Origin of the sequence: Pseudomonas sp. GM41(2012) (assembly GCF_000282315.2) — a bacterium.
Classification (GTDB): Bacteria; Pseudomonadota; Gammaproteobacteria; order Pseudomonadales; family Pseudomonadaceae; genus Aquipseudomonas.
Genome location: NZ_AKJN02000005.1, coordinates 228,322 through 273,310, shown reverse-complemented (window position 1 = coordinate 273,310; position 44,989 = coordinate 228,322). Strand labels below are relative to the sequence as shown.

Here is a 44,989-nt window from a genome sequence, read left to right as displayed (position 1 = left end):
CCGCCAATCCCTTGTAGGAGCCGAGCTGGCTCCGGGCGGCGATCCGACGATAGCGTATTGTCAGTCACTTTGATTTTGAATGTACCGCCGCCATCGTCGGATCGCCGCCCGGAGCCAGCTCGGCTCCTACAGGGATTGGCGTGCCTGATAGATCCGACACCGGCCAACAGTCAAAGGTCGATCAAAGATTCTCGTACCGGTTCATGTCCAGCACGCCCTCTTCCGCCGGATCGGTCTCGTGGACGTACCGGCTCAGGTCATGGAAGTAGAACCAGAACTGCGGATGGCTGCGGCGAATCCCCCAGCGCTCGACGATTTTTTCGAATCGATTGGCGTCCATGGCGTTTTCCATCTCGCCCACGAATTCAGGCACTTGCTCGGCCGGAATGTTAAACATGAAGTTCGGATAGCTGCTGAGCACGCCCGGATAAATAGTCACAGTGTCGAGCCCTGGCTGATACCGCAGGGATTCACCGAGCAGAAACGCAACATTACTGTGCGCCCGGTTGCGCAGCAGGCTGTAGACCTCGCGTTTGCCGCTCGCGGTTTCGATGCGCAGCAGGGTCGCTTCCGGCAACTGATCGATAACCTTCAGCCCGGCCGCCGGACGCGAAGTCAGGCGACTCAACGCCTGTTCGGCGTTCTGCAAGGCCAGGTCGATGTTCGGCCGCGAGCAATAGGCGCCGTCACAACGGTTGATCGGATCCGGCTTGGCGTTGAGGTCGCCGTAACGGGCCAGCAACTGCAGGGCGAAATCGCGTTTCGGGTCCTTTTCGTCCAGTACTAGCGCCGTCTCTTTGTCGTTATCGATGGCCTCGTAGTCCAGCCACATCTTGAATTTGCCACCGTTCTGGTACCAGTCGTCGAGGTAGCCGTCGCGCGAATCGGCCGGCATCAGGCGCAAGAAGTTCTGCTCGGCGCCATTGCGGATCAGGTCGAAGTACAGCCGGGTTTGCGCCTGATGGGAGACGTTGCCGAACACATCGAAGTTGACTGCCAACTGATAATACGTGCGCTCCAGCAGCGGGAAGTCGAACAGCCACATCGTTTGCGGCACGTCACCGATCAGGCCTTTGTTCACCGAGGCACTGTCGAAATGCCGAAAGATCGTCAGCAAGGCGTTATCGTTGCCAGCCCATAAGGTCGACCAGCTCGGCGCCGGCGCATCGGCGTAACTGTCACGACGCAGAGCCTCGTACTCGTTACGCTTGTCGCGGTAGTCATGCCACAGGCTCAAGACGCTGCCGACATCGTCGTTCTGCCCCGGCATCGCCAGCAACGGCGTAGCCTGGCCGCGATACTTCGGATCGATGATGTAAAGGTCGTGCTCAGGCGCCTGGAACATTGCCCAAAAGTTATCGCGGATCACGTCGGTGGCGATCTGGCCGCGGCACACCGGGCCGCGAATAAACGTACGGACGAAGTATTCGGCGTTATCGAGCATGAATTGATAACGCGCCTGGGCCGGGATCGCCTCGAACGTGGTGAACGGATTGGCCCGACGCTCCGGCCCGTAGCCCGGCAAGGCGTCGACCTGCCATTTGCCGTTATAGAAGAGGCTTTTGATCCGTGCCATCTTCGCCGCGCTCAGCGGGTAGGTGATGTGGGTCTTCTGCACAATCACGCCTTGCACCGGCCACAAGCGGTAATACACCTGAGTGCCCGGATCGTCATTCGGGCGGCGTGTGTTGATCAGATCGATCGGCTGGCCGGTCGGCGTGCGCGAACGTACCCACTGAAAGAAATGCCCCGGCTCACCGTCCTTGAAATAAAGGTGAGCGAGAAACCAATGCTCGAACAACCAGCGCCCCACCAGGCTTTGCCGTGCGCCCGGTGCGTTGAGCAGGTTTTCCCACTGCACCACCTGCAACGCTTCTTTGGCGCTCGGTACAAGGCCTTGCTCGTCAATCGGCGCACCGGATGCCAGCCAGCGCTGCAGCGTCTGGTACTGCTGATCGGTCAGGCCGGTAACCGCCAGCGGCATGCCCTCTTGGGGATGTGATTTGGCGTAGCCGTCGAACTCGGCCGGCAGGGCGCACATGTTTTCCCGGTTCAGGCCAAGGACGATGTCCTCCGGCAACCTGGCGTTGGGTTGCAAGGGGGTTTTGTGGCCCAACTCAAGCATCCGCGCCATCAACGCGGCCTGACTGCCTTGAGCGTCGAGCACCGAATAGAAGTCCTTTTGCTGCCAGGCGCGTTTACCGAAGGCGTCATAAAACAGCCGGGTCGGCGCGGCAGCCTGGCGGCGTTCGCCGTCGTAGACCGGGATCCTGGTCGCGCCACGGGCAGCCCCTTCGCCACTGCCCAGGTTGAGCTGACAGGCGGCGTCATAGCAGGCATGGCAGGCCACACACTTTTCGGTGAAGATCGGTTGTATGTCGCGACTGTAGGAAATGCCAGGGGAAATGGCCGGATCCTGCGCGGCGGCGCCCCAGCTTAAAAACAGCAAAACAATGCTGATGACGCGATAAGACATATCCCTGGTCCCGATCATGAAAAAACGCCGCGATTCTACCGGTCTGCACCCTACTCCAACATGAGCGATATTCATGCAAAACCGGGACATGCTCTAAAACCGCACAGGTTTGCTATTATCCCGCCCCTTCGTCATGGTCTTTCCGAGTAGTCCAAATGTCCGATCGCAGTGTTCGCCTTCAAGCTCTCAAGCACGCCCTCAAAGAGCGCATCCTGATTCTCGATGGCGGCATGGGCACGATGATCCAGAGCTACAAACTCGAAGAGCAGGATTACCGCGGCAAACGCTTCGCCGACTGGCCAAGTGACGTCAAGGGCAACAACGATCTGTTGATCCTGACGCGCCCGGACGTGATTGGCGCCATCGAGAAAGCCTACCTGGATGCCGGCGCCGACATTCTGGAAACCAACACCTTCAACGCCACCCAGGTGTCCCAGGCCGATTACGGCATGCAGGGCCTAGCGTACGAGCTAAACGTAGAAGGCGCACGTCTGGCGCGCAAGGTGGCAGACGCCAAGACTCTGGAAACCCCGGACAAGCCGCGCTTCGTCGCTGGCGTGCTCGGCCCTACAAGTCGCACCTGCTCGCTGTCACCTGACGTGAACAACCCCGGCTACCGCAACGTAACCTTCGATGAACTGGTGGAAAACTACACCGAGGCCACCAAAGGCCTGATCGAAGGCGGCGCCGACCTGATCCTGATCGAAACCATTTTCGACACCCTGAACGCCAAAGCGGCGATCTTCGCGGTGCAAGGTGTGTACGAAGAACTCGGCGTCGAGTTGCCGATCATGATCTCCGGCACCATCACCGATGCCTCCGGCCGTACGCTCTCCGGCCAGACCACCGAAGCGTTCTGGAACTCCGTGGCCCACGCCAAGCCGATCTCGGTCGGCCTGAACTGCGCCCTCGGCGCCAGCGAATTGCGCCCGTACCTGGAAGAGCTGTCGAACAAGGCCAGCACCCACGTTTCCGCGCACCCGAACGCCGGCCTGCCAAATGAATTCGGCGAGTACGACGAACTGCCGGCGGAAACCGCAAAAGTCATCGAAGAATTCGCCCAAAGCGGCTTCCTCAACATCGTCGGCGGTTGCTGCGGCACCACGCCGGGCCACATCGAAGCCATCGCCAAGGCCGTGGCCGGTTATGCGCCGCGTGAAATTCCAGACATTCCAAAGGCCTGCCGCCTGTCGGGCCTGGAACCGTTCACCATCGATCGCAACTCGTTGTTCATCAACGTCGGCGAGCGGACCAACATCACCGGTTCCGCCAAGTTCGCCCGCCTGATCCGCGAAGATAACTACACCGAAGCCCTGGAAGTCGCCCTCCAACAGGTCGAAGCCGGCGCCCAGGTGATCGACATCAACATGGACGAAGGGATGCTCGATTCGAAGAAGGCCATGGTGACCTTCCTCAACCTGATTGCCGGTGAACCGGACATCTCCCGCGTACCGATCATGATCGACTCCTCCAAGTGGGAAGTGATCGAAGCCGGCCTCAAGTGCATCCAGGGCAAGGGCATCGTCAACTCCATCAGCATGAAGGAAGGCGTCGAGCAGTTCATTCATCACGCCAAACTGTGCAAACGCTACGGTGCCGCAGTCGTCGTGATGGCCTTCGACGAAGCCGGCCAGGCCGACACCGAAGCGCGCAAGAAAGAAATCTGCAAACGCTCCTACGACATTCTGGTCAACGAAGTCGGCTTCCCGCCGGAAGACATCATCTTCGACCCGAACATCTTCGCCATCGCCACCGGCATCGAAGAACACAACAACTACGCTGTGGACTTCATCAACGCCTGTGCCTACATCCGTGACGAACTGCCGTACGCGCTGACCTCCGGTGGTGTGTCCAACGTGTCGTTCTCGTTCCGGGGCAACAACCCGGTGCGCGAGGCGATTCACTCGGTGTTCCTGCTGTATGCGATCCGCAACGGCCTGACCATGGGTATCGTCAACGCCGGCCAGCTGGAGATCTACGACCAGATCCCGGCCGAACTGCGTGACGCCGTTGAAGACGTAGTGCTCAACCGCACCCCGGAAGGCACTGACGCCCTCCTCGCCATTGCCGACAAGTACAAGGGCGACGGCAGCGTCAAGGAAGCCGAGACCGAAGAATGGCGCGGCTGGGACGTCAACAAGCGTCTGGAGCATGCGCTGGTCAAGGGCATCACCACGCACATTGTTGAAGACACTGAAGAATCCCGTCAGTCGTTCGCCCGCCCGATTGAAGTGATCGAAGGCCCGCTGATGTCCGGCATGAACATCGTCGGCGACCTGTTCGGCGCCGGCAAAATGTTCCTGCCGCAGGTGGTGAAATCCGCCCGCGTGATGAAGCAGGCCGTGGCCCACTTGATCCCGTTCATCGAACTGGAAAAAGGCGACAAACCGGAAGCCAAGGGCAAAATCCTGATGGCCACGGTAAAAGGCGACGTGCACGACATCGGCAAGAACATCGTTGGCGTGGTGCTGGGCTGTAACGGCTACGACATCGTCGACCTCGGCGTGATGGTGCCGGCGGAGAAAATCCTGCAAGTGGCCAAGGAGCAGAAGTGCGACATCATCGGCCTGTCCGGCTTGATCACCCCTTCGCTGGATGAAATGGTCCACGTGGCCCGCGAGATGCAGCGCCAGGACTTCCATCTGCCGCTGATGATCGGTGGCGCGACCACCTCGAAAGCGCACACGGCGGTGAAGATCGAGCCGAAATACAGCAACGACGCAGTGATCTACGTCACCGACGCTTCCCGCGCCGTGGGCGTGGCGACGCAGTTGCTGTCCAAGGAATTGAAGCCGGCGTTCATCGAGAAGACTCGCCTGGAATACATCGAAGTCCGCGAGCGCACCGCCAATCGCAGCGCCCGCACCGAGCGCCTGAGCTACCCGGCGGCCATCGCCAAGAAGCCGCAGTTCGACTGGAGCACTTACGAGCCGGTCAAACCGACGTTTACCGGTGCCAAGGTGCTGGACAACATCGACCTGAAAGTCCTGGCCGAATACATCGACTGGACGCCGTTCTTTATCTCCTGGGACCTGGCCGGCAAATTCCCGCGCATCCTCACGGATGAAGTGGTCGGTGAAGCTGCCACGGCGTTGTACGCCGACGCCCGGGAAATGCTCGCCAAGCTAATCGACGAGAAACTCATCAGCGCCCGCGCGGTGTTCGGCTTCTGGCCGGCCAACCAGGTGCGTGAGGATGACATTGAAGTCTACGGCGATGACGGCAAGCCGATTGCCAAGCTGCATCACCTGCGTCAGCAGACCATCAAGACCGATGGCAAACCGAACTTCTCCCTGGCTGACTTCGTTGCACCGAAGGACAGCGAGGTAACCGACTACGTGGGTGGTTTCATCACCACCGCCGGGATCGGTGCAGAAGAAGTGGCCAAGGCCTATCAAGATGCCGGCGACGACTACAACTCGATCATGGTCAAGGCACTGGCTGACCGCCTGGCCGAGGCGTGCGCCGAGTGGCTACACCAGCAAGTCCGTAAAGACTACTGGGGTTACGCCAAGGACGAGACACTCGACAACGAGGCGCTGATCAAAGAGCAATACACCGGCATCCGCCCTGCCCCGGGCTACCCGGCCTGCCCGGATCACACCGAGAAATCCACGCTGTTCAAGTTGCTGGACCCTGAGGCCTCGGAAATGAAAGCCGGCCGCAGCGGCGTGTTCCTTACCGAGAGCTACGCGATGTTCCCGGCGGCAGCGGTCAGCGGTTGGTACTTCGCTCACCCGCAGGCGCAGTATTTCGCCGTGGGCAAGATCGACAAGGATCAGGTGCAGAGCTACACCTCGCGCAAGGGTCAGGAACTGAGCGTGACCGAGCGCTGGCTGGCGCCGAACCTGGGTTACGACAACTAACCCCCCCACTGTGGGAGCGTGGCTTGCCCGCGATGAACGATGACGCGGTTTCCCTGTGAGACCGCGGCGCTTCCATCGCGGGCAAGCCACGCTCCCACAGGTTTTTGGGGATTGTCTATGCTTAGCTCTCACACATTGGTGACGAGGGGTTTATGGACGATCCAGCCGACAACAAGCCGCCCACTTTCTGGCAGATGCTGCACAGCGTCATGGCGGCGGCGTTCGGGGTGCAGAGCGGGAAGAACCGGGCGCGGGATTTCACTCACGGCAAGCCCAGTCATTTCGTGATTCTGGGGATTTTGTTCACCGCGGTGTTCGCGTTGACGCTGTATGGCATCGTGCAACTGGTGGTGCATCTGGCCGGGGTTTAGCGCATCAAGGTTTGCAGGCTGAACGGATAGCGATACGACGTCGACCGGCCCTTGGCTGAAAGACGGCGGAAGTTCACACCGTAATCCGGTGATTCCCCCATGGCCAGCAATCGCCTGGCCTGTGCCTTGTCGATCAGTTGCAACAACGGGATTTGCCGGTCTCGGCCGCCGTAATGGCTGAGATCCACGCCCTGATCAAGATCATGTAACGCCACCAGTGCCCAGCCGCCCAACGTGAAGTGCCCGCCCAACAGCACGCTGATGCGTCCGTCGACCGTCGCCTGTAACGCCGCCGGCGAGGTATTGACCGCACTGAACAACGCATCCTTGCCGGGAGTCCCGCCCGTCTCCGAATACGCCTGCATGGCGCCAAACGCCATTTCGTCATTGGCTGACCACACCAGCGAGACCTTCGGGTAACGCCGGAACAGCAGTTTGGCCTGTTCATAGGCCCGTTCCCGGGTCCAGCCGCTGTAAACCAGTTGGCGCAAGCGTACTTCTGGGTGCTCGGCCAAGGCCCGCATCATGCCTTGCTCGCGCAGTTGCGCCGAAGGGGTGATCTTCAGGCCGGAAAATGCCAGCAACTCGATGACCTGACCGGGCGCCGCGGGCGGATGCTGGCGAATCAGTTCCTTGAGCATCAGGTAGCCACCCTCCTCGTCGTTGGGCACCAGGCTGCCCAACCGATCAGAGCGATCCCCCAGCAGACTTTGCTGATTGGCCGTCAGCGAAGCGTTAACCATAAACAGCTTCACCCCGCTGCCCTGGGCCAGGCGAATGATCTGCGGGGCGACGTACTGTTCGTTGGCGAACACCAGATAGTCCGGACGATCAGGGCCTTGCAGCGCCTGGCGGGCCTGCGCCAGCGTGAGCTCCGGCATGCGCCGGGAATAGAGAATTCGCAGATCAATGCCCAGATCCGTGGCTGCCGCCTGCATGAATTGCGAATAGCTGATCCAGAAGGCTTCGTCAGTCTTACCGGGACTGAGGAACAATACCGATTCCGCACGCGCAACAGGGCCGTAAACCGCGCCAAGCATCAGCAGGAATGAGTAGAAAAACTTCAACATTGATCGTCCGAGCCCCCCGGCAATTCGCCGCGCATTATAGCCAGCGAAGTCCCGGAAAACGGCGTTTATTCCGGTTATTGTCCGACAATCGTCGGAATGAGACCCGGACGGGGTCGGTTATTGATGGCTGACCCAAAATACCGCGGTGCCCACGACCAGGATGATCAGGAACAGAATCGCCCAAGCATCGACCGTGCTATCGGGTTTTGACGTTTTGGTAGGGTTGCTCATTGCATCGCCTCTTGTCGGTTTTATCGGTGATTGCATAAAGACTCGAGCACAGTTAAGACGATGATTGCCCGCACCACAAATGTGGGTTTTACCTCATTGGATCTCATTAGTCGTTTTGGTTCTTTACATATACTCAAACATCACTTTTGCGCATAACTGCAAACTGGTATCTTGCCCCGGCTCCGTTGGGAGTGCGCGGCCGTGCGCGCAGAATTGCCGAGGCAGTATCGGAGACTTCCAAGCGAAAAACGCAACTGGATCCGACCGGCCCAAGCCTGAGAACAGGACTTATATGTACGTATATGACGAGTACGATCAGCGGATCATCGAGGACCGCGTCAAGCAGTTCCGGGATCAGACCCGACGCTATCTGGCAGGCGAGCTGAGCGAAGAAGAATTCCGCCCTCTGCGCCTGCAAAATGGCCTTTACATTCAGCGCTTCGCGCCGATGTTGCGGGTGGCGGTGCCTTACGGCCAACTGACTTCGCGCCAGACGCGAATGATGGCCAAGATTGCCCGTGACTACGACAAGGGCTACGCCCACATCAGCACCCGGCAGAACGTACAGTTCAACTGGCCGGCGCTGGAAGACATCCCGGACATCCTTGCCGAACTGGCGACCGTGCAAATGCACGCAATCCAGACCAGCGGCAACTGCTTGCGCAACGTCACCACCGACCAGTTCGCCGGTGTCGCTGCCGACGAGCTGATCGATCCGCGCCCGTGGTGCGAGATCGTCCGCCAATGGACTACGTTCCACCCGGAATTCGCTTACTTGCCGCGCAAGTTCAAGATCGCCATCAACGGCTCGACTTCCGACCGTGCGGCCATCGAAGTCCATGACATCGGCCTTGAGCCGGTGCACAACGCCGCTGGCGAGCTGGGCTTCCGTGTGCTGGTGGGTGGCGGTCTCGGCCGTACCCCGGTGGTCGGCGCGTTCATCAATGAATTCCTGCCGTGGCAAGACCTGTTGAGCTACCTCGACGCCATCCTGCGGGTCTACAACCGCTATGGCCGTCGTGACAACAAGTACAAGGCGCGGATCAAGATTCTGGTCAAGGCCCTGACACCTGAAGTCTTCGCACAAAAAGTCGACGCAGAGATGGAACACCTTCGCGGTGGCCAGACCACGTTGACCGACGCCGAAGTGCATCGTGTGGCCAAACACTTCGTCGACCCCGAGTACAAGGCGCTGGACAACCAGGCCCTGGCGTTGGCCGAACTCGACAAAGAACACCCGGGCTTCGCTCGCTGGCGCACCCGCAATACCCTGGCCCACAAAAAGCCGGGTTATGTGGCCGTGACCCTGTCCCTGAAGCCGACCGGTGTTGCACCGGGCGACATCACCGACAAGCAGCTCGATGCCGTTGCCGACCTGGCCGATCGTTACAGCTTCGGTCAGCTGCGCACGTCCCACGAGCAGAACATCATTCTGGCTGACGTTGAGCAGACTCAACTGTTCGCGATGTGGGGCGAGTTGCGTGAGCAGGGCTTCGCCACGCCGAACATCGGCTTGCTCACCGACATCATCTGCTGCCCAGGCGGCGACTTCTGCTCGCTGGCCAACGCCAAGTCGATCCCGATCGCCGAGTCGATCCAGCGTCGCTTCGAAGACCTGGATTACCTGTTCGATATCGGCGAACTGGACCTGAACATCTCCGGCTGCATGAACGCCTGTGGTCACCACCACGTCGGCCACATCGGTATCCTCGGGGTGGACAAGAAAGGTGAAGAGTTCTACCAGGTGTCCCTGGGTGGCAGCGCCAGTCGCGATGCGAGCCTGGGCAAGATCCTCGGCCCGTCCTTCGCCCAGGAAGCCATGCCTGATGTGATTGAAAAGCTGATCGACGTGTACATCGAACAACGTACCGAAGACGAGCGTTTCATCGACACCTATCAGCGTATTGGCATCGACCTCTTCAAGGAGCGCGTCTATGCAGCGAATAATTAAGAACAACGAAGTCGTCGACGAAACCTGGCACTTGCTGCCCAAGGACTTCAACATCGACGAGATCAGCAACTGCGACGACCTGATCGTCCCGTTGCAGCTGTGGCGCGAACACGCCCGCATGCTCAAGGCCCGTGATGGCGGCCTGGGCGTGTGGCTGGATGCCGATGAAGAAGCGGAAGAAATCGGTGACGACGTGGAAAATTTCCAGGTCATCGCCCTGAACTTCCCAGCCTTCACCGACGGCCGCAACTACTCCAACGCCCGCCTGCTGCGTGACCGTTATGGTTTCAAAGGCGAATTGCGGGCAATTGGCGATGTACTGCGCGACCAGTTGTTCTACCTGCACCGCTGCGGTTTCGACGCCTTTGCGATCCGCGCCGATAAAGACCCGTACGAAGCCCTTGAAGGTCTCAAGGACTTCTCGGTGACCTATCAGGCTGCTACCGACGAACCGCTGCCGCTGTTCCGTCGCCGCTAACAAAAATAAAGCCTTGATGACCAACAGTCATCAAGGCTTTATTACATGTGAAACACTCTTTCGCACATCAAAATTCGTTAGAACTCAACTTGCTTCAGCCCTCTTTTCCTGATGGCGTACGCCAATGCGGAGACGTCATCAAATAACGTCTTGTTCAAACTTCCCCAATTCTCGCCTTCGATAAAAACCTTGAACTCCGGCTTCCACTGACTGGGCTGATGGCGCCTGATAGAGGTGATCAGGATTTCATCATTTGTGGAACGATGAACAACCTTATGATCCTTGCCCCGCCGTACATCGATAAGAAACATGAGCTTTTCGGGCAATAACTTCACAAAAAGAGCAAAGTCATCCGGATTACCATTGTATTGAGTGCTTATTTCCATTGTGCAACATCCTTGCTGCTGATTAGGGGAAGCTGAGTCTAATCAAAACTTCTGACAAGCAAACGCCTTTAATATGTACAAAATATTTATAGATCCTCGTTAGTTAAAACTTTTAACTACGCATTCGACAATGGATCGAGTAGGAGGCGGATTTACATCCGCCGTCCTCTCACTCCGTACGTACGGATCCGTATAGGGCGGTTCAAGTTATGCGATTAAGCGCAGGCGACGCAGACTCATGCTCGCCACTCTCAGCCTTGGCTGTTGATGCCAGCTCGTCTCATAACCCAGATAATCACAGCCCCAAGGCCGTGCCACTCGGCTCTTTTCCCGGTTCAGCGTCAGTTTCAGGCGCTGAGCCAGGAACCGCTCGACGCTCGGAAGCACACTGGCAAACGTGCAGATCTCCCAGGGTAATTCGCGCGACCTTCCTGCTTATGCCTGTCGGATCTACGTCGCAGCGTTCCGTACAAGTATTGGGCTTTGGGGAAACACGCCCCCTTGCCAGGTGTGTAGAGGACTTTCAGCTCCAAGTCACCAGCGTGGCCACCACAGCCAAACTGGTTGCGCTTGCGCGCAATGCGCCATACCTGGCGCACGCATAAAAAAACCGCAGCGGACGCTGCGGTTTTGTTTAAGTACCGGGACAGCTCAAGAGTTACCAGAAGCGTTGCTGGGTCAACCGGCTCCACCAGCTCAGCAGCACACGATCTACCGAGCCGCTGGCCGCCATGCCAATGCGCTCCTGCAGGCTTTTGCGTTCGGCGTAGTGCAAGTGGTACAGCTCGGACTTCTTGGCACGCTCGGAGAGGTATTCATCGCTGGTCTTGAGTTCGTCCACCAGTTGCTTGTCCAGCGCCGCGACGCCGAGCCAGATTTCGCCGGTGGCCACTTCGTCGATGGCCAGTTGCGGGCGATAGCGCGAAACGAAGTTCTTGAACAACTGGTGAGTGATGTCCAGGTCTTCCTGGAACTTCTCGCGGCCCTTCTCGGTGTTTTCGCCAAACACCGTCAGGGTGCGCTTATACTCGCCGGCGGTCAGCACTTCGAAGTCGATGTCGTGCTTTTTCAGCAGGCGGTTGACGTTAGGTAACTGCGCCACGACACCGATCGAGCCGAGGATCGCGAACGGCGCGCTGATGATCTTCTCGCCGATGCACGCCATCATGTAGCCGCCGCTGGCCGCGACCTTGTCAATGCACACGGTCAACGGCACACCGGCATCACGGATACGCGCCAGTTGCGAGGACGCCAGGCCGTAGCTGTGAACCATGCCGCCGCCGCTTTCCAGACGCAGCACCACTTCATCCTTGGGCGTGGCGAGGGTCAGCAGCGCGGTGATTTCATGGCGCAGGCTTTCAGTGGCCGAGGCCTTGATGTCGCCGTCGAAATCGAGCACAAACACCCGTGGCTTGGCTTCGGTTTTCTTCTTTTGCTTTTTCTCGGATTTAGCTTCGACTTTGCGCAAAGCCTTGAGCTGGTCCTTGTCGAGCAAGGTTTGCTCCAGGCGTTCGCGCAGCCCTTTGTAGAAATCATTGAGTTTGCTGACTTGCAACTGGCCGACCGACTTGCGTCGACCTTTGCTGCGCAACGCCGCGAAACTGGCCAGGACCACCAGAATGGCGATCACCAGTGTCACGGTCTTAGCCAGAAAAACTGCGTACTCGGCAAAAAACTCCACAGGGACTCCTTTAATACGATGCGCTGCATAAACGCGCGCGGGATACCTCCAGCATACCCATGCGCCGCCCCGCCGGCCAGCCGTGAAACCTCTGGCAACAGCCCTGTAACGGGCATTTCAAACAAGCGTATGTTTTTTCATTGACAGCTCACCGTCATCCTCATAACCTCGCCGAACCTTCAACGTACCGGGATGACGCGGACGTGGGCAGTATCTATTTGATTCGACATGGCCAGGCCTCCTTTGGTGCAGACGACTATGACGTCCTGTCGCCGATCGGTGTTCGCCAGGCAGAAGTCCTCGGCCAGCACCTCGCCGAGCTGGGCATCAGCTTCGATCGCTGCCTCTCGGGCGACCTGCGCCGCCAGCAGCACACGGCCAACAGCGCGCTGGAACAGTTCGCTGCGGCAGACCTGCCGGTTCCTGTCCTGGAAATCGATTCCGCTTTCAATGAGTTCGACGCCGACGCGGTGATCCGCGCGCTGCTGCCGGCCATGTTACCGGACGAACCCGAAGCGCTGCACATCCTGCGCAATGCCGCGCAAAACCGCGGTGAGTTCCAGCGAATCTTCGCCCTGATCATCGAACGCTGGCTTGCCGGCACCTATGACACACCGGGCCTGGAAAGCTGGCTGGGGTTTGTCGAACGGGTGCAAGCCGGTCTGCAGCGAATCCTCGAAAGCGCCGACAATTCCCAGAAAATCGCCGTGTTCACCTCTGGCGGCACTATCACGGCCCTGCTCCATCTCATTACGCAAATGCCCGCAAAGCAGGCGTTTGAACTGAACTGGCAAATCGTCAACACCTCGCTCAACCTGCTGAAGTTTCGCGGTCGCGAGGTGGCTCTGTCTTCTTTCAACAGTCATGCGCACCTGCAGCTGTTGAAGACCCCGGAACTCATCACGTTTCGCTGAGTCCGGACTATTGTGACCCTGGCTGTATTCACCCAGCTCTAATTACCCAAGAAAGGATCGAACCATGACCTCCGTAGCTGATGCCGTACAAGCAATGAAAGCCAAGTTCAACCCAGCCGCTGCTGCCGGTCTGGACCTGGTATTCGGTTTCCGCATCGACGATACCAAGAACTTCTCGCTGATCGTCAAGGACAGCACCTGTGAGCTCCAGGAAGGCGAAAACCCGGACGCCCAGGTGACTCTGGTGATGGACGGCGAAACCCTGGAAGGCATCGTCAGCGGCGAAACCGACGGCATGCAAGCCTTCATGGGCGGCAAACTGCGCGCCGAAGGCGACATGATGCTGGCCATGAAACTGTCCGAGCTGTTCCCGGCCTAAGCGCGCCGCTCCCGACCTTCGGGGGCACGCCTGGCTGCAAACGAATCCCGCCCCTCGAGGCGGGATTCGTCGTTTTTCGCCATCGGAAAACGGCTACCTGCGGATTTGCCGTCTATATTCCTTCTGGCCGCATGCGTCAGACATCGGCTGTTTGCCCTCGCTTTCTTAATCAAGAGCCTTTGCGCGGAGCACTGCCCATGAGTCCACCTGACGACCACGACGGATTTAACCGCCGACGTGTACTGCAAGGCCTTTCGGCAGGCGCCGTCGGTGCCTGGATCAGCCCGCTAATCGCAGGGAGTAAAACCATGCCCGACGCCCCCGCCGACCTCATTCTGTACAACGGACGCCTGCACACCGTCGACCGCAAAAAACCTCAGGCCAGCGCCGTCGCGATCAAGGACGGACGCTTCGTGGTGGTCGGCAGCGATGCCCAGGCCATGGCCCTGCAAGGTCCCGGCACGCAAATTATCGACCTGCACGGGCGCACGGTGATTCCCGGTCTCAACGACTCACACTTGCACCTGATCCGTGGTGGCCTCAACTACAACCTCGAACTGCGCTGGGAAGGTGTCCCTTCACTGGTCGACGCGCTGCGCATGCTCAAGGATCAGGCCGACCGTACGCCCACGCCGCAATGGGTGCGGGTGGTCGGTGGCTGGAACGAGTTCCAGTTCGCCGAAAAACGCCTGCCGACGATTGATGAACTGAACAAAGCCGCGCCGGACACCCCGGTGTTCGTCCTGCACCTCTACGACCGCGCCCTGCTCAACCGCGCCGCGTTGAAGGTGGTCGGCTATACCCGCGATACGCCAAACCCGCCGGGTGGCGAGATCCAGCGCGATGCCAATGGCGACCCGACGGGCATGCTGATCGCCCGCCCCAACGCGATGATTCTCTACTCGACCCTGGCCAAGGGGCCAAAACTGCCGCTGGAATACCAGGTCAACTCCACCCGCCAATTCATGCGTGAACTCAATCGCCTGGGTGTCACCAGCGCCATCGATGCCGGCGGCGGTTATCAGAATTATCCGGACGACTATCAAGTCATCCAGCAACTGGCCAAAGACCAGCAACTCACGGTGCGCATTGCCTACAACCTGTTCACGCAGAAACCCAAGGAAGAGCTGACCGACTTCAAGAACTGGACCAGCACCTCCCACTACGGTCAGGGCGATGATTTTCTACGGCACAACGGTGCCGGGGAAATGCTGGTGTTCTCGGCGGCCGACTTCGAAGACTTCCTCGAGCCCCGCCCCGACCTGCCGCAAACCATGGAACAGGAACTGGAACCGGTGGTTCGCCATCTGGTGGAGCAGCGCTGGCCGTTCCGTTTACACGCCACGTACAACGAATCCATCAGCCGCATGCTCGACGTGTTCGAGAAGGTCAATCGCGACATTCCGTTCGACGGTTTGCCGTGGTTCTTCGACCACGCCGAAACCATCACCCCGCAGAACATCGAACGGGTCAAAGCCCTCGGCGGTGGCATCGCGATCCAGGACCGCATGGCCTTCCAGGGTGAATACTTCGTCGACCGTTACGGCGCCAAGGCTGCCGAAGCCACGCCGCCCATCGCTCGCATGCTGGCCGAAGGCATTCCGGTCGGCGCTGGCACCGATGCCACGCGCGTCTCCAGTTACAACCCCTGGACTTCGCTGTACTGGCTGATCAGCGGTCGCACCGTCGGTGGTTTGGCGCTGTACCCGCAAGGCTTGAGCCGCGATACCGCGCTGGAACTCTTCACCCACGGCAGCGCCTGGTTTTCCTCCGAGCAAGGTAAAAAAGGCCAGATCAAGGTCGGGCAACTGGCGGACTTGATTGCGTTGTCGGCGGACTATTTCCACATCGAGGATGAGGCGGTCAAATGGATCGAATCGGTCCTGACCATCGTTGACGGCAAGATCGTCTACGGCAGCGTCGAGTTTGAAAAACTCGGGCCGCCTCCCGTCCCGGTGGTGCCTGAGTGGTCGCCTGTTGCCAAAGTACCGGGCCATTGGAAACCCCTGGCGCCACTGACGGCGCAGGTCCATCAATGTGTCGGGGCTTGCGCAGTACATGCCCATAGCCATGAACGGGCGCGGCTGTCCTCGGCACCGGTCAGCGATTTCGCCGGTTTCTGGGGGGCCTTTGGTTGTTCGTGTTTTGCGTTTTGAAATGAGCCGCTAAAAGATCGCAGCCTGCGGCAGCTCCTACAGGGTGTATGCAATATCTCGTGTAGGAGCTGCCGCAGGCTGCGATCTTTTGATCTTTGTTGACCCAACTGGCTGTGAGCTATCAGTTGCTGGCATACGCTCTTACAATGGCGCACCTCCTGCACCGGCCACCCCATGGACATCGATCTCGCCCGCACCTTTCTGGAAATCGTCCGCCACGGCAGCCTTGCCGCAGCTGCCGAAAAACTCCACGTGACCCAGACCGCGATCACCGCGCGCGTGCAGAAACTCGAGAGTCAACTGGGCAGCACCCTGTTCGTACGCAACCGCGCCGGTGCGCGCCTGACGCCGAACGGTGAAGCCTTCGTGGTCTACGCCAATCAACTGGTCGAAACCTGGGAAGCGGCGCGACGGGACTTGCCATTGCCCGAGGGTTACCGCGACGTGTTGCACATCGGTGGCGAGGTCAGTCTGTGCAACCCGCTGATGCTCAGCTGGGCCGGCGCGCTGCGCGAGAAGATCCCCAGCCACGCCCTGCGCATGGAAATCCGTGACGGTGAAAACCTGCTGCGCCAACTGGAACTGGGGGTTCTGGATGCGGCGCTGGTTTACCAGCCCGAGTATTGGCCACGCCTGCAAGTCGAACAGGTGCTGGAAGAAAAACTGGTCCTCATCCGCCTGGCCGCACGACCCGATCCCTACGTGTACATCGACTGGGGCCCGGACTTCCGTCGTCAGCACGATGCGGCCCTGCCGGAAAAAGCCAAAGCCGCGTTGAGCTTCAACCTCGGCCCACTGGGCTTGCAGTACATTCTGGAAAACGGCGGCAGTGGCTACTTCCGCACCCGGGTGGTCCAGAGTTATCTGGAAAGCGGTGTGCTCGAGCAAGTGCCCAAAGCCCCGGAATTCAGCTACCCGACCTATCTGGTTTACTCCCGCGACCGCGACTCGGCGACCTTGCAACAAGCCTTCGACCTGCTGCGCGAAGTGATCAAGTCCGACGATGACTGGTCGCAACGCTGGAACCCGCTGACCTGAATCCGGTTTGCACCGAAGCATGGCGGTTGCGTCCTCAAGGTTGGGCCAGCCAAAACGCCGGGATCGTCTAATCTGCTGGAGATAACAATAACTACAGGTGATTGCAGTGAGGCAGACCACCGAAGCATTCCGCACCCGCTACCGCGCTGCTATTCATCCGCTCTACAACCCATGGCTGCACGGCGCTTTTGTGCTGCTGTTCGGGGTGCTGGCCATCGGCGGATTCTGGAGCACCGTGCACCGGGTACAGCCACTGGAATGGCTGGCGGTGCCGTTGACGTTGTTGTTCTTCAACTTCGGCGTGTACATGATCCATCGGCATTTGGGGCATCACAAAAAGAGCTTCGCGCGACTGTTCTACGCCCGCCATGCCGGCGACCATCACAGCTTTTTCGCCCCCGGTCACATGACCTACGACACGGCCCGGGACTGGCGGGTGATTCTGTTTCCAGCCTGGCTGATCGTATTGCACACGGTCGTCATCACCCTGCCCGTCTGGTGGCTGCTTGAGCAGTTCGATGCCAACGTCGCCGGGTTGTTCGGCGGCTGCCTGGTCCTCGGCTACCTGACCTATGAAGTGTTCCATGCCTGCGAGCATCTGCCACCCGAGAACCCCGTCACACGGTTGCCGTGGATCCGCCAGATGCGCCGTCTGCATGAACTGCATCACCGTCGTGAGCTGATGCAGGAACGCAACTTCAATATCGTTTTTCCGCTGATGGACTACCTGTTCGGCACCCTCTATTGGGAACCGGAGCCGATCGACCTGCACCCGACGAGAACGCCCATGACCCGCATGCAGCATCAGATCGACATTGCTGGAGACCCGATTGACGTGCTCGCCTATGCCAGCACCGTGACCCGTTGGCCGGAGTGGCATCCTTCGTCCCTCAAGGTCGATGGCCAGAGCGGTCCGCTGCATGCCGGGGGGAGGTTCGAGGAAGACATCAAGGCGGGCGGGCGTGAGGGACACTTGCACTGGGAGGTTAACGAATACCTGCCAGGACGCCGCTGGAGTGCCTGGGCCCATGACGATCACGGGTTGTCTTTAGTGGTGACTTACGAGTGCGAGGCCCAGGGCGATGGCACACGCTTTGTCCGCACCCTGGAGTATCAGTTCAGCGGCCTGGCGATGCGCATTGCCAATCGACTGCTGCTCAAGCGCCGCATCGATCGTGAGTCGGCAGCGTCGATGCTGGCATTGCGCGAAATGGCGCAAAAACAGTTGGCCCCGGCAGGAGTGACCACATGAATCGAACCGTCAAGTTTCGCCATGTGGTGTTGCTGGTGGTCGTTGCCATCGGCGCCTTTCTGCTGCTGATGCCGACCAAGGTTCAACCGGTGGCCTGGACACCGCCACCGGCGCCCTCCCTCACCAGCGGCATCTACGCCGACAATCAGCGCCTCAAAGGCGTGGAGCGCGTCGGCGCCGCGGATATCGACGGCCCGGAAGCGTTGCTACTGGAGGAAAACGTCCTCATCACGGGTTTGCATGACGGCCGATTGATCCGTACCAGCCTCGACGGCAAGGTCACCAAGGTTCTGGCTGATACGGGCGGCAGACCCTTGGGCCTGGCCCGTCATCCCAACGGTCTGCTGGTGATTGCCGACGGGATCAAGGGTTTGCTGTCACTGGATGCCCAGGGCCGGTTGATTCCATTGACCACGGAGGCCAACGGCGTGCCCTTCGGCTTCACCGACGACGTGGCGATCGACAAGTCCGGGCACTACGCCTATTTCAGTGATGCCTCCAGCCGCTTTGGCTATGGCAGTGACGGCGAAGCAATCATCGAGCACGGCGGCGATGGCCGCTTGCTGCGTTATGACTTCCAGACCGGCAAGACTGCGGTCCTGCTGGATAAGCTGGAATTCGCCAACGGCGTGACCCTGGGCCCGGACGATGCCTTTGTATTGGTCAACGAAACGGGCGCCTATCGCATCAGTCGCTACTGGTTGAGCGGGCCGAAAGCCGGCACCCGTGATCTATTCATCGACAACTTGCCAGGGTTACCGGACAACCTCGCGTTCAATGGTCACGACCGCTTCTGGGTGGCGCTCTATGCACCGCGCAACGCACTGCTCGATGCCACCGCGCCGCATCCCTTCGTGCGCAAGATGATCGTGCGGGCCATGACATTCCTGCCTAAACCGGTGGAAAAACGCGCCTTCGCGCTGGGGCTGGATCTGGACGGCAAAGTGATCGCCAACTTGCAGGACGGTAGCAGCGACAACTATTCGCCGATCACTACCGTTCGGGAGTATGGGGATTGGCTATATTTCGGATCGTTGAAGGCCAAACATATGGCGCGATTGCCGTTGAGTGCTGCGCTGCAATAGACACCAAAATAACCTGTACCTGTAGGAGCCGAGCTTGCTCGCGATGGCGGCGGCACGGTCAAAATTGATGTGACTGACAGATCGCCATCGCGAGCAAGCTCAGCTCCTACAAGGGATAGTGGGTGATTGGTTTAGCGGGGATCCATCTCGCCGTCGTGCCCCGCATTGTCGGTTTCCTCAAGCACCTTTTCCTCGTTCAGCGGGCGCGCGCCTTCATTGTCGGTCAGTTCGTCGATGCCCGGTTCATCTTCGGGATTGAGGGTGGTGCGTCCTGGACTCAGGGGTTCGGGATGTGTCGGGATGGGATCGTAGCCACCCTGTTCTTCACTGGGGAATTTTGGATTCATGGGGGCACCTCGCATGGAGCCGTAAATTCGGACTCTGAACATTCGAGGTGCCGGTATTTATCGCCGTTCCAATTTTTCAGTCACCGATCGTCGGTGACCAGACTGGGCGTGTCAGGACTACGTCTGGAGCCGATCAACGATCTTCTGCTTAACTTGCACGCGCTTCTCCTTGAGTTTCTTCAACGCGTCATCACTGGGCGCATCGGATTGTGCGGATTCAGCCTTTACGACCTCGGCGTCCACCTGCGAATACTTGTTGATCAGTGAATCCAGTAACGGATCCTTGGTGCGTTTTTGCTGGATATCTTCCTTTGAAATTTTGAGATCCTGAAAAAGGTCGTGTATCACCGGCATGGAACACCTCCGTTTGTTGATCGGAGGCAAACGCGATCAATGGCGTTCACCAACTATCAGAATGGCCTCGGTTAGCCGGTTCTGTCGACCGCCTATCAGACCAGCGGTGCCCGTTCGTCGCCCTGCCGCAAACGCAATAAAACCTTTGCCCGCTCGTCGGCATCCACAGGTTAACGATCAATCGATCGCCCATGAAAACCTGTGTGGAGAATAACCAATGGACGGATTTACCCTGCGCCACCTCACGTTGGCCGTTGCCTTGAGCACCAGCATGGGCACGGCTTTCGCTGCCACTTCCAATGACTTCGTCGACAAGGCGGCCGCGGGCGGTATCGCGGAAGTCGAAACGAGCCGATTGGCCCTGGAAAAAAGCTCATCGGCGGACATCAAGGCATTCGCCAACATGATGATCACCGACCACTCCAAGGCCAACGATGAACTGGCGGCTCTGGCGAAAAAGCATGACATCGAGGTACCGGACAGCACGACGCTGGTCAAACAGGCGAAGGAGAAAATCCTCGACTTGCGCGATGAATCTTTCGATGCGGCCTACGCCAACAATCAGGTGAAGGCCCATGAAGACACCCTTTCGCTGTTCAAGAAAGAAGCCAACACCGTGACGGACGACAAAGTCAAAGGCGCCACGGAGCTGAAAGGTTTCGCGCAAAAAATGTTGCCGGCGCTGGAGAAACATCTGCAAATGGCGAAAAAGCTCCAGACTGCTCACCCAGACAAATAACCTTGTCGAGTCCTTTGCGGTCCTCATCGCGGGCAAGCCCGCTCCCACAGGAACTGAGTCGTTCACAAATCCTGTGGGAGCGGGTTTGCCCGCGATGAGGACCGCAAGAACACCGTGAATTCAAGCCGTGCCAAGAACTCTGGCCAAAAACGGCGCCGTCCGGCTCTTTTTGCTTTTAGCCACTTTCTGCGGTGTGCCTGCAATAACAATCTTCCCGCCCTGATCCCCCGCCCCCGGGCCGATGTCGATCACCCAGTCACTCTGCGCCACCACGCGCATTTCATGTTCGACGACGATCACCGTATGCCCCGCCGTCACCAGCGTATTCAACTGTTCGAGCAAGCGATCGACATCCCTTGGGTGCAATCCGGTGGTGGGCTCGTCGAGCACATACAGGGTTGCCCCACGCTGGTTGCGTTGCAGTTCGGTGGCCAGCTTGATCCGCTGGGCTTCGCCGCCCGACAGCTCGGTCGCCGGCTGGCCGAGGCGCAGGTAACCGAGGCCGATATCGCGCAGCACCTCCAGCGAGCGGCGAATTCCCGGTTGCTCGGCAAACACCGTGACCGCCTCGTCCACCGTCAGTTGCAGCACCTGGGCGATGTTCAACCCTTGCCAGATGATTGCCAGCGTCTCGGGGTTGTAGCGCGCGCCGTGGCAGGTCGAGCACGGTGCATAAACGCTGGGCATGAACAGCAACTCAACGCTGACAAAGCCTTCACCTTCGCACGTCGAGCAACGGCCCTTGGCGACGTTGAAGGAAAACTGGCCCGCGTCGTAACCCTCGGCCCGGGCTTCAGGAGTGGCGGCGTACAGTTTGCGCACGTTGTCGAAGAGACCGGTGTAGGTCGCCAGGTTCGAACGCGGTGTGCGGCCGATGGGTTTCTGATCGACTTGCACCAGGCGCTTGATCGACGCCAGCCCCGCAGTGACCTGACCGCCGCTGACTTGCGGTGCGTCGTCCTCAAGGCTCAACTCCTCGGGTTCGCTGTCACTTGCTGCGCGCCCGAGATGCGCGCCTATCAGCTCGAGCAACGCCTGACTGACCAGGCTCGATTTACCGGAGCCCGAGACACCGGTCACCGAAGTGAAACAGCCCAGTGGGAACTCGGCGCTGAGATTATTCAGGTTGTTGCGGGTGATGCCTTCGAGCCGCAACCAATCGGTCGGCTTTCGGCTGACACGCGATTGGGTGACCTGCTCGGCGAACAGGTAGGCGCGGGTCTGGGAGTTCGTTATCTCGGCCAGACCTGGCGGTGGCCCGCTGTACAGAATTCGGCCGCCATGCTCGCCGGCCGCCGGGCCGACGTCGATCAACCAATCGGCGCGGCGCATGGTTTCCAGGTCATGTTCGACCACAAACAAGGTGTTGCCGGCGATTTTCAAGCGTTGCAGGGCTTCGAACAGCGCTTCGCCATCCGCCGGGTGCAGGCCGGCCGACGGTTCATCCAGCACGTAGATCACGCCGAACAACTGCGAACCCAATTGCGTCGCCAGGCGCAGACGCTGCAACTCGCCGGACGACAGCGTCGGCGTGCTGCGTTCCAGCGCCAGGTAACCGAGCCCCAGATCGGTCAACGTGCTGACCCGTTCCAGCAAGTCCTGAGCGATCCGCTGCGCGGCCAGGCGTTTCTCTACTGAAAGGTTCGGTGTGTGGCGTACATCCGGCGCGTTGGCGTGACCACTGGCGCCGTGGGCCACTCGTTGCTCGCGGGCTTCGCGGGTCTGGTCGTGCGTCAATACCTCCCCCGCCGCCTCGGCCTGTTCGAGGTAGCTGTGAGCGGCGACTGGTTTCAAGACTTCGGCCACTTGCAGCAACGGCATCTGCGACAGCTCGCCGATGTCGTAACCGGCAAAGGTCACCGACAACGCCTCGCGCTTGAGCCGTTTGCCATCGCACAATGGGCACGGGCTGCCGAGCATGAATTGCGAGACACGCTTCTTCATCAGCGCGCTTTGGGAATGGCTGAAGGTGTGCAGGATGTAGCGCCGGGCGCCGGTGAACGTGCCCTGGTAACTCGGTTCCATTTTGCGTTTGAGCGCGACTCTGGTTTCTTCGGGGGTGAGCCCGGCATACACCGGCACCGTGGGGGTTTCTTCGGTGAAGAGAATCCAGTCGCGCAGTTTTTTCGGCAGATCGCGCCAGGGTTTATCGACGTCGTAACCCATCGTCACCAAAATGTCGCGCAGGTTCTGTCCCTGCCAGGCGGTGGGCCAGGAGGCGACGGCGCGCTGGCGAATGGTCAGGCTCGGGTCCGGGACCATCAACGCTTCGGTGACTTCATACACCCGCCCCAACCCATGACATTCGGGACACGCGCCTTGGGGCGTGTTGGGCGAAAAATCTTCCGCATAGAGCATCGGTTGCCCCGACGGATAACTGCCGGCCCGGGAGTACAGCATGCGGATCAGGCTCGACAACGTCGTCACGCTGCCCACCGAAGAGCGTGTGCTCGGCGTACCCCGTTGTTGCTGGAGCGCCACCGCCGGCGGCAAGCCTTCGATGGAGTCGACGTCCGGCACGCCGACCTGATCGATCAGGCGCCGCGCATAAGGCGCCACGGATTCGAAATAGCGGCGTTGCGCTTCGGCGTAGAGGGTCGAGAATGCCAACGACGATTTCCCCGACCCGGACACGCCAGTGAACACCACCAGGGCATCCCGGGGGATGTCGACATCGACGTTTTTGAGATTGTGTTCCCGGGCGCCGCGCACCCTGACCATGCCGGAGGGGGGATTGGAAGTCATGAGCAGCCTTGATTGGAAGGTTCAAAGAAATGCGGTTCACCTGTAGGAGCTGAGCTTGCTCGCGATAGCGGTGTGTCTGACGCACCGCCATCGCGAGCAAGCTCGGCTCCTACAGGATTGATCGTTCCCAAGCGAGCGTGGGAACGATCAATCGGCTCAGCCGTTGAGGACGGTGCGCACCATTTGGGTCAGCGCCTCGGGGCCATAGGGTTTGCTCAGCAAATAAGTATCCGGGCTGAGCTGATGATTGCGCGAGATAATGTCACGGGTGTGGCCCGAGGTGAACAGCACGGCCACCGGTGGCGTCTGCACCTTGGCCCAGGCGGCCAGGTCCGCGCTTTTGATCAGGCCGGGCATGACCACGTCGGTAAAAATCAGGTCTACCACGGCGCCCTCCAGCAACATCTGCATTGCGACGTCACCGTTGGCCGCCGTCAGCACTCGATAACCTTCTTCACTCAGCAACTCCACCGCGGAGCTGCGCACCGCCTCGTTGTCCTCGACCACCAGAATGGTTTCGTGTCCGCCTCGCTGTTGCGGGGCATGTCGTGTCGTTTCGTTGAGCATCGGGCGCAGGCTGCGAGGGAAATACAGCCGCACCCGAGTGCCCTGCCCGACCGCGCTGGAAATCTCGATATGCCCGCCACTCTGCTTGACGAAACCGAACACCATGCTCAGGCCCAGCCCCGTGCCCTGGCCATCGGCCTTGGTGGTAAAAAACGGCTCGAAAGCCTGTGCAAGTACTTGCGGCGACATGCCGATACCCTTGTCAGCCACCGCGACACAGACATAGTCGCCGGCGACGATGCCCTTGCCTGCACAAAACTTGCTATCAAGGGCAATGTTCTCGGCGCTCAGATCAATGGTCCCCTCGCCGCTCATGGCGTCACGGGCATTGATCGCCAGATTGAGGATGGCGTTTTCCAGTTGATTGCGGTCCACGTAGATGCGCCAAAGGGCTTCGGCCGCGTTGACATTGATCTGGATGGTTTCCCCCAGCGCCCGCTGCAACAATTCCCCCAGCCCATCGAAGACCTGCCGCAGATCGCAGACCGCTGGCGACAAGGGCTGACGACGGGCGAACGCGAGCAATTGCGAAGACAGTTTGGCGCCACGTTCGACCGCGGCAATCGAAGCGTTGACCCGGCGCTGCACATTGGCGTTGTCCGGTTCATGCCGCGCCAGCAAGTGCAGGTTGCCGGCGATCACCTGCAGCAGGTTGTTGAAGTCATGGGCCACGCCACCGGTGAGGCCGCCGATGGCTTCGAGTTTCTGCGATTGACGCAGTTGTTCTTCAGCGGCCAGCCGTGCTTCGACTTCGTCGGCAACGCGTTGCTCCAGGTTGCGGGTGAACTTGAGCAGGGATTCTTCGGCGGTCTTGCGTTCGTGGATGTCGATCAACACCCCGGGAAAACGGAACGGTTCGCCCTGCTCATTGAACTCGCAGCCACCGCTCGCCAGCACCCACAAATAATTGCCATCCGGGCGCAGGACCCGATACTCGGCGTTAAACGGTTCGCCGGTTTCCACTGATTGATCGATCTGCTCCTGCACCCAACTGCGGTCATCGGGATGGATCCGTGCTGCGGCAATGTCCATTGGCAGGTCGGCCAGGTTTTGCTCCGGCGGGTAGGAAAAGGTGCGGGCGAAACGCTCATCACCGGAGAGCACATTGTCCTTGATGTCCCAGACGAACGAGCCGAGCAAAGCCCCGGCATTGAGCGCCAGGCGCACCCGTTCGTTGTCGGCGTGATAGGCGTCCTCGGCGGCCTGACGGCGGCGTTCGGAAATCACATGCTCGGTGGTCTCGACCACCATCGCCATGACCCCGGCCGGTTTCCCGCCATCATCCGCCACCGGGCTGTAATAGAGGTCCAGCCAGACGTCTTCGGGAACCCCGTCGCGCAGCAACTCCAGGACTTTGTTGCGATAGGACAAGGTGCCGCCGGCCAGGCAGGTATCGACCACATGCCGATTGAATTCGGCGACTTCCGGCCAGCCCAGTTCCACCGGGGAACCCAACAGGTAAGGATGGCGGCCACCGGCAAATTTGGAGTACGCATCGTTATAGATCATGTAACCGGGTCGGCCCCACAGCATCACCATCGGCAGTGGGGACGCGAGCATCAACTGCACCGCACTGCACAAGCTTCTGGGCCAAGTGTCCATTTTCCCAAGCTCAGTCAGGCTCCAGTCGAACGCGCGGATGCGCCCGGCCATTTCACCGTTCCAGCCTGCACACCCATGGCTATCGTCTAGAAACTGCATCGACTGACTCTGTATCCCTGTAGATGACTGGCTTAAGGGATCGCAACGGCATGAGGACGGTGCGTGCCCGTTTGTTTCGAGCTTCACCGACGCCAATGGTTTCATAGAGGTTAGCTGATTCGCTAAACCTCTGTGGCAGCGGGGCTTTTGTGGCGAGGGAGCCTACTCCCGTTGGGGTGCGAAGCATCTACCCTGTAGGAGCTGCCGCAGGCTGCGATCTTTTGACTTTGCTTTTTTAAGGCAAGATCAAAAGATCGCAGCCTGCGGCAGCGCCTACAGGGGAATCGGCGCAGAACGCTAAACCTCGATCAGGTGCTTGAGCGGGTGGTAGCCGGTTTTCAGTGTGGCGGCGACGTCGAGAATGGCCTTCTCGATGCCATTCAAATGCATGCAGGTCAGTTCGATCGCGGCGCTCTGGTTGCCGGCTTCGATGTACTCGATCAGCCGCAGGTGTTCATCGTCGCGGCACGCTTCGTGACTGTCGTCATCCAGCGCGGCGGCGTACAGCGAGGCGCGGGAAATCAGCTTGCGGAACCAGTCCAGCAACACCGGGTTGTTCAGGCTTTGCGCGAGTTTGATGTGGAACTCACCCAGCAGATGAATCAACCGTTCATGGTCGCCACTGCGGTGCGCTTCATCCTCCAGCAACAGGTGATCACGCAGGTCCTGGGTCACGGCCGTATCACGACGACGACAGAGCTCGGTGACGATGCCGATCTCGATCAGGCGCCTCGTTTCAAACAGCGAGCGAATCTCCTCATCACTGGGCAATGACACCGACGCCCCTTTGTTGGGCTCGGTGGTGACCAGGCCATCGGCCTCCAACTGTTTGAGCGCGGCACGAACCGACGTCCGGCTGACATTAAAAAGTTCGGCCAATGACGCTTCGCCAAGCTTCATCCCGGGACGCAATGAACGTTTGCTGATCGCCTCGTAAACCCCTTGGTAGACGCGGTCGACCGTGGTCTCGAGTTTTTTCTCGGTCATCTGAACACTCCTTTAGCGCTAAACAACCGGCCCCAGGCGATGAGCAGCCTTTGAAAAAGGGGGTTGCACGAGCAGATTAATCCGGTTATTTCTAGATTGCATCCAGATATTGCATACAATAATTAGAGGAATGCACCAATATGGGTCATCCAACAGCGATTGAAGTGCGTAACGTCTCCAAACGGTATTCCGACGATCCGGGGCTGGCTCCAGCCCTCGACAACGTTTCAGTCGACATTGCCGACAACGAATTCTTCACCCTGCTCGGCCCTTCCGGCTGCGGCAAGACCACCCTGCTGCGTACCATCGCCGGCTTCGAACAAGTCAGCGAAGGCGAGATTCGTCTGGCGGGCGAACCGGTCAATGATTTGCCACCGTTCAAGCGCCGGGTCAACACCGTATTCCAGAGCTACGCGCTGTTTCCGCACATGAGCGTCGCGCAGAATATCGCCTTCGGCCTCGAGATGCAGGGTCTTGATCGCAAGCTCATCCCGCAACGTGTCGATGAGATGCTCACGCTGGTACAAATGCAACACCTGGCCCAGCGCAAACCGGCCGAGTTGTCCGGTGGCCAACAGCAGCGCGTGGCCCTGGCCCGGGCCCTGGCGCCGAAACCCAAAGTGCTGTTGCTCGACGAACCGCTGTCGGCGCTGGACTTGAAGCTGCGCAAGGAAATGCAGGTCGAACTCAAGCGCGTACAGAAGGAAGCCGGGATCACCTTCATTTTCGTCACCCACGATCAGGAAGAAGCCCTGACCCTGTCCGACCGAATCGCCGTGATGTCAGCCGGCAAGATCCTGCAAATCGGCACACCGAACGATATCTACGAAAGACCCAAACATCAGTTTGTCGCCCAGTTTATCGGCGACATCAATTTCCTCCCCGGCCACATCAAACGCGGCCAGCAAAACGAAAAACTGTTCGTGCCGAACGGCATGCCGGTAGAAATCCCCTGCCCGGCCCAAGGCTTCGACGGTGCTGCCGTTCAATTGGCCTTCCGCCCGGAGCGCTCGCAATTGGTCGACCTGGCGCAACCGCATCACCTGCGCGGCGTGATCGAAGCGGTGTTGTATGTCGGCACTGCCACGCTCTATCAGTGCCGGTTGAACAACGACATCAAGGTCATGCTGCGCGAGAACAACGAAGGCCTGAATCGTGGCCGGGTGGTCGGTGATCGTGTCGCGGTCAACCTGCCGCCCCACGCCTGCCTGTTGATGGAGGCCTGAGATGAGCGTCAGTAGCACTTCTCCCGCCCTCAACCGTGCGCTGTTGCTCAGCCCGGTGGTTCTGACTTTGCTGGCATTGATCGCCATTCCGCTCGGCATCATGGGCTACATCAGCCTGTTGCCGCGCAACGTGTATGGCGGCGTCGACTGGCAGGCCAACTGGCAATTGCAAAGCTACGTGCAGTTGTTTTTCCAGGAAGGTTTCGACGGCGAACTGGAACTGAACTGGGTCTACGCCCAAGCGCTGTTGCGCTCGGTGTTCCAGGCCGGTGGCACCACGTTGCTGTGTTTCCTGTTCGGCTTCCCGGTGGCGTTGTGGATGTCGAGCCTGACACCGCAGCGGCGCAACCTCATGGTGTTGCTGATCACCATTCCGTTCTGGACCAACCTGCTGATCCGCAACTACGCGTGGCTGATCATCCTGCGCGAGCACGGCTGGGTCGCCCAGAGCCTCAACGCGCTGTTTCCGCAGGCCGGTGGCATCACCCTGCTCTACAACGACTTCGCCGTCAGCGTCGGGCTGGTCTACAGCTTCCTGCCGTTCATGATTTTGCCGATCTATTCGACCCTGGAAAAACTCGACTGGCGCCTGGTGGAAGCCGCTTACGACCTCGGCGCCAATCGCTGGCACGCGCTAAAACGGATCATCCTGCCGCTGTCGATGCCCGGCGTGATTGCTGGTGCGCTGCTGGTGTTTGTGCCGAGCCTCGGTGCCTTCATCACCCCGGCGATTCTCGGCGGCGGCAAGACGCTGATGATCGGCAACCTGATCCAGCAACAGTTCGGCACCGCGCGCAACTGGCCGCTGGGCAGTTCGCTGTCGTTCCTGTTGCTGGGGATTCTGCTGCTGTCCCTGGTGCTTTATGCCCTTTATAGCCGCAGCACCGCCAAAACCCTGCGTCGGGGAGCCACCGCATGATCGCCCTGCACCTGAAAAAACTGCCCCTGACCCGCGAAGTCAGCCTGTTGATCCTGGCGTATCTGTACGTACCGATCTTTGTGCTGATCGCCTACAGCTTCAACGCCAACCGTTCGGCCACGGTGTGGACCGAGTTCTCCTTTGCCTGGTACGGAAGGATTCTGGCCAACCCGTCGATCCAGACGGCGGCGCTGAACTCGATCATCGTCGCCAGCATCGCCACGGTGTGTGCCACGGCCATTGCGTTGCTCGCGGCGTTGGCGACGTACCGGCCGTTCTATGGACAGAAGATGGTCGAGGGCGGGATCAACCTGCCGCTGATCCTGCCGGAGATCGTCACCGCCGTGGCCACGCTGCTGTTGTTCATGGCGCTGGGGATCAAGCTCGGATTGCTGACGGTGATCGTCGCGCACATCGGCTTCTGCATTCCGTTCGCCTACCTGCCGATCCGCGCCCGGCTCAACGACCTGGACAAGAGCTTGCTGGAGGCGGCGAACGATTTGTACGCCAACCCGTGGCAAGTATTTCGTCGAGTGACGCTGCCGCTGCTGTGGCCGGCAGTGTTGTCCGGTTCGGTGTTGGCGTTCGTGGTCAGCCTCGACGATTTCATCATGACCTTCTTCGTTGCCGGCCCCGGTTCGACGACGTTGCCGGTGTACATCTTCTCGGCGATCAAGTCCGGCGTCACGCCGGAGATCAACGCGATCTCGACCCTGATGCTGGTGATTTCCATCGTGCTGGTGGTGCTGGCCTTCTGGCTGGGACAGCGCGGCAAAAACCAATGAGCCTGGAGCGTTCTCTAATGAAAACAAAAAGCATGCGTTTCGCTGTCGCCGGTCTGGCCCTGAGTTGCTTCGCGGCGTTCAGCGCCCAGGCTGCCGAACCTAAGGAATTGTTCTTCTACAACTGGACCGACTACTACCCGGTCGATCTGCTGGCCAAGTTCGAAAAGGAGACCGGGATCAAGGTCACCATGGACGGCTACGACAGCAACGAAACTTTGCTGGCCAAGCTGCAGGCCGGCGGCGCGGCGTATGACGTGATCGTGCCGTCGCAGTCGATCATGCGCACGTTGATCAACCAGAACCTGCTACTGCAAATCGATGCGTCGACCCTGCCCAACTTCCAGTACGTCAAACCGGCGTTCCGCGATCCGGGTTTCGACCCGGGCCGCAAGTTCTCCGCCCCGTACCTGTGGGGCACCACCGGGTTTTCCTATGACAGCGCACGGGTGCCCGGCGGCAAACTCGATGACTCTTGGAAAGAGTTCTTCGAACCGCGCAAGGAACTCGAAGGCCAACTCGCCGCCCTCGACACTTCCAGCAGTGTGATCAACGCGGCCAGCCATTACTTGAACGTCGACGAATGCAGCGAAAACCCGCAGGACGCCAAGCGCATTCTGGAGCTGCTGCAGAAACAGAAACCGCACTTGAAGATGTACAGCTCGGACAACACCGTCGACCGCATGGCCTCCGGTGAAGTGATCATGATGCAGAACTGGAACGGCTCCACCGCCCGGGCCACGTTGCAAAAAAGCACCATCAAGTACGTGTACCCGCGCGAAGGCCTGGCCATGTTCCAGGACAACTTCGCCGTACCGAAAAGCGCCCCGCACCCTGGCAACGCGAAGATCTTTATCGACTGGATGATGAAGCCGGAAAACGCCGCCGCCGTGTCCAACGCCATCGCCTACGCCAACGGTATCCAGAGCGACAAGCTGATCGACGCCAAATGGCGGGTGATGGACGCGATCAACATGCCCGACGAGTTCGCCTCGCGCCTGCGCCCGGAAAAAGAGTGCAGCAACAAGGCGCGTGAGCTGCAGGACCGGATCTGGTCGAAGCTCAAGGGTTGATTGGCTGGCTTGAGACCGAGTCGCGGCCATCGCGAGCAAGCTCGGCTCCTACAGGGGGGTGTGAACACCGCGAATCCTGTAGGAGCCGAGCTTGCTCGCGATGAGGCCCGCCCAAACACCAAAAAATTCGAGGTATGCAATGACCTGGCTACGCAACGTCCGCCCCTACGGCTCCCCCGCCGAAGACCTGCTTCTGGAAAACGGCCTGTTCAAAGATCGACGCCCCGCGTCCAACGCGCCGTTGGACGCCACCGACATCGACGGCCAAAACCAGCTCCTCACCCCGGCCCTGGTCGAAAGCCACGTCCACCTCGACAAAACCCTCTGGGGTCAACCCTGGCGCCCGAACAGCGCCGGCCCGACGCTCAAGGACTACATCGCCAACGAGCGCCGCGTGCTGCGTGACGTCCAGGCACCGATTGCCCAGCGCGCCGGCGCCCTGCTGGAAAACTGCATTGCCCGTGGCTCGCTGACGATGCGTTGTCACGTCGACATCGACCCGGAATTCGGCCTGCGCCACGTCGAGGCCATGCAGCAACTGCGCGAAGGCTACCGCGACCTGATCGACCTGCAACTGGTGGTGTTCCCGCAAACCGGCCTGATCAGCCGCCCCGGCACCGCCGAATTGATGCGCGAAGCCATGGCCCTGGGCGTGGAAAATGTCGGCGGCCTCGACCCCTGCGGCATCGACAACGACCCCATCGCGCAGCTCGACTTCGTGTTTAAGCTGGCCAGCGAATTCGAGCGAGGCGTCGACATTCACCTGCACGACAAGGGCGAATTGGGCCTGTGGCAGATCGCACTGATCGCCGACTACACCGAACGCTTCGGGCGTCAGGGTCGGGTGATGATCAGCCACGCGTACTGCCTGGGGATGTTGCCGTGGAGTCAGGTCAAACCGGTGGCCGAACGCCTCGCGGCGCTGGGCATTTCCCTGATGAGTTCAGCACCGGCCGATTGCGCGGTGCCGCCGTTCCTCGCGTTGCGCGAGACCGGGGTGAACGTGTGCCTGGGTTCGGATGGCATTCGCGACGCCTGGTCGCCCATGGGCAACGGTGACATGCTCGAACGAGCGATGCTGCTGGCGTTTCGTTTCGACTTGAACAAGGACGATGAACTGGCGGCGGCGTTCGAAGCCGCCACCGTGAATGGCGCTCGGGCGTTGGGCTGTGAAGGTTATGGAGTGGAGATCGGTGCGCCGGCGGACTTTCTGCTGATGCCGGTGCAGACCCTGGGTGAGGCGGTGGTGTCGCGGCCGGTGCGGCAGGTTTATCGCGGCGGTGAGTTGATCGCCTCCGGTGGCCGACTGCTGGAAAGCCGTTTGTGAAAAGGATGGGATTGAAAGCCAGTTGCGTGGTCGGGTTCGACGGTACGCAGCATGTGCTGTGGCGCGACGGCGAAGTGGTGTTCGAAGGTTCGCGCATTGTGTTTGTCGGGCGGGGTTATCCGGGGCCGGTGGATCAGTGGGTCGATTACGGCAACGCGTTGATCGGTCCGGGCTTCATCGATCTGGATGCACTCGGTGATCTTGATTCGACGGTGCTGACGCTGGACAACGGCGATGAACGCGACATGGGCCGGATGTGGTCCGAGGACTATCTGGCGAGCGGTCCGCGGGAGAGTTACAGCCCCGATGAAGAAGTCTTCAAATACCGCTATGCCTTCACTCAGCTGATCCGCAACGGCATCACCACCGCCATGCCGATCACCTCGATGTATTACCGCGAGTGGGCCGAAACCTACGACGAATTTTCTGCGGTGACCGGTGTGGCGGCCGAGTTGGGGCTGCGGACTTACCTTGGCCCCTGTTACATGAGCGGCATGAGTTATTGGCGCGCCGATGGAAGCCTCGGGCATCACTGGGATGAAGCGCGAGGCATGGCCGGGCTCGACGCGGCTGTTCGGTTTTTCCATGATTTCGACGGTGCGCACGAGGGTTTGATTCGCGGTGCGCTGCTGCCGGACCGCATCCAGACCTGTACCCCAGCCCTGCTGCAACGCACTGCGGCGCTGAGTCGGGAATTGAACGCGCCGATGCGTTTGCATTGCTGCCAAGGGCTCGGTGAGGTGGCGATGGTCGAGCAACTGCGCGGTACTTCGCCGCTGGGTTGGTTACAACAATTGAATCTGCTGACTCCGCGCAGCCTGCTGCCCCACGGCATCTACACCTCCGGCGATGACGATCTGCAACGCGTGGTGGATGGCGGCGCGAGTCTGGTGCATTGCCCGGTGGTGTTTGCCCGTGATGGCGAGGCGTTGAACTCCTTCGGTCGCTATCGGGCCAAGGGCATCAACTTCGCCTTGGGCACCGACACCTGGCCGGCGGATTTGCTGGAAAACATGCGCCAGGGTCTGAATATCGCCCGATTGATGGAGGGCGGTGGTTCCTTGACCCACACGCTGGATTTTTACAATGCGGCCACCCTCGGCGGCGCCAAGGCCCTGGGTCGCGATGATCTGGGCCGATTGGCACCGGGCGCCAAGGCCGACATCACGGTGTTCAGCCTTCGCGGCCTGCATTTGGGGCCGCTGTTCGACCCACTGAAAAACCTGGTATTGGCCGGGCGCGGTGACGACTGCATCGCCACTTACATCAACGGCCGCTGCGTGATGCAGGACGGTCAGGTTCAAGGCGTCGACTACCCCGCCCTGCAACGCCAGGCCCAACAACAATTCGAAAAACTGATGCGCAGCCACAGCGACCGGGCCTTTGGCCAACCGGACTGGAAAGGCCTGTTCAAACCGGCCATCCCATTCGCTGACGACTACAGCGCAGACGCGCCGCTGAGCGCGATTGATCCCCTTCTTTAGAGAATTCTGCCCATGCAAAGCTTCGACTTCAGCCAATTGAGCCCGCGAGACAAGTACAAGATTCTGATCGGCAGCGTGGTGCCACGGCCGATTGCCCTGGTCACCACCATCGACGGCGAAGGTCGGATCAACGCCGCGCCCTTCAGCTTCTTCAACGCCCTCTCGGCCGACCCGCCGATCCTCGCGTTGGGCGTGGAAAACTACGGCGACCAAAGCCCCAAGGACACCACGCGCAATATCCAGCTCAACCAGGAATTCACCGTGAACATCGTCAGCGATGCCCTGGTGGAAGCCATGAACGTCTGCGCCGTGCCGTTCGCCCCCGGTTTCGACGAACTGACTGCTGCGGGCCTTACTGCCATTCCCGGCACCACGGTCAAATGCCCAAGGATCGGCGAAGCCCCGGTGGCACTGGAATGTCGGCGGATGATGGCGCTGTCCATCGGACAGTCACGGGAGATTATCTTTGGCGAAGTGTTGATGGCGCATGTGCGGGATGAATTGATCGACCCGAAAACCTTGTATATCGATCAGCTCGGGCTCGATGCGATTGGCCGGATGGGTGGGCATGGGTATGCGCGTACGCGCGATTATTTTGATTTGCCGACACGCTCGTTGCAGGCGTGGACGGATGCACCGGGGGGTGGCGAAAGGTTTTGGCCTGTCACCAAATAGGGTCTCTGCGGCTGAGCCCCTGTAGGAGCTGCCGAAGGCTGCGATCCTTTGATCTTGTTTTTTTCGGGCCTGTGAAGCAGCCAAAAGATCGCAGCCTTCGGCAGCTCCTACAGGGGTTGTGTATGACTGAGAATTAGCGAAAATCCCGGCTGCGTACGCTGATACCGTCGAGCAATGGGCTCAAATCGCTCAACCGTCCGGCAATCAAGTGCCGCACTTCGCCTTCCTTTTCCCAGCGCCCGTCGACCTTGAGCAATTGCGAGCCCACCAACACCTGGCGCTGCCGGTCGGCCAGGTCGCGCCAGACAATGACGTTGACGTTGCCGAACTCATCTTCAAGGGTGACAAAGGTCACACCACTGGCGGTGCCCGGGCGTTGTCGGCCGGTCACCAGCCCGGCGACGCTGACCGGTCGTCCATGCTCGACCTCCAGCAGTTCCTTCGAACTGCGGCAGCGCCGGGCTTTCAATTCACCCCGCAACAACGCCAGCGGATGCGGACCGAGCGTGGTGCCGACACTGTTGTAATCGGCCAGCAGGTCTTCGCCGACGGTGGGTTTGGGCAACGACACCGCGCCCTCCTCCTGACTCGGCAGACCGGCAAACAAACCGAGCTGTTTCTGCACACCCGCCACTTCCCAGCGCGCCCGATGACGGTCACCGGCCAGGCCGCGCAGCGCACCGGCATCGGCCAGTTGCTCCTGGGCGCGGGCATCGAGCCGCGCCCGTTCGCCGAGGTCGGCAATGTCGATAAACGCCCCCTTCGACCTCGCCGTTTCGATGCGCCGGGCATCGTCCTCGCGAAAGCCCTTGATCATCCGCAATCCCATGCGAATCGCCGGCTGGGCACCGGTGATCGGTTCGAGGCTGCAATCCCAATCACTGGCGCGCACGTCCACCGGGCGAATCTGCAAATGATGCCGGCGCGCGTCCTGCAGAATCTGGTCCGGGCTGTAGAAACCCATGGGCCAGCTGTTGATCAGCGCACAGGCGAAGGCCGCCGGCTCGTGGCATTTCAACCAGCAACTGGCGTAGGTCAACAAGGCGAAACTGGCGGCATGGGACTCGGGAAAACCATAACTGCCGAAGCCTTTGATCTGTTCGAAAATCTGCGCGGCAAACTCGGCCGTGTAGCCGTTTTTCTTCATCCCGGCGGCCAGGCGATCCTTGTGCGGCTCCAGCCCGCCGTGGCGTTTCCAGGCCGCCATGGAGCGGCGCAACTGATCAGCCTCGCCGGGGCTGTAGTCGGCGGCGACAATCGCGATCTGCATCACCTGCTCCTGGAACAGCGGCACACCCAACGTGCGCTTGAGCACGGTTTCCAGTGCCGGGGACGGATAGACCTCGGGTTCTTCCTTGTTTCGGCGTCGCAGGTACGGATGCACCATCCCGCCCTGAATCGGCCCCGGACGGACGATCGCCACCTCGATCACCAGGTCATAGAAGGTCCGGGGTTTGAGCCTCGGCAACATCGACATCTGCGCCCGGGACTCGATCTGGAACACGCCAATGGTGTCGGCACGCCCGATCATGTCGTAGGTCTGCGAGTCTTCGGCCGGGATCGTCGCCAGGCTCAGGTCCCGATGGCGATGACGGCGCAACAGATCGAAACAGCGGCGGATAGCACTGAGCATGCCCAACGCCAGGATATCCACCTTGAGCAACCCGACGGCATCGAGGTCGTCCTTGTCCCACTGGATGATGGTGCGCTCGGCCATGGCGGCGTTTTCCACCGGGACCAGGCTGTCCAGAGGCTGCTCGGAAATCACGAAACCGCCGGGGTGCTGGGACAGGTGTCGGGGGAAGCCGATCAACTGCCCCGTCAGGCTCAGCACCCGGCGCAGCACCGGGCTCTCGGGGTCAAACCCGCCTTCAAGCAGGCGTTCCACGGGCGGTGTTTCATCACTCCAGTGGCCACAGCAATCGGCCAGGGCGTTGATCTGATCCGGCGGCAACCCCAAGGCCTTGGCCACATCACGCACCGCGCCGGCCGCGTGATAGGTGCTGACCACCGCCGTCAACGCCGCGCGGGTCCGGCCATAACGCTGGAACACGTACTGCAGGACTTCTTCGCGGCGTTCGTGTTCGAAATCGACGTCGATGTCCGGCGGTTCGTTGCGCTCTTTGGAGAGAAAGCGCTCGAACAACAATGTGGTGCGATCCGGATCGATTTCCGTGATGCCCAAGGCAAAGCACACCGCCGAGTTGGCCGCCGAACCACGGCCCTGACACAGGATTTTTTGCTCACGGGCGAATCGCACAATGTCGTGAACCGTCAGGAAATAGCTTTCGTAGCCCAGTTCGGCGATCAGCTCCAGTTCCTTGTCGATCTGCGTCAGCACCTGGGCCTGCGGGCCTTTTGGCCAGCGCCACGCGATGCCCTCCTCGGTCAAATGACGCAGCCAGGACGTGGCTGTCTGGCCTTCGGGGACCAACTCCCGGGGATATTGATAACGCAACTGACCGAGGTCAAAGGTGCAACGCCGGGCGATGTTCAGCGTTTCGTCGAGCAGTGTTTGCGGGTAGATCGATTGCAGAGCCTCGAGACTGCGCACATGCCGCTCGCCATTGGGATGAAGACGCAACCCGGCCTCCGCCACTGGCACGTGATGACGGATCGCAGTCATGGTGTCCTGCAAGGCGCGTCGCCCACGAGCGTGCATGTGCACATCACCGCTGGCCACTGCCGGAATTCGCAGTTCGCCCGCCAGGGTCAGCAGCGCAGCCAGCCGTCGGGTATCGTCCTGGCCGCGATGCAACTGGACGGCCAGCCACAGGCAATCGACGAAGATCTGTTTCAGCCAACGGCCCTGTTCGAAGTCATCGACCGCGTCCGGCACCCACAATGCCAACAGCCCCGGCAAGGGTTCACTGAAGTCTTCCCGCAGCACTTGATACTGGCCTTTCTGCGTGCGGCGCCGCGCTTGGGTAATCAGTCGGCACAGGGTCTGGTAACCCTCGAGGTTTTCCACCAGCAACACCAGTTTCGGACCGTTCTCGATGTGCACTTCGCTGCCGATAATCAGCGGTAGCTCCACGGCTTTGGCCGCTTGCCAGGCGCGGACGATACCGGCCAGGGTGCATTCATCGGTGATCGCCAAGGCCTGATAGCCCTGCTTTTTCGCCCGCTGAAAGAGTTCGAGGGCACTGGAAGCACCGCGCTGGAAACTGAAGTTCGACAGGCAGTGCAGCTCGGCATAGTCGACACTCATGCGAACCAGCCTTGCAGCCACAACGGGCCGTCCTCACCGACCGCACGATAAGCCCAGCCCTGCTGGCCGGAACGGGTTTCAATCAGGAAGTAATCGCGGCGCACATCGGCGCCGTCCCACCAACCGGACTCGATGCGTTCCGGCCCCATCAGGATGCGCGCCGAACCTTCGTGCACCGCCAGCGGTTCAGTCAGCAGCCAACCCGGACGTTGCACCGCCGGCAGCCCTGCACAGCGCTGACTGTCGACACTGGCCTGCCACGCGCATTCCGGCCGGTGATCGGCCTGGAACCGCAAGCCCTGCACCGCGTCATCCCCCAACCGCGCACGCAAGCGTTCGCGCAGTTGCTCCCAGGGCAAGGACTGCTGCGGGCGGTCGTCGAACAGTTCCTGATACTGGGGAACGAAGGCCGGCAAGTCTTCGGCGCGCAGGCGAAAACCGCGCACCGGGGCCTCGACCTGGACGTGCTCCAACCGGCCCCGGGCCAGTTCAAAGAGCATCGCCGGATCACGTTCGGCGCTGAGCAGGCCGACCTTGATGACGGTGTCCGGCAACCCCGCGTGCTCCAGGTGCAGGTCGAAACGCTGCACGCCGCTGTCCCGACCGCAAAGAAACGCCGACAGGTCACCGGTCAGCCGGCGTAACGGAAACAGCAGCGCCTGATGCGACTGCACGTCGAAGTTGAGCTCGATGCGCACATCGAACCGGTCCGGCGGCAAGTAGAACGCCAGCGCCAGCCGCCGCAACCCGAGCAAGGCGTCCAGATGCTTGAGCACCTGGGCCTCGAAACGCCGGGCCAGGCTATGGCGAGGCAACGCCTGAACCTGACTCAAGGTGCGCAGCCCCATGCGCGACAACGCGGTGGCAACGCTGGTTTCCAGCCCGATCCGGTCGATGGGCAACTGTCCAAGATGATGTTGCAAGGCTTGATCGTCGGGCACCACCAGACCGTCATAAACGTTGGCCAGCACCCGTGCCGCCACCGGGTTGGGCGCGGCAACAATCCGATGGCGAAACCCCAACTCGCCGAGCTCGGTCCGCAACCGCGCCTCGAATTGCGGCCAGGCGCCGAACAATCCCAGGCTGGACTCGATTTCAAATACCACCGCACGCGGGTAATGCACGCTGACTTGTGAACTGAATCGATAAGCCCAGGCGGCCAGAAACTGCTGCCAGTGCTCGATCTCGGCAGCGTCGTATTCAGCCGTGACAAACCCTTTGCTCAAGGCCTGGGCGGCGGTCATCGACTGGCCCGGACGCAAGCCCAGCGCCCGGGCCGAAGCGTTGACCGCTTGCAACACCCGACGCTGGGCCGGGCCGGTCAGCAGCGCCAGCGGCTCATCGGGATCGGCGCGCTGACGCAGTACCGCGTCCAGCGCCAATTGCGGGAAGAGAATGCACACCCAGCGCATGGCAACCTCAATGTCCCACGGGGAAGGCAATCGGCGCCGAACGCGCCAACCCGCCCCGGCACTTGAGCACGCGCAATTGCGCAGGTTTGGCATCGATGGCGATGCGCAGCGCCGCTGGCGAAGGGTTGATCGCCTCATTGATCGAGCGGTAGGCAAACGCCAGGGTCGAGCCGGTTTCCGCCGCCACCTGCAAACGTCGCAACGCCCGGTCATCGGCCTTGTGCGGCCAGCACAGCACTGCGCCGCAACTGCCCGAACGCAGGCATTGTTCCGCTGCCCACAAGGCATCGCGCTCGCTGGCTTGGATGATCGACAACTGACGCAGATCGACCCCGGCGTTCTGCCAGGCCTGGGGATAGGGCACGTAAGGCGGCGCCACCAGCACGATGCGCTCGCCCGCAGCGGACAACCGCGCCAGTGCCGGCCACACCAGTTGCAACTCGCCAACACCCTGCCCGGCCAAAAGGATTTCGGTCAGTGCCGCTTCCGGCCAGCCACCGGTGGGCAACGCCGCATCCAGCGCGGCATGCCCGGTGGGTTGCGGGCTGACAGCCGGTGGCGCGGGCCGGCCCTTCCAGACCTGGCCGCCATTGAACAGCGTATCCAGCGCAACGACGGCGCCCATCACCCTTGCCTCACCAGACCGCAGAACACCCCTTCGATGGCCAGGTCCTGACTGGCTTCGACGATGATCGGCTTGTAGGCCGGATTGCGTGGCAGCAATCGGACACTCTCACCGACCCGTTCGAAACGTTTGATGGTGACTTCCCCGTCGAGTCGCGCGACGACGATCTGGCCGTTGACCGCCTCGGGATTGCGGTGCACGCCCACCAGGTCGCCGTCGAGAATCCCGTCCTCAATCATCGAGTCACCCTGGACCCGCAGCATGTAATCCGGCACCCGCGAGAAGATCGACGGGTCGAGCAGCAAGCGGCTGTGAACCTCGGCATCGGCACCGATCGGCGCCCCCGCCGCCACCCGGCCGAGTACCGGAACGTCCAGCAACTCGGGCCGCGCCGGTTGCCCGAGCAAACGAATGCCCCGGGCCTGATGCGCATTGACCTCGATAAAACCGGCCTCGGTCAGCGCCAGCACATGCTTGCGCGCCACGCTGCGGGAGGCGAAACCGAACGCCTCGCTGATTTCAGCGAGGCTCGGAGACTGGCCCTGCTCGGCGATTCGATCGCGGATAAAGGTCAGGATGGCGGTACGGCGGGGAGTTAAAGTCGTCATGGAGTACATTTGTACTCTTTTGGCTTTTTTCTGGCAAGGACTTGTAGGAGCTGTGTAGGAGCTGTCGAGTGAAACGAGGCTGCGATCTTTTGATCTTGCTGTTCTTTAAAAACAACATCAAAAGATCGCAGCCTCGTTTCACTCGTCAGCTCCTACAGGTTTCAGGTGAGTCCTGAGAGGTAGGGCCATGGGTAGATGCCGCGTTCGTGGCCGTCGCTGAAGATCAGTTGCAGGCCGTAGCCTTGGGCATTCAGCTCGATCACGCGAATGCGCTCATCGACTTTCACCCTCACCCCCTGCAACCGAAACGCCCGGCACTGCGAACACGGACACTGTCGGCGCAACTCGGCATGATCCAACAACTGCTCGCGACCATCCGGCCAGTTCAACCGCAGCTGCTGTTTACCTTGGGAATTGCCAATCGCCACCGGGTTCATTGCAGCTGACTCAAGGCGATACGCACGGCTTTGCGCACTTCCGGGTCGCCGTCGTCCTGGGCGGCTTGCAAGGGTGCGATGGCGCCCCGATCGTTCAACTCTCCGAGCGCCAGGGCGGCTTCCTTGCGCAGGTTGCTGATGCGGTGGCCGAGGGTTTCGATCAGCGCTTCAAGGGCCGGGACGTAACGCAAACGACCGAGGCTGCGGGTGGCGCGCAGGCGGACTTGCCAGTAAGCGTCACTCAAGGCTTCGACCAGGGCCGGACCGGCGTCGACGTGGCCGACCTTGCCCAGCGTGGTGGCGGCTTCTTCGCGGACTTGCCAGGCCTCGTCCTGCAAGGCGCGGCGCAGCGCCGGCAGCACGTCAGCATCGGAGGCCAGGCCAAGGGCGCCGGTGGCGGCGCGGCGGACTTCGGTGTCCGGGTCGTCACTGGCCAATCGAGCAAGTGCCGGCAAGGCATCGAGCTGCTTGAGCCAGCCGAGTACGCCGACGGCTTCGCGGCGGACACTGGCGTCTTCGTCGGTCAAGGCATCTAACGCGGCAGCGGCGGCATCGGGAAAGCGCAACTCACGCAATGCCCGGAAAGCGGCGATGCGCACGTTGATGTCGGCATGCCCGGTCCACGGCAGAATCACCCTGCCCGCCGCCTCGGTCTTGAGCAGGCTAAGGCTTTGCGCGGCGGCCGCTTGCACGGCTTGGGAAGGATCGGTCAGGGCCTGACACAGCGCGTCGACCACCGGTTCGTCCTCCCAGGCTTCGAGCAATCGAGCGGCTTCGGCGCGGACTTCTTCGGTTGGATCTTCAGCCAGTCGATTGACCAGCCAAAGCAAGCCGTCCGGTTCTTCGAGGTCGGCCAGTTCGATCAGGGCAATTCTGCGCACGCCGGGATCTTCATCCGTCAGGCGTGGTTGCAGGGCGAGAATGTCGTCGTTATCGGTTACATCGAATAGAGAGGTCATAGGGCAAATCGCGGCAGTTTGTTTTCAAGGGGAAGTCCGAGAGGGTTCAGGCGTGGTAACTGCCGACCGTCTTCGTGACGCAGCAACTCGAGGCAATGACGCTTCAAGCGGGAGAACTCGTGGCTGGTGACCAGTTCGGTGGTGCGTGGCCGAGGGAAATCGAGGCGCAGGTCTTCGATGATCCGCCCCGGGCGCGAACTCATGACCAGCAGCCGATCGGCGAGGAACAGCGCTTCATCGATGTCATGGGTGACGAACACCACGGTGGTGCGAATTCGCGTCCAGATGTCCAGCAGCAGTTCCTGCATGTTCAACCGGGTCAGCGCGTCGAGGGCGCCGAAGGGTTCGTCCATCAGCAACAGGCGCGGGCGGTTGATCAGCACCCGTGCGATTTCTACCCGTTGCTGCATGCCGCCGGAAAGCTGATCGGGCCAGCGCTCGGCAAACCCTTCGAGGCCCACCAGGGCAAGGATTTCGTCGGCGGCTTTGTGGCGTTCGGCTTTGCCGATGCCGCGCATTTTCAGGCCGAAAGCGACGTTGTCGCGCACGGTGCGCCAAGGGAACAGCGTGTGGTGCTGGAACACCATGCCCCGCTGCGGCGATGGGCCCGAGACCGGTGCACCGTCGACTTTCAGGGTGCCGGTTCGCGGTTGCAGGTGACCGGCCAGCGCACCGAGCAGGGTCGATTTTCCGCAACCGGACGGCCCGAGAATGCACACGAATTGCCCCGGCTCGATCTGGCAATCCAGACCTTGCACGGCTTCGAAGGCTTGCTTGTGTTCGCCGAGGACGATGGACAGTTGGCGGATGTCGATCCGCCCTTCAGGGGTTTGCATCACGCTCATCAGGCTTTTCCTCGTGGTCGGTGCCAGGGCGTGAACAGCCCGCCCAGACGTTTGATCAGCAGGCTGCTGCCCATCCCCAGTACGCCAATCAGCAACATGCCGACCACGATGTCGGCGTAGTTCTGGATGGTGTAGGACTCCCAGGTGTAATAGCCGATGCCGTATTGGCCGGAGATCATTTCGGCGGTCACCAGGCAGAACCATGAGGTGCCCATGCCGATCGCCAGGCCGGTGATGATGCTCGGCGCAGCGCCGGGCAGGATCACCTCCAGCAGAATCGCCCGCCGCCCTGCCCCGAGGCTTTTCGCCGAGGCAATCAGCCGTGGGTCGACACCTTCGACGCCGTGCACGGTGTTGAGCAAAATCGGAAACAGCGCACCGGTAAAGGTGATGAAAACCATCGACAGTTCTGAGGATGGGAACATCAGGATCGCCAGCGGAATCCAGGCGACTGCGGGGATCGGGCGCAGGACTTCCAGCGGTGGTAGCAGCAGGTCTTCAGCCCATTTCGAGCGACCGATGGCCAGGCCCAACGCGATGCCGATGATCAGTGCCGCGAGGTAACCGGCGAAGACTCGGCTGAGGCTGCTGCCCAGGTGTTGCGCGAGCTTGCCGGAGTCGCCGAGGCCGAGGGCGGCCTGGATGACCGCCAGTGGCGTCGGGACGTTGGCGAAGGTGACCAGGCCGAGGTTCCAGTGGTGGCTGGCGGCGAGTTGCCAGAATAGGAGGCAGAGCAGTAAGGAGGCTGTTCGGGGAATCCAGCGCGTTAGTGATTTGGGCATGTCGGGTTCCAGTTGTAGATGGTGTCGGACGGGAGAACCACCCCTCGGTCTAACCCTCCCGAAACGTCGGACCGCCCCAGAGGGGCGAGGGGACTGACCGAGTTGTTCTTCCGAGTTACATCGACCTGAAATATCGAGTCGAACTCAGATTTTGAAAGTCATGAAGATCGGCCCCCTTTCCCCCTCTCCCCACTGGGGAGAGGGTTGGGGTGAGGGGTGGCTTTTGACTCCCCCCACAACTCAGCGAGTAGCGACGGCCTGGGTGGTGGCATCGGTGAAGTCGAAGACTTTTCCGCCCTGCGCCGTAGCAAATTGCTGGGCCTGGCCTTTGAGCAGAAACGCACTCAGCCGCCCTTTCGCATCACTGGCAAACCACGCCTGATCCGCCAATAACTTGATCCCGCTGTCACTCGCCTGGGCATACACCGCGCGGATGTTTTTGCCTTCCTGCTTCAGACTGGCCAACGCGGTGAACGCCGACTCCGCCGAGGCGTACTGCCGAACCTTCGGCTCGCCACGCACCCAGATCTCCGCCACATGGCTGAAATCGGTGATGGCTTTGCCGCTCGACGCATCCACCGCTTTAAGCGGCGTCTGCCCGTAGTTGGCCAACTGCGCGGTGTAGTCCAGATTCGACGCCTTGAACGCAGCGCGGATGTATTGGTCGTCGATGAAGGTATTGAGGTCCAACCCGCGATCAGCCTTCTTCAACAGCTTGAGGGTGTCGATGGCGGTCCCGACGGCCTGACGGTATTCCGGCTTCCAGCTCAGATCACGGGTTTGCACGCCCAGTGGACCGTGGAACAGGTAATTGACCTCGGCATCGACGCCGGTGACCTTGGCGATCAACTCGCTGTATTTCTCCGGTTCTGCTGCCAGCAACTGGTTGGCTTCAAGGCTTGCGCGCAGGTAAGCCACGACGATTTCCGGGTATTTCTTCGCATAGGCCTGATCCACCAGCGCCCCGTGGAAGGTCGGCGCATTGGCTTGGGCGCCGTCGTAAATCTTGCGAGCGAAACCACGGCTGGGGAACAGTTCGGCGAACGGCACGAAGTCGGCGTGGGCATCGATCTTCCCGGCCTGCAAGGCCGAGCCGGCGACTTCCGGCGGCTGGGCGATGATGTTCACGTCTTTGAGCGGGTCCCAGCCTTGGGCCGCGACCGCCCGCAACAACATGCCGTGCGCCGTCGAGGCAAACGGCACGGAAATGGTCTTGCCCTTGAGCTCGGCCAGCGACTGCACACTCGATGCGCTAGGCACCACGATGCCGTTGCCACTGCCCTTGATGCTGCCTGACAGCACGCTGATAAACAGGCTGTGCTTGCCCGCGGTTTCGAACGCCACACCGTTGAACGAACCGGGGAAATCGGCCATGGCGCCGAAGTCGAGTTTGCCGGCGACCATCTCGTTGGTCAGGGGCGCGCCGCTGGTGAAGTTCTTCCACTCGACGTCGTACTTGGCGTCTTTGTAGGGGCCGTCGTGGGGCAGGTATTTGTCCAGCAGGCCGAGCTCGCGAATCAACAGACCGCCGGCGGCGCAGTTGATCGTGGTGTCCTGGGTGCCGATGGCAATGCGGATGGTTTCGGCGGAGGCCGATAGGGTGAATGTGGCCAGTACCAGACCGGCGAATGCTGCACGCAACATAGGTAAATCCCCTCGAATCATTTATAGGATGTTCGTCTCCGCCACGATCAGGGCGCGGTGGGAAACGAGGGGTGTTTTGAAGCAAGCGTCCGGGGGTTACCGGATGGCTTTGTGGTTGTCTGGACTGGCCTCTTCGCGAGCAGGCTCGCTCCTACAGGTTTATTGGTGTATTCAGGACTTTCGGCTGGCTTCGATCCACTGTGGGA

General features: G+C 60.7%; 36 protein-coding genes and 1 pseudogene. 18 read left to right on the top strand and 19 right to left on the bottom strand.

Annotation, left to right across the window (positions count from 1 at the left end; genetic code table 11):
* Positions 1-181 precede the first annotated feature (181 nt).
* Complete coding sequence (locus PMI27_RS25545) at positions 182-2,476, bottom strand: fatty acid cis/trans isomerase (protein ID WP_008154955.1); 2,295 nt, start codon at positions 2,474-2,476, stop codon at positions 182-184.
* A gap of 155 nt (positions 2,477-2,631) precedes the next feature.
* Here PMI27_RS25545 and metH point away from each other — a divergent pair, with 155 nt between their 5' ends.
* Positions 2,632-6,342 carry a methionine synthase gene (gene metH / locus PMI27_RS25550; RefSeq protein ID WP_008154957.1) on the top strand — a complete coding sequence of 1,237 codons (3,711 nt, stop codon included), beginning with the start codon at positions 2,632-2,634 and terminating at the stop codon, positions 6,340-6,342.
* A gap of 152 nt (positions 6,343-6,494) precedes the next feature.
* The gene (locus tag PMI27_RS25555) at positions 6,495-6,713 is read left to right on the top strand and encodes a DUF2970 domain-containing protein (RefSeq protein ID WP_008154959.1); all 219 of its coding nucleotides are present in this window, start codon (positions 6,495-6,497) and stop codon (positions 6,711-6,713) included.
* Here the strand turns inward: PMI27_RS25555 and PMI27_RS25560 are convergent.
* Positions 6,710-7,783 carry an ABC transporter substrate-binding protein gene (locus PMI27_RS25560; protein WP_008154960.1) on the bottom strand — a complete coding sequence of 358 codons (1,074 nt, stop codon included), beginning with the start codon at positions 7,781-7,783 and terminating at the stop codon, positions 6,710-6,712. The two genes, PMI27_RS25555 and PMI27_RS25560, sit on opposite strands and share 4 nt — an antisense overlap.
* Before the next feature lie 523 nt (positions 7,784-8,306).
* Between PMI27_RS25560 and PMI27_RS25565 the strand changes: the two genes are divergently transcribed.
* Positions 8,307-9,965 carry a nitrite/sulfite reductase gene (locus PMI27_RS25565; RefSeq protein ID WP_008154965.1) on the top strand — a complete coding sequence of 553 codons (1,659 nt, stop codon included), beginning with the start codon at positions 8,307-8,309 and terminating at the stop codon, positions 9,963-9,965.
* Positions 9,949-10,443 (top strand): DUF934 domain-containing protein, encoded by a 495-nt coding sequence (locus PMI27_RS25570; protein WP_008154967.1) that lies wholly within the window; start codon positions 9,949-9,951, stop codon positions 10,441-10,443. The genes PMI27_RS25565 and PMI27_RS25570 overlap by 17 nt, the downstream gene beginning before the upstream one ends.
* A 77-nt stretch (positions 10,444-10,520) precedes the next feature.
* Here the strand turns inward: PMI27_RS25570 and PMI27_RS25575 are convergent, their stop codons facing one another.
* The 3 genes and pseudogenes from PMI27_RS25575 to sohB form a co-directional block, all read right to left on the bottom strand.
* Positions 10,521-10,829 (bottom strand): hypothetical protein, encoded by a 309-nt coding sequence (locus PMI27_RS25575; protein ID WP_008154969.1) that lies wholly within the window; start codon positions 10,827-10,829, stop codon positions 10,521-10,523.
* A 219-nt stretch (positions 10,830-11,048) separates the two neighbouring features.
* A pseudogene (locus tag PMI27_RS32005) lies at positions 11,049-11,216 on the bottom strand (group II intron reverse transcriptase/maturase); the annotation flags it as partial.
* Between the two features lie 271 nt (positions 11,217-11,487).
* A complete protein-coding gene (gene sohB, locus PMI27_RS25580) occupies positions 11,488-12,510 on the bottom strand; it encodes a protease SohB (protein WP_008154971.1) in 1,023 nt (340 codons plus the stop codon).
* Positions 12,511-12,713: 203 nt separating this feature from the next.
* Here sohB and PMI27_RS25585 point away from each other — a divergent pair, with 203 nt between their 5' ends.
* The 6 genes from PMI27_RS25585 (at position 12,714) to PMI27_RS25610 (ending at position 19,334) form a co-directional block, all read left to right on the top strand.
* Positions 12,714-13,424: a histidine phosphatase family protein gene (locus PMI27_RS25585; protein ID WP_008154975.1), complete on the top strand. Its 711-nt coding sequence runs from the start codon at positions 12,714-12,716 to the stop codon at positions 13,422-13,424.
* A gap of 64 nt (positions 13,425-13,488) precedes the next feature.
* Complete coding sequence (locus PMI27_RS25590) at positions 13,489-13,803, top strand: SCP2 sterol-binding domain-containing protein (RefSeq protein WP_008154977.1); 315 nt, start codon at positions 13,489-13,491, stop codon at positions 13,801-13,803.
* Between the two features lie 308 nt (positions 13,804-14,111).
* The gene (locus PMI27_RS25595; protein ID WP_033053025.1) at positions 14,112-15,959 is read left to right on the top strand and encodes an amidohydrolase; all 1,848 of its coding nucleotides are present in this window, start codon (positions 14,112-14,114) and stop codon (positions 15,957-15,959) included.
* 174 nt (positions 15,960-16,133) lie between these two features.
* Positions 16,134-16,997: a LysR family transcriptional regulator gene (locus PMI27_RS25600; RefSeq protein ID WP_008154980.1), complete on the top strand. Its 864-nt coding sequence runs from the start codon at positions 16,134-16,136 to the stop codon at positions 16,995-16,997.
* Positions 16,998-17,103: 106 nt separating this feature from the next.
* The gene (locus PMI27_RS25605) at positions 17,104-18,249 is read left to right on the top strand and encodes an SRPBCC family protein (RefSeq protein ID WP_008154982.1); all 1,146 of its coding nucleotides are present in this window, start codon (positions 17,104-17,106) and stop codon (positions 18,247-18,249) included.
* Entirely contained in the window at positions 18,246-19,334 is a 1,089-nt protein-coding gene (locus tag PMI27_RS25610) for an SMP-30/gluconolactonase/LRE family protein (protein WP_008154989.1), read from the top strand. Before PMI27_RS25605 ends, PMI27_RS25610 begins: the two co-directional genes overlap by 4 nt.
* Positions 19,335-19,465: 131 nt before the next feature.
* Here the strand turns inward: PMI27_RS25610 and PMI27_RS25615 are convergent, their stop codons facing one another.
* Both PMI27_RS25615 and PMI27_RS25620 read right to left on the bottom strand, forming a co-directional pair.
* On the bottom strand, positions 19,466-19,681 hold the full coding sequence (locus PMI27_RS25615; RefSeq protein ID WP_008154990.1) for a hypothetical protein: 216 nt from the start codon (positions 19,679-19,681) through the stop codon (positions 19,466-19,468).
* Positions 19,682-19,798: 117 nt separating this feature from the next.
* Positions 19,799-20,035, bottom strand: a complete 237-nt coding sequence (locus PMI27_RS25620; protein WP_008154991.1) for a DUF465 domain-containing protein — start codon at positions 20,033-20,035, stop codon at positions 19,799-19,801.
* Positions 20,036-20,252: 217 nt separating this feature from the next.
* Between PMI27_RS25620 and PMI27_RS25625 the strand changes: the two genes are divergently transcribed.
* The gene (locus PMI27_RS25625; RefSeq protein ID WP_008154992.1) at positions 20,253-20,774 is read left to right on the top strand and encodes a DUF4142 domain-containing protein; all 522 of its coding nucleotides are present in this window, start codon (positions 20,253-20,255) and stop codon (positions 20,772-20,774) included.
* 120 nt (positions 20,775-20,894) lie between these two features.
* Here PMI27_RS25625 and PMI27_RS25630 read toward each other — a convergent pair whose 3' ends face one another.
* From PMI27_RS25630 to PMI27_RS25640, 3 genes are all read right to left on the bottom strand, one after another.
* Positions 20,895-23,519, bottom strand: coding sequence for an excinuclease ABC subunit UvrA (locus PMI27_RS25630; protein WP_008154993.1), 2,625 nt, complete (start codon positions 23,517-23,519; stop codon positions 20,895-20,897).
* 156 nt (positions 23,520-23,675) lie between these two features.
* Complete coding sequence (locus PMI27_RS25635; RefSeq protein WP_008154994.1) at positions 23,676-25,787, bottom strand: hybrid sensor histidine kinase/response regulator; 2,112 nt, start codon at positions 25,785-25,787, stop codon at positions 23,676-23,678.
* Positions 25,788-26,084: 297 nt separating this feature from the next.
* Positions 26,085-26,774: a GntR family transcriptional regulator gene (locus PMI27_RS25640; protein ID WP_008154995.1), complete on the bottom strand. Its 690-nt coding sequence runs from the start codon at positions 26,772-26,774 to the stop codon at positions 26,085-26,087.
* Between the two features lie 140 nt (positions 26,775-26,914).
* Here PMI27_RS25640 and PMI27_RS25645 point away from each other — a divergent pair, with 140 nt between their 5' ends.
* From PMI27_RS25645 to PMI27_RS25675, 7 genes are all read left to right on the top strand, one after another.
* Positions 26,915-28,000 carry an ABC transporter ATP-binding protein gene (locus PMI27_RS25645; protein WP_008154996.1) on the top strand — a complete coding sequence of 362 codons (1,086 nt, stop codon included), beginning with the start codon at positions 26,915-26,917 and terminating at the stop codon, positions 27,998-28,000.
* Between the two features lies 1 nt (position 28,001).
* Positions 28,002-28,919 (top strand): ABC transporter permease, encoded by a 918-nt coding sequence (locus tag PMI27_RS25650; RefSeq protein WP_008154997.1) that lies wholly within the window; start codon positions 28,002-28,004, stop codon positions 28,917-28,919.
* Positions 28,916-29,704 (top strand): ABC transporter permease, encoded by a 789-nt coding sequence (locus tag PMI27_RS25655; protein WP_008154998.1) that lies wholly within the window; start codon positions 28,916-28,918, stop codon positions 29,702-29,704. The genes PMI27_RS25650 and PMI27_RS25655 overlap by 4 nt, the downstream gene beginning before the upstream one ends.
* A 17-nt stretch (positions 29,705-29,721) precedes the next feature.
* Positions 29,722-30,774 (top strand): extracellular solute-binding protein, encoded by a 1,053-nt coding sequence (locus PMI27_RS25660; RefSeq protein WP_008154999.1) that lies wholly within the window; start codon positions 29,722-29,724, stop codon positions 30,772-30,774.
* 139 nt (positions 30,775-30,913) lie between these two features.
* On the top strand, positions 30,914-32,101 hold the full coding sequence (locus PMI27_RS25665; protein WP_008155000.1) for an amidohydrolase family protein: 1,188 nt from the start codon (positions 30,914-30,916) through the stop codon (positions 32,099-32,101).
* Positions 32,098-33,585, top strand: a complete 1,488-nt coding sequence (locus tag PMI27_RS25670) for an amidohydrolase family protein (protein WP_033053022.1) — start codon at positions 32,098-32,100, stop codon at positions 33,583-33,585. Before PMI27_RS25665 ends, PMI27_RS25670 begins: the two co-directional genes overlap by 4 nt.
* A 12-nt stretch (positions 33,586-33,597) precedes the next feature.
* Positions 33,598-34,260 (top strand): flavin reductase family protein, encoded by a 663-nt coding sequence (locus PMI27_RS25675; RefSeq protein ID WP_008155003.1) that lies wholly within the window; start codon positions 33,598-33,600, stop codon positions 34,258-34,260.
* Positions 34,261-34,393: 133 nt separating this feature from the next.
* On the opposite strand, the gene PMI27_RS25680 is transcribed toward PMI27_RS25675, so the two are convergent.
* From PMI27_RS25680 to PMI27_RS25720, 9 genes are all read right to left on the bottom strand, one after another.
* Positions 34,394-37,492: an error-prone DNA polymerase gene (locus tag PMI27_RS25680; RefSeq protein WP_202962617.1), complete on the bottom strand. Its 3,099-nt coding sequence runs from the start codon at positions 37,490-37,492 to the stop codon at positions 34,394-34,396.
* On the bottom strand, positions 37,468-38,883 hold the full coding sequence (locus tag PMI27_RS25685) for a Y-family DNA polymerase (RefSeq protein WP_008155005.1): 1,416 nt from the start codon (positions 38,881-38,883) through the stop codon (positions 37,468-37,470). The genes PMI27_RS25680 and PMI27_RS25685 overlap by 25 nt, the downstream gene beginning before the upstream one ends.
* 7 nt (positions 38,884-38,890) lie before the next feature.
* Complete coding sequence (imuA, locus tag PMI27_RS25690) at positions 38,891-39,508, bottom strand: translesion DNA synthesis-associated protein ImuA (RefSeq protein WP_008155007.1); 618 nt, start codon at positions 39,506-39,508, stop codon at positions 38,891-38,893.
* Positions 39,508-40,125: a transcriptional repressor LexA gene (lexA, locus tag PMI27_RS25695; RefSeq protein ID WP_008155009.1), complete on the bottom strand. Its 618-nt coding sequence runs from the start codon at positions 40,123-40,125 to the stop codon at positions 39,508-39,510. Before lexA ends, imuA begins: the two co-directional genes overlap by 1 nt.
* 152 nt (positions 40,126-40,277) lie before the next feature.
* The gene (locus PMI27_RS25700; protein WP_008155011.1) at positions 40,278-40,553 is read right to left on the bottom strand and encodes a DUF971 domain-containing protein; all 276 of its coding nucleotides are present in this window, start codon (positions 40,551-40,553) and stop codon (positions 40,278-40,280) included.
* Positions 40,550-41,512, bottom strand: coding sequence for a HEAT repeat domain-containing protein (locus PMI27_RS25705; protein ID WP_008155012.1), 963 nt, complete (start codon positions 41,510-41,512; stop codon positions 40,550-40,552). Before PMI27_RS25705 ends, PMI27_RS25700 begins: the two co-directional genes overlap by 4 nt.
* Positions 41,509-42,357: an ABC transporter ATP-binding protein gene (locus PMI27_RS25710; protein WP_008155013.1), complete on the bottom strand. Its 849-nt coding sequence runs from the start codon at positions 42,355-42,357 to the stop codon at positions 41,509-41,511. Before PMI27_RS25710 ends, PMI27_RS25705 begins: the two co-directional genes overlap by 4 nt.
* Positions 42,357-43,139 carry an ABC transporter permease gene (locus tag PMI27_RS25715; protein ID WP_008155014.1) on the bottom strand — a complete coding sequence of 261 codons (783 nt, stop codon included), beginning with the start codon at positions 43,137-43,139 and terminating at the stop codon, positions 42,357-42,359. The genes PMI27_RS25710 and PMI27_RS25715 overlap by 1 nt, the downstream gene beginning before the upstream one ends.
* Before the next feature lie 240 nt (positions 43,140-43,379).
* Positions 43,380-44,783 (bottom strand): ABC transporter substrate-binding protein, encoded by a 1,404-nt coding sequence (locus PMI27_RS25720; protein WP_008155015.1) that lies wholly within the window; start codon positions 44,781-44,783, stop codon positions 43,380-43,382.
* Positions 44,784-44,989: the final 206 nt, after the last annotated feature.

What these genes read in the sequence shown, in the direction of transcription:
- PMI27_RS25685 (WP_008155005.1), bottom strand. Translation starts at nt 38,883, where the DNA reads ATGCGCTGGGTGTGCATTCTCTTCCCGCAATTGGCGCTGGACGCGGTA.
- PMI27_RS25710 (WP_008155013.1), bottom strand. Translation starts at nt 42,357, where the DNA reads ATGAGCGTGATGCAAACCCCTGAAGGGCGGATCGACATCCGCCAACTG.
- PMI27_RS25570 (WP_008154967.1), top strand. Translation starts at nt 9,949, where the DNA reads ATGCAGCGAATAATTAAGAACAACGAAGTCGTCGACGAAACCTGGCAC.
- PMI27_RS25660 (WP_008154999.1), top strand. Translation starts at nt 29,722, where the DNA reads ATGAAAACAAAAAGCATGCGTTTCGCTGTCGCCGGTCTGGCCCTGAGT.
- PMI27_RS25600 (WP_008154980.1), top strand. Translation starts at nt 16,134, where the DNA reads ATGGACATCGATCTCGCCCGCACCTTTCTGGAAATCGTCCGCCACGGC.
- PMI27_RS25595 (WP_033053025.1), top strand. Translation starts at nt 14,112, where the DNA reads ATGCCCGACGCCCCCGCCGACCTCATTCTGTACAACGGACGCCTGCAC.
- imuA (WP_008155007.1), bottom strand. Translation starts at nt 39,508, where the DNA reads ATGGGCGCCGTCGTTGCGCTGGATACGCTGTTCAATGGCGGCCAGGTC.
- PMI27_RS25565 (WP_008154965.1), top strand. Translation starts at nt 8,307, where the DNA reads ATGTACGTATATGACGAGTACGATCAGCGGATCATCGAGGACCGCGTC.
- PMI27_RS25610 (WP_008154989.1), top strand. Translation starts at nt 18,246, where the DNA reads ATGAATCGAACCGTCAAGTTTCGCCATGTGGTGTTGCTGGTGGTCGTT.
- PMI27_RS25715 (WP_008155014.1), bottom strand. Translation starts at nt 43,139, where the DNA reads ATGCCCAAATCACTAACGCGCTGGATTCCCCGAACAGCCTCCTTACTG.
- PMI27_RS25575 (WP_008154969.1), bottom strand. Translation starts at nt 10,829, where the DNA reads ATGGAAATAAGCACTCAATACAATGGTAATCCGGATGACTTTGCTCTT.
- PMI27_RS25720 (WP_008155015.1), bottom strand. Translation starts at nt 44,783, where the DNA reads ATGTTGCGTGCAGCATTCGCCGGTCTGGTACTGGCCACATTCACCCTA.
- PMI27_RS25615 (WP_008154990.1), bottom strand. Translation starts at nt 19,681, where the DNA reads ATGAATCCAAAATTCCCCAGTGAAGAACAGGGTGGCTACGATCCCATC.
- PMI27_RS25650 (WP_008154997.1), top strand. Translation starts at nt 28,002, where the DNA reads ATGAGCGTCAGTAGCACTTCTCCCGCCCTCAACCGTGCGCTGTTGCTC.
- metH (WP_008154957.1), top strand. Translation starts at nt 2,632, where the DNA reads ATGTCCGATCGCAGTGTTCGCCTTCAAGCTCTCAAGCACGCCCTCAAA.
- lexA (WP_008155009.1), bottom strand. Translation starts at nt 40,125, where the DNA reads ATGTACTCCATGACGACTTTAACTCCCCGCCGTACCGCCATCCTGACC.
- PMI27_RS25555 (WP_008154959.1), top strand. Translation starts at nt 6,495, where the DNA reads ATGGACGATCCAGCCGACAACAAGCCGCCCACTTTCTGGCAGATGCTG.
- PMI27_RS25640 (WP_008154995.1), bottom strand. Translation starts at nt 26,774, where the DNA reads ATGACCGAGAAAAAACTCGAGACCACGGTCGACCGCGTCTACCAAGGG.
- PMI27_RS25545 (WP_008154955.1), bottom strand. Translation starts at nt 2,476, where the DNA reads ATGTCTTATCGCGTCATCAGCATTGTTTTGCTGTTTTTAAGCTGGGGC.
- PMI27_RS25630 (WP_008154993.1), bottom strand. Translation starts at nt 23,519, where the DNA reads ATGACTTCCAATCCCCCCTCCGGCATGGTCAGGGTGCGCGGCGCCCGG.
- PMI27_RS25645 (WP_008154996.1), top strand. Translation starts at nt 26,915, where the DNA reads ATGGGTCATCCAACAGCGATTGAAGTGCGTAACGTCTCCAAACGGTAT.
- PMI27_RS25625 (WP_008154992.1), top strand. Translation starts at nt 20,253, where the DNA reads ATGGACGGATTTACCCTGCGCCACCTCACGTTGGCCGTTGCCTTGAGC.
- PMI27_RS25590 (WP_008154977.1), top strand. Translation starts at nt 13,489, where the DNA reads ATGACCTCCGTAGCTGATGCCGTACAAGCAATGAAAGCCAAGTTCAAC.
- PMI27_RS25560 (WP_008154960.1), bottom strand. Translation starts at nt 7,783, where the DNA reads ATGTTGAAGTTTTTCTACTCATTCCTGCTGATGCTTGGCGCGGTTTAC.
- PMI27_RS25675 (WP_008155003.1), top strand. Translation starts at nt 33,598, where the DNA reads ATGCAAAGCTTCGACTTCAGCCAATTGAGCCCGCGAGACAAGTACAAG.
- PMI27_RS25620 (WP_008154991.1), bottom strand. Translation starts at nt 20,035, where the DNA reads ATGCCGGTGATACACGACCTTTTTCAGGATCTCAAAATTTCAAAGGAA.
- PMI27_RS25665 (WP_008155000.1), top strand. Translation starts at nt 30,914, where the DNA reads ATGACCTGGCTACGCAACGTCCGCCCCTACGGCTCCCCCGCCGAAGAC.
- PMI27_RS25655 (WP_008154998.1), top strand. Translation starts at nt 28,916, where the DNA reads ATGATCGCCCTGCACCTGAAAAAACTGCCCCTGACCCGCGAAGTCAGC.
- PMI27_RS25635 (WP_008154994.1), bottom strand. Translation starts at nt 25,787, where the DNA reads ATGCAGTTTCTAGACGATAGCCATGGGTGTGCAGGCTGGAACGGTGAA.
- PMI27_RS25700 (WP_008155011.1), bottom strand. Translation starts at nt 40,553, where the DNA reads ATGAACCCGGTGGCGATTGGCAATTCCCAAGGTAAACAGCAGCTGCGG.
- PMI27_RS25705 (WP_008155012.1), bottom strand. Translation starts at nt 41,512, where the DNA reads ATGACCTCTCTATTCGATGTAACCGATAACGACGACATTCTCGCCCTG.